Below are 57,526 nucleotides of genomic sequence, written 5' to 3'. Positions count from 1 at the left end.
CCGCTGTTGTCGCGACGGGGCCGCGCTATCGCGGGCCTGACGGAGAAATCTGGGTCGGTGGCACACGCGGGCGGAAACCGCGCTGGCTGAGTGAGGGTCTTGCCACGGGCAAGACCTTGGCCGACTTCGCGGCCTAGGCCGGTTGCGGCTGATCGGTCAGCGATGGGCCAGCGCGTCAACTACGTCCTCATCGACTACGAGAGTGTGCAGCCGGAGGCGCTGTCCGTCCTCCATGAGGAGCATTTTCGGCTGATCGTGTTTGTCGGTGCGACACAGGTCAAGGTCGCGTTCGACACTGCCGCGGCGCTGCAGCGCATGGGCGAGCGGGCGTCGTACATCAAGATCTCGGGGAGCGGACCGAACGCCCTGGATTTTCATATCGCGTTCTATATCGGGCAGCTGTCGCTGCAGGACGCGAGCCGGTACTTTCACATCATCTCGAAGGACACCGGATTCGACCCGCTGATCCAGCATCTGAAGGACAAGAAGATCCTGGCCGCGCGGTGGCGTGATGTCAGCGAGATTCCGCTGCTGAAAGTGCTGAACGCGAAGCTGCCGGGCGAGAAGATCGCCGTCATCGTCGCGCATCTTCAGTTGCGCGGCTCGGCGAGGCCGCGCAAGGTCAAAACGTTGTCGAACACGATCAACGCGCTGTTTCAGAACGCGCTGCCAGAGTCGGAGCTGGTGGCGTTGATCAATGAACTGCAGGCGCAGGCGCTGATCTCGATCAGCGACAACGACGTCAGCTACAGCCTGCCCGCCTGACAGACTGGCCGAACACGGTGCGACCGTGCAGTGCTCGCGCTATCTGTTTTTTCGCTGGCGCCTGAGCGGAACCATCAGGTCTTCGGCCAGGTTCGCCGTGTCGAAGCGCAGGGCTGCGCGTGGCCTGTCCACCGCAACAGGAGGCTTTTCTTCCCCGCTGCCGAACCCCATCGTGCCGGCGTTCGGGCTGGCGTCATCCTCGGCCTGCGTTCGCCATCCCAGATGCTCGCTTGCATCGATGCGGGCCGCCAAGGCCACATGCGTCAGCTTCTGGGTCGGGTCGATCCGGTCGAGTGCCCAGTCGGCATAGGCGATTCCAGCCGTCAGTTGCTGGACGACCGTTTCCTGGATCAGGGCGAAGCTGTCGCCAAAGCCCTGGTTGCGCCGCGATGGCCGTTCGAGCGGCAGGCGCAGCACGAGCCGGCCTTGCTCGTCGAGCTGGATTCTTGTGCCGCCCACCTGTTCGAGATAGAGCGCAGCGCCGTCGATATCGGTCTCCATCCCCTTCGTGCTGTCGAACAGGCGGGGCTCCGAGAACAGCGCATGCTGGTGAAGGTCGTTCACCAGCTTTCGGTCTTCGAGTTCAGCAGGCCGAAGGATGCGCTGCAGCGGACCGCCAGTGATGGCCAGGTTCAGGACCGGAGACTGGACCGAGTTGCTGTTTCGAAGTTTCGGGAGAAGGCGGATCGCCGACTGCGTCAGTGCCGCCACATCGAGAGGCGCTGCCGCATGCGCCAGCTGGTATTCATGGATCGCGCGTGTGATGAGATCCTTCAGCGCTTCTGCCGTCTTGAAGCCGCCCCGGAAGTAGCCTTGCTGCCAGCCCTGGACATCGGAGACGAACTTGGCTTGCTGCGCATCGCGCGTGATGTCCTCCTGCACGAAGGCCAGCACCGGCTTCGTGTCGCGCGCTTCCAGAAATTCTTCATGCGTCGGTGAGACGCCGGAGGTGCCCTGCACCGATCCGTAGTGCTCGCCGAGGATCAGGACCACCAGGTCGGCTGACCGCACCCCCTGAAGGCATGCGATCTGAGGCGAGTTCGGCTGCGCGCCGAAATCCTCCGCCATGACCGGCTCGTGACGCAGCGTTGTCACGGCAGATCGTGCCGCGTCGCGGAATGGCTCGAATCCGCGGATCAGGGAACTGATAAAGATCTTCATCTTTTCTCTCTCTCACCTTGCTGTGAATGGAATGCGGAACAGCATATAGCGCTGCCGGGCAGGAGGCCATGGCGATGATCGGCGGGGTCCGCGCCGTGCGTCGCGCGGTTCCCTCCAGCGGGCTCGCCGGGTTCCGGGGAAGGTGAACGGCGTCGCGGCTTTTGCGCAAGGTCGTCCATCGCTCCCATGACGGCAGGCTGATCGAAGCACATCGGAAAGAACGCAGCGAATTCAGGCGCAGCCAGGGCATGGCTTCTTCTGCCGTCGGCCCAAGCCAGGCCGTTTCATGCGGCATTGCGCCCAGCGCGTCGATGGTCCGGGCCGGCTCGATCCGCTTTTTTCCTTGGCTCCGATGCGTTCGGCGATGCGCTCGCCGCGAATTGCCATCGGCGCCGTGATGTCGTTCCGCGCGGGCAGCTTCACGATCCCGGCGTTGAACAGATCGAAATGATCCCAGCGGTGGCCCGTTCGTTCGGGCGCCCCACCGGCGTTGCCGGTGTCGGGCTGCTCCAGGTTCGCGCCTTCGCGCTCATCCCCTGCGGGGAGGGCCTGCGGCCCCCTTGCGCATCCCTGGCGCAGGGGCTTCGCCCCTTTCCCGGACTTCCACTGATCAGACCTGCCTGCGGCAGGTGAGGGCGCTCGCCGCGCGGCGGTTCCGGTGCGCCTTCGAGGACGCTGCAGGCGGGTGCCGTCTTCCTGAGTCCTTCACCTTGTCGGTGACGTTGCGCGCGCGGCGCCGCGGGACCGGCTGCGCCTGCAAGGGGGTGTTCATAACGCATGCGCGTTACGAAGGCTTCCCCCTTGCTCCCCCGTCCCCGCGCGCGCCTGCGGTCACCGGGCGAAGAACTCAGGAAGACGGCGGCCGGCGGCTGATGCGCGGCCGATGCGATCCGGAACCCTTTCACGAGGGGCTCCGAATCTAGGAATCCGGCAGGGCTCTTTGTCCTTTCTTTCTTCTTTTTCTTCAACTTCATGACAAAGGAAATGCAAATGACTGCGACAACGACGATTGATGCGAATGACGTGGCCCCTGCGACGGGCAAGGGCGGCGCTCGCCGGCGCAAGGCCGCTTCGGCAAAGGGGCGGGGCGGCGAACGGGTGGCAGCGGCCGCGGACGCGCGCGCGACCGGGGAGGCGGACGCCGCGCCGTACGACCTGCTGGTGCCGCTGGAGCGGCTGGTGCTGGGCGAGGCGAACGTGCGCCGGGTGCAGCGCGACGACGGCATTGCCGAGCTGGCGGCGCTGATCGAATCGCAGGGGCTGCTGCAGCGGCTCGCGGTGGTGGCGCTGCCGGATGGACGGTATGCGGTGGTGGCGGGCGGGCGGCGCCTGCGGGCGATGCAGCTTCTCGTCGCCGAGGGGCGGATGGATGCCGCGCAGGCGGTGGAATGCCGATGCTTTGCTTCTGCGCGCGCGGTGGAAATCTCCCTCGCGGAAAACTCGGGGCGGGAGGCGATGCATCCGGCCGACGAGATGGAGGCGTTCCGCACCCTGATCGACGGCGGGCTCTCGGTGGCGCAGGTGGCTGGCCGCTTCGGGGTGGCGCCGCTGACCGTGGAGCGCAGGCTCCGGCTGGCGCGTCTCGCGTCCCGTTTTCTGGCGATGTACCGCGCCGACGAGATCGGGCCGGAGGAGTTGCAGGCGCTGGCGCTGACCGACGACCATGCTGCGCAGGAGGCGGTCTGGGATGGCCTCCCGGTGTACGAACGCAGCGCATGGGCGCTGCGCCGCAAGCTCACAGAGGAATCCTGTGCGGGCGGCAGCCGGCTCGCGCGCTTCGTGGGTCTGGCGGCCTACGAGGCGCGTGGCGGCGCGGTGCGGCGCGACCTCTTCGCCGAGGACGACGATGATGATGGCGTGTACCTGGACGATCCGGTGCTGCTGCAGGTCCTGGCCATGGAAAAGCTGCGCGCGCTGGCCGAGGAGGTGCGTGCGGAAGGTTGGGCATGGGCGGATTGCGTGACGGAGGGGGACGGCCTCGCGCTGCACCGCTATGGACAGGCATCGCAGCAGCGGCGCGCGATGACGCCCGAGGAGGCGGCGGCGTTGGCGGCCATGGACGCCGAGCGCGACCGGCTGGCCGAAGCCCTCGAGACGCTGGAAGCGCAGGGCGACGATCCCGACGCGGTGGACGCCCAGGAGGAGGTCGATGTCGAGGCCGAGGCGCAGCGGTTGTCGAGCGCGCTCGACGATCTGGACGACCGGATCGACGCGGCGCATGCCGCGCTGCTGGCGTGGACGCCCGAGCAGATGGCATGCACCGGGGCGTTGCTGCGCATCGACCATCGCGGAGAAGTGGTGGCGACCCGGGGGCTGACACGGCCGGGGGACCACCGCTGCGGTTCGGGGGCCGGCGATCCGGAGGGCGAGGGCGGGCCGGGAATGGCGGGCGATGGCGACGAGGCGGGCGCGGGCACCGCGAGAGCGCGCGCTGCGTTCAGCGAGAAGCTGATGCGCGATCTCACCGCGCATCGCACTGCCGCGCTGCAGGCCGCGCTGATGCAGGAGCCGCATGTGGCGCTGGCGACGCTGGTTCACCGGATGGCAGAGACGGTGTTCGGCCAGTACGGACGCGGCAACGATGTGGTGAAGGTCCATGTGCATGTGACCAGCGACTACAGCCTCGCGCAGTCGGCCACCGGCTACGAGGCGTCTCCGGCCGGTGCGCTGCTCGTGCGGGCCGCGACCGAATGGGGCGAGCGCCTCCCCGGCGATCCCGAGGTCCTGTTCCGCTGGCTGCTCGCGCAGCCGCGCGATGTGCTGCTCGATCTGCTGGCGTACTGCACCGCCCGCAGCATCGACGCGGTCGTTTCGCGCGAACGCACGGCCGACCAGAGCGACGCCATCGCCGAGGCGCTGGGCCTCGACATGGCGGACTGGTGGTTGCCGACCGCCGCGAACTACCTCGACCATGTCAGCAAAGCGAAGGCGCTCGAAGCAGTGCAGGAGGCGACCGGCGAGCACGGCACGCCACTTGTGGCGACGATGAAGAAGGCCGAGGCCGCGGCGCATTGCGCCCGCCGGCTGGAGGGCACGCGTTGGCTCCCGTCTCCGCTGCGCCCGCTCGCGGCGGCACCGCGCCATGGAGAGCAGGAGGCGTAGCAGGCAGGTAGGCCTCTCCATCTCGTCTCGTTTCGTCTCGTGCCCCTCGATGCTGGTTTGTCTGCTTTCTTGTTCGGCATGCCGAACATCGAGGGGTGCAGTGGGGCTCGCCATCGACGATGGCGGGTCTTTATGTTTCTGTCCTCATGTTCCCCATTTATTTCGATGCGACGGGGTGACCGGAGGCGTGCGCCGGACCGGCCCGGCGAGGGGGCTCGGATGTGCGTCAGGTGTGCACGCGGTCGGGGAGGGCGGTGAGAGAGGAACGTGGGACGCCGAATGTGGGACGCAGAACGCAAAGTCCTTGTGCGGCCATGAGGGCAGGATAGACTGACGTCAGACATTGTTTACCGCAACGGCGTTGCAATGACCAAGGCCCCCCGATCAAGCACCGTGATCAGCGCTCGCGTGTCGTCCGATACGAAGGTGAGCTTCGCAGCGCTGGCTGCGCGCCATCGGCTGAGCGAGTCGAGCCTGCTTGCCAAGATGGTCCGAGAAGTAATCCAGTCCAACGGTCCGATCACACTTGCATCGAACGCGCAGCGAGCCGCCAATGATTTGGATGGTGGCGTGGGCACGGCGGACCGCATCACGCTGCGACTTCGCTTCGGGGATCGACTGGCTGTGGCAAGACGGGCTCGTGTGCGTGGGATGAGGACCGGCAGCTACTTGGCCCTGCTCATCCACAACCATGTCCACGCGTCGACGGTGCTGCCACCGAGAGAACTGGCTCAGATCAAGGCCGTGGGCGCCCAGTTGGCGGCACTTGGTCGCCAGCTTCGCGTGTTCGGCATGACGAACAATCCGGCAGGCTCCGTCGCATTGGATTTGGGCGAGGCGATCACGCTGGTTCGCCGCGAGGTCGAGTCGGCACGTGAAGTCACCGCGGCCGTCGTACGCCACAACCTCATCAGTTGGGAGTCAGACAGCGAGATGAGCAATGCCTAAGCAGGTCGTGCGCTTGGGACGAAGCAACGGTGGGCCAGTTGGCGGAGCGCGCGACATGGCGCTGGACATCGTGAGCTACGGCCGGCGCGGCCCCGGCGGCAGGCTGAGCCTTGGATCCGACGAGATTGCGCAAGTCCAGCGCACCGTGAGCCGTACACCCGAAGTGATGGTGAAGGTCTCAGGCGGAGCACGGGACATCGGCGGCGTGGAGGCCCACCTGCGCTACATCAGCCGGCACGGCAAGCTGCCGCTAGAAACCGACGAGGGGCTGGTACAGCAGGGCCGAGGAGCGGCCAGGGAGATCGTGACCGACTGGCAACTGGAGCTGTGCAGAGGCCAGTACAAACCGAAACGCGCTCAGGGGCAGAAGGACACGCGCACAAAACTGGTCCACAACATTGTCCTGTCCATGCCCGCCGGCACGCCACCGGAAAAAGTACTGGCTGCGGCGCGCGTCTTCGCACGCGAGAACTTCGCGCTGCAATATCGCTACGCCATGGTGCTGCACACCGATCAGCCGCATCCGCATGCGCATCTGGTGGTCAAGTGCGAGCACGAGTTCGAGCCCGGAAAACGCCTCTACATTCGCAAGGACACGCTGCGCCAGTGGCGCGAGCAGTTCGCCGCGCTGATGCGTGAGCAGGGGGTGGCGGCCAATGCGACGCCGCGGCAGGTGCGCGGGCAGGTTCGCAAACCCTATCGAGATCCGATTCATCATCGATTACGGGCGCTGCAGGCCTTTGCGCAGTTGTCGCTTGCCGAGCGCGATGGATGTCGGGCGCCGAAGTCATCCATGGTGATGCGGACGAAGTTGGAACAGGTGCTGCGATGCCTCAAAGCGGGGCGGAGCGTTTCAGATGCGGGTCAGGCAAAGATGCAAGACACCCGCCAAGAGGTGTTGGCGGACTGGCACGCAACGGTGGGTATGTTGAGGAGACAGGGCGAAACTAGATTGGCTGCACAGGTGGATCGCTTCACGGAGCGCATGCCGGCGGTGCAGACCGATGATCAGCGGTTGGCGAATGGCTGGAGAGAGCAGGCGAAACACCAAGCGTTAAGACCCAGCGATATCAAGGCACCGGGGCCGAAGTTCCGGTGAGGTCCCGCACGGCTGTGGCAGTCGCGGCGGCCTGCATGTCCGCTTCAGACGGCGGATTCAATCGGTCGATGCAACACACTAAGAACTGCGTAGGCAGAAGGAGTGTTGCGGATGAAGTACCAGGCACGAACCTACTACACGGACAGCCAGAAAGCATTGATGTGGGAGCGCTGGAAAGCTGGCTGGACTCTTCATCAGATCGCTCATCTGTTTGTTCGCTCGCACGGGTCCGCACGAGGCATCCTGGCTCAGACGGGCGGGATCCGCCCACCCGAACGACATCGCTCGAGGCTGGCGCTGACACTTGCGGAGCGAGAGGAAATCTCTCGCGCTCTGGTGATTGGTCACTCGATCCGTGCGATCGCGGCGCGAATCGGACGAGCACCCTCCACGGTCAGCCGCGAGATCGAGCGTAATGGCGGGCGAGTTGGCTATCGGGCGAACCAGGCCGACAGCGCAGCTTGGAATCGGGCACATCGTCCCAAGCGCTGCAAACTGGCGGAGAACCGCGCCTTGGCGCGCGTGATGACCGACAAGCTGCGCTTGCTGTGGTCACCTGAGCAAATCGCAGGGTGGCTCAAGCATACTTATCCGTGCGACGAGGCCTTCCACGTGTCACACGAGACCATCTACCGCAGCCTTTTCATCCAAGCGCGCGGCGCCTTAAAGAAGGAGCTGCTTGAGCACCTGAGACGTACTCGCGGCATACGTCGCTGTCGTCATTACACGCAGAAGACGGCGATCCATGGGCAGATCATCGATGCCGGTTCGATCAGCGAGCGACCCGCTTCTGTTGAGGATCGGGCAGTGCCTGGTCATTGGGAAGGAGACTTGGTTTTCGGCAGTGCAAGCAGCCAAATCGCGACGCTGGTTGAGCGCCAAACGCGATACGTGATGTTGGTGAAGCTGGACGGCAAAGACACGCAAACGGTCGTGAACGCGCTCATCAAGAATGCTCGCAAGTTACCGCAGGAGCTCTACAAATCACTGACCTGGGACAGAGGCACGGAGATGCACGGGCACAAGCAATTCACGATGGCCGCCGACATCCAGGTCTACTTCTGCGATCCGCAGAGCCTCTGGCAACGCGGAAGCAACGAGAACACAAATGGGTTGCTCAGGCAGTACATGCCGAAGGGCACCGATATCTCAGGCTACTCACAGATTCAATTCAACGCGATCGCGCGACAATTGAACCAGAGGCCGCGTAAGACGCTCGGCTTCCAGACGCCCGCTGAGATGTTCAGCGAATCTGTTGCATCGACCGGTTGAATCCGCGACCCAAAGCGGAAGTTGGTTGTCCCCAGAGAGCGGTTGTCAGTGCTGCGCCTCAGCGACTTCTCGCAGTCTCGAACTCAGAATGTCGTGATCTTGTTCGCGGATTGGCCGCATGTCGCAGCCCTCAACGACGCAACCCCGCATGTCTGGAGCGTCTCCCTACGAAGACGAAGACGAAGACGAAGACGAAGACGAAGACGAAGACGAAGACGAAGACGAAGACGAAGACGAAGACGAAGACGAAGACGAAGACGAAGACGAAGACACAGGCGCCCGGATGCCCCCAACGACGAAGTCAACGAGCGCGTTTGCGGTCTCCTGCGCATCTGTCGTTCCGGCCTTCGTGCCCGAGAGGCGATGGAGGCGATTGGGTCGACCCCTGTCAGTAAGAAAGAGCACCACGGTGCTGACCATCAGCATGTAACGCAGGTACATCAAACTCAAAGGAATCTCGGGCGCTGAGTCATGGAGCGCTGCCACGAACTGCTTGGCCATGGGGTCGAAGTGCTTCTTGATGACCCGCTCCGTCATCGGCGACGGGGAAAGGCGGTGCTTCAGGATCAACTGCGCCAGCAACTGACCTTCGGTCGCTGCGCCATCCCCCACATACGGAGCGACGAAAACTCGGACTATCGCCGGTACTTCAGGCCGCGCGCCTTCTGCACGAGCGGCCGTTGTGATCTCTTTCAGGGCAAGTGTGCGGCGCTTGTTGACGCGCGCTGACAGCTCATCAAAAAGGGCCTCGGCCAGCGCTTCGGTGCTTCCGAAGTGGTAATGGATCGCCGCGACGTTGACACCCGCATGGCCGGTCAGAGTTCGCACAGGCACCCCGTCTACGCCTTTCTCGGCGTACAGGGCCAAGGCGGAATCGAGGATCTTCTGCCGGGTGAGGCGATCGGATGACGGGGATGTTCGTCCTGGCATGTCGACTGAGGCAAAGGAGTTGGGTCAATACGTGCCCCGGCAGCGCGGCCCGGGACGGTCATGGGCATTCTGCATCATCCAGTCAATCACTTGTTTCAATTGAGCAAGGGGACCAATGGACTTGAAAAAACAATTGATTGAAACAGTCGTTTTATATGTCTAGAATTCGCTTGTGACTGGATTCCGGCGTAGTCAGCGCCGGTCGGTGCCATAGGAGACAAGCCCATGTTGAATCGAAGAGAGGCGCTCGCAGGCGTCGCGATCACGTTCGCGACCCCCATCTCGAGAGCGGCGACGACGGACCTGCCCGAGATGATGAGGATCGTGATGCCGTTCCCTGCCGGGGGCGCCCTCGACGGGATGACACGCATCTTTGCAGACACCTACCAAAAGGTGACAGGTCGGCAATGCATCGTCGACAACAAGCCCGGCGCGGCCACCACCATTGGTGCGTCAGAGGTCTCGCGTGCGAAGCCCGACGGTTCCGTATTGCTCTGGACCACCGGTGGGCACCTGACCAACGGGGTGCTGATGAAAAAGCTGCCCTACCATCCGATCGACGGCTTTACGCCCTTGTCGATGGTGTATTCGACCTACGGGTTTGCGCTGCTGCACAGGACGAACGGGCCTTTCAACAGCTTGGCTGAATTCGTCGCGGCGGCAAAGAAGCAACCTGGCAAGCTCAGCTATGCGTCAGCAGGCAATGGAAACACAACGCATGTGGTCGGTGCTCTGTTCGCCAAACAGGCCGGGATCGATCTGATCCATGTTCCTTACAAGGGAACGCCCCTCACGGATCTGATCAGTGGCGTGGTGGATGTCTCGTTCATCGCACCATCGTCGGTCATGCAGTACATCGAGGCCAAGAAAATCAAGGCTCTCGCGATCACGGGGGCGCAGCGCGCGGAGACGATGCCTACCGTGCCTACGTTCGCGGAACTGGGTATGCCCGACATCGACATTCCTGCATGGATCGGCATGCTCGCGCCGCCGAAGATGCCGCCCCAAGTCTTGGCCGCGCTCTACGAAGGCGTCGCGAAGACGCTGGCCGACCCGGGTTTCAAGGAAAAGATGGTCACGTTCGGCAACAAGGTCTCGGGTATGCCGCCTGATCGGTTCAAGGCGTACCTCGAAAAAGAGTTCGCTCGCTACCAGCGAATCCTTCCTCCACTCGGCATCGAAATGGATTCGTGATGTTCAAGAAAATAGTCGACCTTTCCATCTTTCTCGAGAACGATGTGATCTCGGATCCTCCAGCGTTTGCGCCCAAGATTCACTACATGAACCATTCTGAGAGCTTCAGCCGGTTGGCGCAGTTCTTCCCTGGGCTCAAGGCGGAGGATCTGCCGGACGGTGAGGCATGGGCAGTGGAGAAGGTAGAGCTCAGCACGCACAACGGCACGCACCTCGATGCGCCGTGGCATTTCGCATCCACGATGAATCACGGTGAGCCGGCGATCACCATCGACGAGGTGCCTCTAGAGTGGTGCCTACGGCCCGGGGTGAAGCTCGACTTCCGTCATTTTGAGGATGGTTACGTGGTGCAGGCGGCCGATGTCGAGGCGGAGTTGCAGCGCATCGGCCACACACTGAAGCCGCTGGAGATCGTGGTCATCAACACGCGCGCGGGCAGCCGCTACGGCAAGCCAGACTTCGTACAGGCAGGTTGCGGCATGGGATATGGCGCGACGATGTACCTGCTTGAGCGCGGTGTGCGCGTGACTGGCACGGACGCCTGGAGCTGGGACGCGCCTTTCGCGTACACCGCCGAACGCTACAAGCAGGACAAAGACCCGGCGGTGATATGGGAGGGGCACAAGGCCGGCCGCGACATCGGCTATTGCCACCTCGAGAAGCTGCATAACTTGGAAGTGCTGCCCCCGGACGGGTTCTTCCTGTCTTGTTTTCCGGCCAAGGTCCGCGGCGGTTCGGCAGGCTGGACGCGAGCTGTCGCGCTGTTTCAGTGACGTGGCTCGGAGCAAGAAAATGATCTTTGAAAAGAATGTGTCGATCCGCCTGCGCGACGGCGCGGTTCTCAAGGCGAACGTTTTCCGCCCGGATGTAGATGCACCCGTACCTGTCCTCATGACGCACGGCCCCTACGGCAAGGACGCGCATTTCGAGGATGCCTTCAAGCCGCAATGGGACGAGCTGAAACGCCTCTACCCTGGCATCGACACGGAAGGCAGGTCCGGAAATTACCTGCGGTGGGAGGTGCCCGATCCAGAGCGCTGGATTCCTTGGAGCTACGCGATCGTGGTGGTCGACAGTCGAGGCGCTGGTGAATCGCCCGGCAAGCTGTGGGTGTGGTCGCCGCAGGAAGTAGACGACTACGCAGACTGCATCGAATGGGCGGGCGTGCAGGGATGGTCCAACGGCAAGGTAGGCCTCCTTGGCATCTCGTACTACGCGATGAATCAGTGGCAGGTCGCCGCACGTCGGCCTCCCCATCTCGCGGCAATCTGTCCGTGGGAAGGGGCCAGCGACATGTACCGCGATGCCAGTCATCACGGCGGGATTTTCGGCAACTTCTTCTTCGAACTCTGGTTCCCGAAGCAGATCCTCTCGGTGCAGAACGGCAAGGCCGACAGTCCCTACATCGACCGCGAAACGGGTGCGACGAGCACAGGCGAGGCGCTGGACGCTGACACTCTGCGCGCCAACCGAGTGGATGTCATCGATGAGTTCCGATCGCACCCCCTCGTCGATGACTGGTATGCCGCAAGATCTTCGAAGCTCGCGGACATCGAGGTGCCGGTCCTGTCGGCAGGGAACTGGGGCGGCATGGGGCTGCACCTTCGCGGAAACGTGCAGGGCTTCCTAAGTGCGGGTTCGCGGCAGAAGTGGCTGCAGATGCATGGCGGTACGCACTGGGAATCCTTCTATCTGCCTGAGTACGTGCAGATGCAAAAGCGCTTCTTCGACAGATTCCTGAAGGACGAGCCCAACGGATGGGACGAACAACCACCTGTCATGCTGGAGGTGCGCCATCCGGACCGGTTCGAGCAGCGCTTCGAACACGAGTGGCCAATCGCGCGAACGCGGTGGACCAAGCTCTACCTTGATGCGCAGGCCAAAAAGTTGACGTCCGAACCTGTCGCTTCAATCGCCACAGCCACCTACCGTGTGCCAGGGCGCGGCATTGAATTCATAAGCGCGCCCATGGAGGCATTGACAGAGTTCACCGGGCCGCTGTCACTGGTTGCATGGCTTCGCTCTAGCACCGAAGACATGGACCTCTTCGTGACCGTCCGGGCGTATGACCCCGATGGCCGCGAAGTGCTCTTCCGAGGCGCAACGGATCCACAGGTGCCGGTCGCGCAAGGGTGGCTGCGCGCCTCTCACCGCAAGATCGACCCCCAACGCTCCGGGCCGGGGCAACCGTTCCACACACACTCCGAGGTCGAGCCCTTGACACCCGGCGAAGACTATCGGGTGGAGGTAGAGATCTGGCCCACGTCCATCGTGCTTCCACGTGGGTATCGGCTTGCAGTGCGCGTCGACGCGCAGGATTTCGAACGCGAGGGCGCGGCAGGGCCGCGCAAGGGTTCAGGGCCGTTCTTGCACACCGACCCTCTGGACCGCAGGCCGGATCTCTTCAGCGGCGAGAACATCATCCTCACTGGCGGTCGCTACGACTCGCACCTGATGCTGCCGCTGATCCCCTCCCGCGACAACTGAAGCACTTTCCCCAGGCACTCCCTACCGGGGTGACCTGGGCATCAGCTCGCGAGCAGGCGGCACTTTCGACCACGAAGGATCCACCTTGACCGCCCCGTTCGATACAAACTCGCCCGACCTCGTGAGTTGGGTTGAGAGCGCCAACGCGCCCGAAACCCCTTTTCCGATTCAGAACCTTCCCTACGGCAGGTTCAGGCGGGACGCATCCGATCCATGGTCGATCGGCGTGGCCATTGGGGACCAGGTCTTGGATGTTCATGGCGCCGGGCTCGCTCACAGTTCGGACATGGTTCAATGGCTGACGCTGGGCCGCGCACAGCGGCAAGCCCAGCGAGAAGCGATATCGATGGCCTTGCAGCACGGCAACGAAGACCGTGCGCGCATCGCGCCGTGGCTGGTTCCGATGAGCACGGTCGAACTGGGCCTGCCTTGCGATGTTCGCAACGCAGGCTCACCCTCGATGAAGAGTCTGTTCACGGGAGTGAGGCGCAGTTGGAGTGACCCCCTGCGGCTGGACCACCGGGAGTCAGATCTAAGCCGCTTGCTGGACCAGTTGATCTTCGAACTCGTTGGGTGACCGATAGCCGAGCGCCGAGTGCAGGCGTTTGGCGTTGTAGATCTCTTCGATGAACCTCGGCAGCCGGGCCGCGACGTCGGCGAAGGTCTCATAGCCACCGATGTAGACGTCCTCGACCTTGAGCGTCTTCATGAAGCTCTCGGCCTGTGCATTGTTGTACGGATTGCCGGGTGAGCTCATCGAGCCGCGCAGTCCCGTACCTTGGCCAGGCAATGGGTTGGTACACCGCAGGCGCAGGTGCCGGCTTCGTTGCTTCGGTCCTCGGTGCCGTCGTGGTCCTCGTCATCTACGCGATGATCGCCCGCCGCCGGTAGAGGGTTGATGCTTTTCCAAGTCTCACCTCAGGGGGCTCATTGCAGACGATCTGAAGCAAACTATGACCACCGAGCCGGAACCCCGATCCGTCGTTTTCGGAACGAGGCTTGAGGGGCGTGCGAGCGCAGCCGCCAATGGACATCATCGTCGCTTCGCCAGCGTCAAGCGGCCGAGTGCAGTGATCCGGTGCACTCGCGCCTCGACAGACCCGGGGTCCGAAGAGATCACAACCGCCTTGATGAAGCCGACCGTGTGGAGCAACTCGACACAAGTGACGGCCAACTGCCCGGTGACAACGAGCGGAAACTCGCGCCCTTGCAGTTGAGGCAGAAAGTCCATCGGCTCAAGCTTCATTGGCCGGGGGCTCCGAGTGGCGTGCTGTCGCAGCGAAGCCCTCCCGGGCTACCGGCGACATCCTTTCCGCCCTGCGGTTCTGATGACGCTGGAGGAGTTCGAAACCGAGTTCCGTCTCCAGGACCTAGAGTTGTTCAAGGCCATGCTTCAGTCCAACTTACTTGGTAGCGTCGACCTTCTCACCAACAAAGAATTTTCCCTTGAACCAGTCCTGCCTGGGAAGTGCGGAAAGCTCGGCGAGATCGTGAAAGTGACCTGCCATTTCGCACCCGCAGTCAATGCACCTCCAAATCTTCATTCCCTTGGGCTCGGTCGGCCCCTCAAGATGACTGCCATCACATTGTGTGCATTTCATGATTAGTCTCTTGTGCTGTTGACGGCGTAGTCAACCGGTCGATACAAGATTCGGCTGAACATCCCAGGCGGCGTCTGGAAGCCGAGGGGCTCTTGGCCTTTCGCTCAAGCGGCTGGGCTGACGCCCTCGTAATTGAACTGGAAGGAGATCTCGGATCTCGACAAATGAGGAGCAAACGACCCAGCCCGCGCCGGTGTGCCACCGCCGGCGAGAGCGCCTTTAACAATGTTACTGCGAGCCCGGTCCTAAGCGCTTGGAGGTGCGTCGTGACCTTTTGATTCAGACCTGGGCCGCGGCCGGTGTCTCAGGGTGCCAACACCAGTACCTTGAACTGACTCGGCACGATCCGCATACCGACGATGTTGCAGCGGTTTTGCACGGCAAGGCTGGTCATGCGGGTGCAGGGCGTGCCCTTCAGCAGCACGGTGAAGGCGCCGGTGATATGGCGCGAGGGGCCCATCACCGTCTGCGACACCACGCCCATCAGCACGCCCGCGTTGTCGCCGTTGGTGATCGGCGTGGTGGTCGCCATGTTGTGGACGGGCGTGCCGCCATAGAGGATGTTCCAGGCGTTGGGAATCGCCGTCGGCCCGAGCGCGAAGTTGGGGTAGGGGATGGGAAGTGCGGGCGGCGTCTTGCAGACGTCGGGAAAGGCGAGGTCCACGCCCATCATCTGTGCATTGGCAAACATGGCAAAGGCTCCTGTTCTCGATCAACCCATGTGAATCTGTTCGGCGTCCACCTTCACCAGCGCCTTGCTGGTGACGAAGGTGTTCTTCGCATGCAAGCGCATGCTCTCGGAGGCCTGCATGTCGATCTGGCCCGCCCGCACCTGTTCGACCTCCTCGGTGAGGCGAAAGCTCGAGCGCGTGAGCACGCTCAGACGATCGAGCACAGTCTCCAGCGTCCGGCCCACGAAGCGCGCGACCAGCGTGGTCACGCGTACTTCGGCGCCCCGATAGTCCATCTGTGCGATGTCGACTTGTGCCTTTGCGGCCTGGAGCGCCAAAGCGGGTGCTTCCAGCGCGAGGGTGCCGCGTCGCGAACGGATCGTGAGGTCGCCGTCGGTCACGATCTCGGCGCGGCTCGGGTCCGTCTGCGTGACGACGGCGATCAGGTAGAGCTTGTCGTGGTGGGGGCCGGCCACGAGCACAGTGTCGCCCGCGGTCGGCTGTAGCAGGCAGCTTGCGGCCCGCTGGCAGCGCCAGGATGCGGTGCCGTCCTGGGGAGCGACGAGAAAGCCGCCTTCCGCGAGCTGTTGCCGGACCGTGCCGAGTGCGCTGCCGGTCCATGCGGGCGTGACCGGGGCGGCAGATGGCATCGGCCTGCGCATCAGCGCGCGCATCTCGGCGTCGGACGCGCCGTGGTCGATGGCGGCATCGTTGCGCAGTGGCAAGGGCTGATTGCGATTGGCGCGGTGGTTCATGGGGATGAGATGTCCTGTGTATCGGGCGGCGGCAGCGGCCGTCCGAAGGTGTCGCGGCCAGCGCGCTGCGGGCGGCTCGCGCGCGCGGCCGAGAAACGTTCGGCCTCGAAGAGCGCCGGGTCGCTGTCGAGCACGCCGATGCGGTCGTTCCAGCGGGTCCCGGCCTGTATGGCGCGGTGTGTCTGGGTCCGATGGAAGGTGGCGCCGCGCAGGTCGGCGTCGCCGAGGTCGGCATAGGAAAAATCCGCGTACACAAGATGGCTGCACGCGAACGAGGTGCGCCGGCAGCTGGCGCGATGGAACACGCATTGCGCGAGCCGCGACCTCGACAGGTCGGCATCGTCGAGCCGGGCGTCGATCCACAGGCTCTGGTCGAAATGTCCACCGCTGGCGTTGGCGCCGCGCAGGTCGGCTTCCGGAAAAAGACATTGCGGCGCGTGCACGTTCTTCAGCACTGCCTGGACAAGCTTCGCCCCTTTGAAGTTGCACTGGCTCAGCCGCGCGCCGGAGAAGTTGCATCCGGCCAGGTCGGCATCGATGAACTGGCACAGGTGAAAGGACTGCGCCGAGAAGTCCTGCTCCGCGAGCGCGGCCTCGCTGAAGATGACGTTGTGGAAGCTCGCCCCCCTGAAGCTCGCGCCGCGCAGCCCGGCGCGATAGTAGACCGTGGTGTTCAGCGCCACATCGTCGAAACGCGTGCCGTCGAGCCCGCTTTCGCCGAACACCGATTTCGTGAGGTCCGCGCGCTCGAAGCTTGCGCCGTCGAGCGTGCTCCGGTGGAAGGTGGCTTGGCCGAGCCGGGCGTCGGTCAGGTCGGCGCCATGCAGTTCGGTCTCGGTGAAGACCGCGTGCATCAGCGTGGCCGAGCGCAGGCTCGCGCGGGGGAGGGCGCATCGGGTGAAGGCGCAGTGGTGAAGGTCGGCGGCATCGAGCGTTGCCTCGTCGAAGCGGCAGGCCTCGAACACCGACTCGGCCAGCAGCGCACCGCGCAGGCTCGCGCGGGTGAAGTCACAGGCGCCGAAAGTGCCGCCTCGCAGGTCCAGTCCGTCGAAGTCCAGGCCCTGGAAATCCTGGCCCTGGATGTGTTCGCCTCCGCGGGTCTTTGCTGCCAGTTCGTCCCGCGTCATCGCACGGGGTCCGCGGCGCGGCGTGGGAGGGTCTTGGCCTGCTCGAGGTACGCGCCACGTGTCTCGGTGACGTGGTCGATCAGGGCCTGCGACACATCGGCGCGAAACAGGTTGGCCTCGCGCAGGTCGGTGCCGATCAGGCGGGCCTTCTGGAGGCTGGCATGCATGAGGTTGGCGCCGCGCAGCGCGGCGTGTGTGAAGTCGCAGCGGATGAACAGGCTTTCAGGTGCGTCGGCTGCGCTCAGGTCGGCGCCGGTGAAGCTGCAGGCAGAGAAGTCGCAGGTATCGAGCGTGGCGCGCACGAAGCGGGTACCGTCGAGCGCCATCTCGCGCAGGCCGCATTGCACCAGCGTCGCACCTTCGAAGTCCGCGTTGCGCAAGCTGCTGGTGCCGACGAAGCAGGTGGTGCGCAGCGTCGCTTCGCGGAACACGATGCCGTCGTCGCCCGGCGTATGGGCCCAGGCGCAGGCCTCGAGCTGCGCCCGTGTGAAGTCCAGCCGCGCGGCGACGCACGAGATCAACCCGACCTTGTGCAGGACCGCGCCGCGGAAGCTGCAGTCTCGCAGGTTGCTCTGCTCGATGAAGATCACATAGGCGAAACGGGCCTTGTCGAAACTGCAGCGCTCGACGTGTATGCCCAGGAACGTCAGGTGCTCGAGCTCGGCGCCCCCGAAATCGCAGGCCTCGAAGCGGGCCTTCTCGACCGCGGTTTCATGCAGGTGCGCGCCGGCGAAGACCGTGTGCAGGCATTGCGCCAGGCTCAGGTTGGCGCGGTGCAGCACACAGCCGGCCAGCGACGCGCGCGACAGGTGCGCGCGCACCAGCACGGCCTCGGTGGCGTCGGCGCCGTCGAGCCGGGCATCCTCGAGGTTCGCGTTCTCGAACAGCGTCCGGTGCAGGCGCGCGCCGCGCAGGTCCATGCCCGAGAGGTCGGCGCCCGTGAGGTCCATCTCCGAAAGATCGCGCGTGGTGGCCATGACCTCCTGGACACGCCGGCGCGCCTCGGCGGCGCGTTCGGCGGACATGGCGTCGGCCGCGGACTGGTGCTGCGCGCCCATGCGGTACATATCGAGCAGTCCGCGCCCGCCCTTTTCCACCACCTGCGCAAACTCCCGCTGTTGCGCCGGCGGAAGGGGCGCAGTGCCCGTGGACTGTGCAATGCCGAACATGCCCTTGAGCGCGCCCTGTGCGTCGATGGAGGGCGGCCCCTTGGTCGTTGCCCGATCGATGCCTTCCACCAGGTCGCCGGTGTCGAAGCCGACCTTGCGCGATTCCGCCGCGTTGCGCCGGCCCTGCCGCTGAAGCTCCTGGCGGCCTTCTTCGAGCTTGCGCCGCTGGTCCTGCGCGAAGATCCGCGTGCGTTCGATGAAGGCGGGCAGTTCGGCGAGCGTCGGGGCCTTGCGGAAGGGCTCGGGCAGCGGCCGTTCGCGCAGCAGGCGTGGATCGTGGCCGGCTTCGCGGGCCTTCTGCATCATGTCTTCGCGCAGACGATCGCCGCGTTCGCGCATGTTGCGCACGAGCGCGGATTCTTCGGCGTCGTCCAGCGCGTCGAGCCAGGGGCCGATGGCTTCGAGGGGCAGCAGTTCATCGTCGCGCGCCGCGTACAGCGCGCCGGTCTCGGGATGGCAACGGCGCTGCAGGATCTCGAAGTAGTGCGCGATCGGGCGTTGCGGCTCCCCGGCGCGCTCGATGGCCGGCATCACGTGGGTGACGTCGTTGGCATCGTCCTCGGCGATGTCGATCTCGCCGTGATAGATCAGCGCCACCTGCGCGTGGTGAGGAAAGAACCATGCCGTGGTGTGGCGCATGGGCACTTCGTCGAAGTGCTCCGGGTCCCGGCCGGTACCCGTCTTACGGGCGATGAAGGCGCGCGCCCGCCAGTCCGGAAGCCGGCCGCTCTGCAGGGGCTGGGTGGGGTGCATGTTCCAGATTTCGTAGGGAGTGCCGCTCGGGATGCTGTCGCGCCCGGTCCAGCGTTGCTCGGGCGGTGCGGCATTGAAGAAGTGCCAGTCCATGTCCTCGGAGAAACCGGGGAACAGGTTGTCGCGCCAGTGGGCGTCGTAGTGCCGTCCGATCAGGCGCATGCGGCTCGGGCGCGCCAGGTGAATGGCGTCGAAGCAGGCCGGCTCCACCTCGCGGCCCGGGCGGTCCAGGCGCCGATGCGGGTTCTCGATGTTGGGCACGCGCTGCATGGAGAGGCCGTTGACGGTCTCGTGAGCGTGGCCGATGCCGGCCGGGTTCTCCACAAAGCTCGGGCCACCGTAGGCGCGCGTCCAGTCCAGGCGCATCGATTCGAAGGGCTGCGGTGCGGTGGCCTGGCCGTCGAGCCAGAAGCGGTCGCCGAACACCAGCAGTTGTCGCGTGAGCTCGCCAACCCGCAGCGCGACGGCGCAGGCGGTCTTTTCCTTCTGGTGGTGGGTGTAGGCATGGCCGGTCGCGAGGAACTCGGCACAGACCTTGGGCATGCCCAGGTCAATGGCACCCGTGGGACCGAGCTCCTCGGCGGCGATCTTCCAGAACTCAGGTTCGGGCAGGAGCACCGGCGCTTCGCCCATCGACACCATGCCCATCAGGGTCACGCCCAGCCGCTGGCGGCCGTCGCGGAGGAAGGGGCGGGTGATGAGGCTCAGCCGGAGGGGTTTGACGGTCTTCACAGGTCGCTAGCCCCGCGCGGGCGGCACTTCCAGCGGCGTGCGTTGCCTGTCCACCGACACCACGGACGGATGGACTGGGTCCTGCATGAGATGGATGGTCGCGCCGGGCACTGCGAGGCGCGGCAGCAGCAACTCGTCGATCAGCGTCCTGAGCACCACGGTCGGCACCGGGGAGGGAGGGAGCATCTGCAGCGTCAACTCGAGCGCCACCATGCGTTGACCGTGGCTGCCCGGGCCGGTGAGCTGGTGTTCGGAGCGCCGCACCTGTGTCACGGTGCCCTGGGCGGCCACGCCGGCGCTGCCGAGGATTTTGCCGATGCGCCGCTCCCGGCTGTACTTGCGCTGCTCGCTCGTGGCGGCCACCACCACCGCGACGCCGGACAGCAACGCCCCGCCCATCATCACGGCGAAGACACCCCAGAGAATCTGCTCCCAGATGGCCATTGGCAACAGGTGGCTCAGACCTTGATGGTCATGGCCTTGGCGAAGAAGGCCAGGCCGCCACTGGCGATCTTCATCCCGATGTTGGCCACCTTGAGCGCCGTGCCCTTGATCTCGGTCGCCTCGTTCTGCGCCCGGAACACCGCTACGTCCAGACGCACTGCGGAGAACTGCGAATTGAGGATGTAGTTCTGCTGGCGCAGCCCCCAGAGGTCCAGCGCCACCCCGACCGCGGAGAACCGGAATCCCACACCGCCCGCGCGGCGCAGGCGCCAGTCGCTGCTCTGCGCGTAGTTGTTGACGTAGGTCTTCGAATTGTTCGTGTAGTCGTTGGTGAGGTTGTTGTAGGTGTTCGACGTCGTGTTGTAGACGTTGGTATTGATGACGTGCTGCGTCGTGTTGTGGATGTGGTTCGTCGTGTTGAAGGTCACGTCCGGCGAGGTGTGCACCGTCGGACCGGTCACCGTGGTGGTCGAAGGGCCGTTGACCAGCACCGTGTTCGAGGTGTTGATCGTGTCGCTCCGGCCCGCGCTCACGAAACGGATTTCCTGCCCGTCGATGGTGCCGTTGAAGCCGCCGGTGATGGCGAGCTTGACGCCGCCGGTGATGGTGTCGTTCAGGCCGCCGCTGAGCATGCGCGTCTTGCCGCCGGAGATCGTCTGGTTCACGCCGCCGCTGATGGTTTCGCCGAAACCGCCTGTCACATCGCGCGTGTCGCCACCGGTGATGGTTTCCTTGGCACCCGCTGTGATGTCGCGCGTCTCGCCGCTCTGGTAGGTGGCCGACTCATGACCCTTGATCATGGTGGTGCGGGTGCCGCCGGTGGTGTGGGTCTCGTCGGCCTCGACCTCCACGTCGAGGTTGCGCTCGGCGTGCAGCAGGATCTGTTCGGCGCCCGTGCGATCTTCGAAGCGCAGCATGTTGGCCTGGTTGGCTGCACCGCCGGTGCTCGAGCGCGTGAGGATGCCGCTGGCCGTGGCGTTGGCGGGCAACTCCCAGGGCGGCATCTGGTCGCTGTTGTAGACGCGGCCGGTGATGATGGGGCGGTCGGGTTCGCCGCCGATGAAATCGACGATCACTTCCTGGCCCACGCGCGGCATGTGCATCGTGCCGTAGTTGGCGCCGGCCCAGTTGCTCGACACGCGCACCCAGCAGGAGCTGTTCTCGTCCGACTGGCCGTAGCGGTCCCAGCGGAACTGCAGCTTCACGCGGCCGAAGCGGTCGGTCCAGATCTCCTCGGGACCGACGACCGTGGCGGTCTGCGGGCCGTTGGTGCGCGGCTTGGGCGTCTTGCGCGCGGGGCGGTAGGCGACGGTAGAGGGCAGCACAGTGAAGTCGAACTCGCACACAGATTCCGCGCTGCCGCCGCTCGAATACTCAGGCTCCTGCAGGTTGTAGCGAGTCTCGGTGACGAGGTACTCGCGGTTGTCGGCTTCGCGCGGGCAGTGCGTCATCTCGAACAGGTGGCCCGGTGCCATGCCCAGCACGTTGGTGTGTCCCGAAGCCAGTTCGTGCGCGCACTGCAGCTCCTGCAGTCGGACCTTTGCATAGGCATCGCCTTGCCCGTGCTCGCTGTAGCCGCCGAGCCATTCGTAGACTTCGTAGGTCGAATGCTCGTGGCCCTTCGGGTCCTGCTGCACGCTTTGCAGCGAGGCGCGCGATTTCTTGAAATCGAAGTCGTCGAGCATCACGCGGCCCGAGGTGATCTGCTCGGAGATGCGCCACCGGTCGATGCACGGCTCCATCGCGTTGACCACGCGGTCGCGCGGACGGTAGGGAATGGTCGCGTAACCCGGCAACTTGGCGTAGCCGCCGGTGTCATCGGCCAGCACCAGAAGGTGCGCGCCGTTGCCGTGCTCGAAGTGATAGGCGATGCCTTCGTGCTCCATGAGGCGGCTCACGAAGGCGAAGTCGCTCTCCTGATACTGCACGCAATACTCCCATGGGCGGTAGTTGCCGGCCAGGCGCTTCTCGAACTGGAAGCCGTATTTGCCCAGCACCTCATCGAGCACCTCGGGCACGCTCTTGTTCTGGAAGATGCGGCAGTCGGTGGTGCGCGTGAGGTACCAGAGCCAGGGCTGCACCAGTGCGCGGTAGATGTAGTGGCGGCCTGTCTCGTTGGCTCGGCCCACGAGCTCGAAGCGCACCACGGTGCCGTTGAGAAAGCGGGGTGCGCCGCCGTCCTGCAGTTCGATCGTGAGCGATGTGCCCAGAAGTGTTTTCAGGTCGAGGCTGAAGCTCGTGCTGACCATGTCCACCTCGAACTCGAACAGTTGCGAGAGGCCTTCATGCCCACGCATGGCGCGGAACTTGAGTTGCTCTGCGCTGAGTGCGGTGTGAACCTGGACGGTACGCGTCATTCGAAATTTCCCTGGCCCTTGAAGCTTTTCGCGGTTGCAAGCCTTCGGGGGCAGTCTAGAAATTCGTTATGTCATATGCATGACGTGGGCCTGCTGCGCCCTCTGAAAACCCAGCGTGCGAACACCTTGCGGCACGCTTGCATCGAGGTCTTGCGCATGACCCCGTCATCGGCTGCGCACATTCGTATGTGCTTTGTTGTAGGTCTTCTGTGTAATGTTTAAAGAAGGTTGTACTTCTTTGGATTTCATTGCCATGCGTTGCATTCGGTTGCGGTTGACCATGCTTCTTGTTCCCCTCAAGATAACAAGCGTTGACGATGGTTAATTCAAGGGGGGCCGGTTGTTGCCGAGTGAGATCGATTTGTTGCAGTCGCCTGTCGAAGGCCCGCTTCCGTGTGGTGAAGATCTGGAGTACGACCCCGATTTCATGGCGTTGCAACAAGCGACGACGGGCAAGCGAGAGCAACAGTTCGGCGCAACGATCATTCCCGCAGAGCCTCCCGACTGGGCCCGCGTGGAACGCATTGCCAGGCAGCTGTGCGAACGCACGCGCGACCTGCGGGTGCTGGTTCCGCTGACCCTGGCATGGACGGAGACGCGCGGCCTCTCCGGCTACGTCGACGGCCTTCGGCTGGTCGATGTGGTGCTGCAGAAATTCTGGAACGACGTGCACCCGCGCGTCGTTGCCGATGGCTTCGAAGACCCGCTGCCGCGCATGAATGCGCTGGCTGCGCTGGCTGAAACCGAGGGGCTCGGGCGCAGCGTGCGCGATGCACGCCTGCTCGACGATGGTGGTTCGTCAGTGAGCCTGCGGCAGGTCGAGGCCCTGCTCGATTCGAGCAAGGCCGATCAGATCGACTACCCGGGTGGTATCGGCCGGTTGCGTGAAGCGGCACGCCGCGCACACGAGAAGGCAACGCCGGCGGTGGTGGCCTTGCGCGCCGCGCTGGAACTGCTGCAGCGCATTCGCGAGACCTCCGAGCGCGCGCTGGGACAGAGCTGGGCGCCGGATTTCTCCCGGCTCGAACGCTCGCTTCGCACCGTGATGCAGTTGCTGCCCGAGCAGGCACAGCCCGATCCGGCGCCAAGCCTTCCGGGTGAGAACGACGTGAATCCACAAGGTACTGCGCAGTCTGCTTCGAGCGCGCAGGCCACGGGAGCTGCAAGTGGCGGCGCAGGCCTACGCGCACCCGGTATTAAAGAGATTGAAATATCGAGCCGCGATGATGTGCAGGTGCTGTTGGAGAAGGCGTGCCAGTACCTGGAACGCATGGAACCCAGTCATCCGGCGCCCATGCTGATACGGCGAGCGCAAAGACTCATGGACCTCAACTTCTTCCAGATCATCGAAGAGCTTGTGCCCGAGGGATTGCAGAAGATAGAGAGCTTGGCCGGACGGCCATTGAACGGCGGTGCTACCCCTGAATAGGCGGCCATCGCTGCCGATGCGGGGGCTCGAAGCCGGCAAGACAGACAGTCAGGTCCGACCGATGTATTCAGTTTCAAGAGGAAGCTTATGGCAGACAACCGTGTCAGAAACAGTGGTCAGAAGTTCATCGCGCGGAACCGGGCGCCGCGCGTGCAGATCGAGTACGACGTCGAGATCTATGGCAGCGAACGCAAGATCCAACTGCCGTTCGTGATGGGCGTGATCGCCGACCTCGCGGGCAAGCAGATGGACCCGATGCCCGATCTGGCCGAGCGCGATTTCATGGAGGTGGATATCGACAACTTCGACGACCGCATGAAGTCGATCAAGCCGCGCGTGGCGTTCCAGGTGCCCAACACGCTCACGGGCGAAGGCCAGATGAATGTCGACATCACCTTCGACACCATGGACGACTTCTCGCCCGCGCGCATCGCGGGCCAGGTGGATGCACTGCAGCAGTTACTCGCAGCACGCACCGAACTTTCGAATCTGCTCTCCTACATGGATGGCAAGAACGGCGCAGAGCAGCTGATCGCGCAGGCGCTGCAGAACCCGGCGCTGCTCAAGTCGCTCGCCTCCGCGCCCAACCCGGCGGTCGCCAAGGCGGTCGATGCGGCGAACGAGAAAGCAGGCCACGCGCCCGGCGGTTCTTCCGAGTAAGCGCAAAGCCAAGCAACGCACAGCAAGCCGACAGGATATCCACCATGAGCACCGCACCGAAACAGACAGCGCGCGCACAGGCCATCACGGTCGAGGCGCTTGCGCCGAACGAGTTCTCCGACCTCCTGCAGCGCGAGTTCAAACCCAAGACCGAGCAAGCGCGCGAGGCGGTGCAGAACGCCGTCAAGACGCTCGCCGTGCAGGCGCTGGAGAGCACGGTCACCATCTCCAACGATGCCTATCGCACGGTTCAGGGCATCATCACCGAGATTGACCGAAAGCTTTCCGAGCAGATCAACGAGATCCTGCACCACGAGGACTTCCAGCAGCTCGAGGGCGCGTGGCGTGGCCTGCATTACTTGGTGAACAACACCGAGACCGACGAGCAACTCAAGATCCGCGTGATGTGCGCGTCCAAGCGCGAAGTGGCGCGTTCGCTCAAGCGCCACAAGGGCATTGGCTGGGACCAGAGCCCGCTGTTCAAGAAAGTCTACGAAGCCGAATACGGCCAGTTCGGCGGCGAACCCTTCGGCGCGCTGATCGGCGACTTCCACTTCGACCACAGCCCGCCCGATGTCGAGATGCTGGGCGAGATGGCCAAGATCGCCGCGGCCGCGCACTGCCCCTTCATCGCCGGCGCATCCCCCACCGTGATGCAGATGGACTCGTGGCAGGAACTGTCGAACCCGCGCGACCTCACCAAGATCTTCCAGAACACCGAGCACACCGCATGGCGCTCGCTGCGCGAATCGGAAGATGCGCGCTACATCGGCCTGGCCATGCCGCGCTTCCTGGCGCGCCTGCCGTATGGCGCGCGCACCAACCCGGTCGATGAATTCGAATTCGAGGAAGAAACCGATTCGGCTGCGCACACCCGCTACACCTGGGCCAACTCGGCCTATGCGATGGGCGTGAACATCAACCGCTCGTTCAAGCAGTACGGCTGGTGCACCTCGATCCGCGGCGTGGAGTCGGGCGGCGCGGTGGAGAACCTGCCCACCCACACCTTCCCGACCGACGACGGCGGCGTGGACATGAAGTGCCCCACCGAGATCGCCATCAGCGACCGGCGCGAGGCCGAACTCGCCAAGAACGGCTTCATGCCGCTGGTGCACCGCAAGAACTCCGACTTCGCGGCCTTCATCGGCGCGCAGTCGCTGCAGCAGCCCGCCGAGTACTACGACGCCGACGCCACGGCCAACGCGAACCTCGCGGCGCGCCTGCCGTACCTGTTCGCATGCTGCCGCTTCGCGCACTACCTCAAGTGCATCGTGCGGGACAAGATCGGTTCGTTCCGCGAGCGCGAGGACATGGAGCGCTGGCTCAACGACTGGATCATGAACTATGTGGACGGCAGCCCTGGCACATCGTCGCAGGACACGAAGGCAATGAAGCCGCTGGCAGCCGCGGAGGTCCAGGTGGAAGCCATCGAGGACAACCCCGGCTACTACGCCGCCAAGTTTTTTCTCCGGCCGCACTATCAGCTCGAAGGGCTGACGGTTTCCTTGCGGCTGGTTTCGAAGCTGCCGTCCAACAAGAAGGACAGCAGCTAAATCAACGGTGCTCCACGAGGGCGCAAATAACTTTGGGGGTTAATCATGGCAGTAGACATGTTCATGCGCGTTGAGGGCGCGAACGGCGAATCCAAGGACTCGAACCACAAGGATTGGAGCGATATCAAGTCGTTCGCGTGGGGTGCAACGCAGCCTGGCAACATGGTCAGCGGCGGTGGCGGCGGTGTGGGCAAGGCCAGCTTCAACGACCTGCAGGTGCTCGCGCGCATCGACAAGGCAGCGCCTTCCATCTTGAAGAACTGCGCAAGCGGCAAGCACCTGAGCAAGGTCGAGGTGTCGCTGTGCAAGGCCGGCGGCACGCAGATCGAATACACGCGCGTCACGCTCGAGGAAGTGCTGGTCACCTCGGTGCAGTACACGGCAGAGCAGGGCGGCGATGCGGTGCTGGTGCAGTTCGCGTTCCAGGCCGCCAAGGTCAAGCAGCAGTACTGGGAACAGACCGACAAGGGCGGCAAGGGCGCCGAGACGGTGCTGGCCTGGAACCTCAAGGAAAACAAGGAGGGCTGAGCCTTCGAGGAAAACAAGGAAGGCGGAGCCTTCCTGTTGTCGTCATGCCGGGGGCGGGCCGCGCGAGCAACTCGCGCGCCGATGCAAAGAAGGCCCGCCTTCCAGCCAAGGATCGATCACCACCGCACGGCGCACGCGCCGTGCGCGAGTCAGTCAATGAGGAAGCTTCATGGGAGATGGGTTTGCAGTCCTGGGCGAGCGCTCCGTGGCCGAGCACACCGAATGGGTGCAGCGGCAGATCCGCGCCAGCCCCCAGAACGCCAGCCTGCGCCTTGCCCTGTGCCACTTCCTCGCGCTGCGTGGCGAGTGGCAGCGGGCCGAAGACCAACTCAAGCTCGCGGCGAAGATCGATCCCTCTTTCGCGCCGGCGAGTGCCACCTGCGCGATGGCGCTGGCGGCCGAGCGCCACCGCACCGAATTCTGGAATGGCGGCCGCGCGCCGGCCATCGTTGCCGGCCAGGCCGCCTGGGTCGACGGGCTCATTGCCGCTGCGGCGCTGCCGCCCGAACAGGCCGATGAAGCGGCTGCATTGCGCGAAGCGGCGCGAGAGGATGCGCCCGCGTCGCAAGGCATGCTGAGCGTTGTCGACCGGTCCGATGCGCGCGCCGTGGAGGCCATCGACGGCGAGCCGGTCGAGACCGCCGAGTTCGCATGGCTCTGCGACGGCGACGTGCGCATCGGTGCCGTGCTGGAACTCCTCACGCTTTCGGGCTATGCATGGCTGCCGCTGCATGCGGTGCGCCGCCTCAAATTCAAACGTCCGCAGCATCTGGTCGATCTGCTGTGGGCGCCGGCCGAGATCGTGCTGCACGATGGCCGCGGGCTCAACGGCCTGGTGCCGGTGCGCTATCCGGGCAAGCTCGACGGGCTCGACGATGAAACCACCCTGGGCCGCCGCACCGACTGGCTGCCGCTGGCGGGTGAGGAGCAGTACGCGGGCGTTGGCCAGCGCACGCTCATCAGCGAGGCTGGCGACCATTCGCTGCTCGATGTTCGGCTCGTCGAATTCGATGGGGAGGGTTGCGCACCGTGAGCACCACGCTGCCCGCCAGCCGTTCTGCCTCGCTCGACATCGATGGCGATCTGCAGGAAAGCGTCGCGCGTGACCGCCTGCAACCCGTGCTGCTCGACCGCCTGACCGACAAGCAGCCGCAGAGCCGGCAGGAGCGCGCGGGCAGCTTCCTCATGAGCGGAAAGCTGCTGCGCGACTCCGTGCTGCGGGATCTGCAGTGGCTGCTCAACACCACCAACTTCGGCGCGGAGCACAACATCAACGCCATGCCGCGCGCGCGGCGTTCGGTCGTCAACTACGGCGTGCGCGGCTGGGCCGGCGGGCGCATGTCCGAGGTCGACTTCGCTGACGTCGAGGCCGCCATCCGCGCCTCGATCATCGATTTCGAGCCTCGCATCATGAAGGACAGCATCGACGTGCGCTGCGTGACCGATGCGACCGACCTCGAACACCACAACCTGCTCGCGCTGGAGATCCGCGGCACGCTGTGGTCGGTGCCTTACCCCATCGAATTCATCCTGCGGTCGGAGCTCGACCTCGAAAGCGGCCACATGATCCTGCGGCCGACGGGAGGACTCTGATGGATGCGCGACTGCTCGACTACTACAACCGCGAGCTCACCTACATGCACGAGCTCGGGGCCGAGTTCGCGCAGCGCTATCCGAAGATCGCGGGTCGCCTCGGCATGCGCGGCATCGAAGTCAGCGACCCGTATGTCGAACGCCTGCTCGAAGGCTTCAGCTTTCTCACGGCGCGCATCCAGCTCAAGATGGATGCGGAGTTCCCGCGCTTCTCGCAGCGCCTGCTGGAGGTGGTGTACCCCAACTTCCTCGCGCCGCTGCCCGCGATGGCGGTGGTGCAGATCGACGGCAACCTCAACGAAGGCTCGCTGAAGGCGGGTTACGAACTGCCGCGCCACACCATCCTGCGCGGCCGCATGATCAAGGGCGAGCAGACGGCCTGCGAGTTCCGCACCGGCCACGCCGTGACGCTGTGGCCCATCAGGATCACCGAGGCCAGCATCGGCCCGGTGCCGGCGGAGATCGGCCATGCGATGCCGATGGTGGCGCGCCAGGCCAAGAGCGCGATCACCATCAAGCTCGAAGCGGTGGGCGGCGCCAGGTTCTCCGAGATGCCGCTCGACCGGCTGGAGTTCTTTCTCTCGGGCGCCGAGTTGCATGCGCTGCGCGTGCTCGAACTGGTGGCGCACCACAGCGTGGGCACCGTGTGCCGCAGCGGACCGGGCGCCACGGCGCGCATCGTGCCGCTGGGCGACGAGGCCATCCGGCACGAAGGCTTCGACCCCGACCAGGCGCTGCTGCCCTACGACGCGCGCTCGTTCCAGGGCTACCGGCTGCTGCACGAGTACTTCGCCTTTCCCGAGCGCTACCTGTTCTTCAGCGTGAAGAACCTGCGCGCCGCCGTCTCGGCCATCGGCGGCAGCACGATGGAGATCGTGATCCTGCTGGACCGCGCCGACGGCGATCTGGAGCGGCTGGTGGACGCCAAGCACTTCTCGCTCTTCTGTACGCCCATCATCAACCTCGTGCCGCGCCGCAGCGACCGCATTCCGGTCGGGCCGGGCCAGCACGAGCACCATGCGGTGATCGACCGCACGCGGCCGCGCGACTTCGAGATTTTCACCGTCGAGCGCGTCACCGGCCACATGGCCAACGGCTCGGAGGAGCGCGAGTTCCGCCCCTTCCTCGGCTCGTTCGCGACCGACGACGGCGACTTCGGCGCCTACTTCTCGCTGCGCCGCGAACCGCGCCTGGTGTCCGACCGCGCACGCGCGCAGGGCACGCGCACCAGCTACACCGGCAGCGAGGTCTACGTGTCGCTGGTGGACCAGAACGACGCGCCGTTTCCGCACAGCCTGAGGCACATCACGCTCGATGCGCTGTGCACCAACCGCGACCTGCCATTGCTGCTGCCGACGGGGCTCGAATCGGACTTCACGCTGCGCATCTCGGCGCCCGTGCGCTCGATCCGCATTCTGCGCGGCCCGTCGCGACCCTATCCGGCGCTCGCGGAAGGCGCGCTCACCTGGCGGCTCATCAGCCACCTGGGTCTCAACTACCTGAGCCTGACCGACGTCGATGCAGCACAGGGCGCCGCGGCGCTGCGCGAGATGCTCGACCTCTACGGCAACCTGGCCGACCCTGCGGTACGCCGCCAAATTCAGGGCGTGCGCTCGATGGCGCTGGCGCCGGTGTTTCGCCGCTTGCCCGAGCCGGGGCCCATCGTCTTCGGGCGCGGCGTGGAGGTGGCGCTCAAGATCGACGAGGTCGCGTTTTCCGGCGCGAGCCCGTATCTTTTCGGCGCGGTGCTGGAGCAGTTCTTCAGCCGCCACGTTTCGCTCAATGCCTTCACCGAGTTCGCGCTCTCCAGCCTGCAGCGCGGCGAAATCGCACGCTGGACCCCCCGGGTCGGGCGCCGCCCCACCGTATGAGTGCAGCCGGCTTCTCCGACGACATGCAGCAGGCCACGCAGGCGGTGGGCGAGAAGCTGTTCGAGGCGCATTCGTTCGACGAACCCGCTGGCCACGAGACGCCGGAGATCGCGACGACGGGCCGCCGCGATGCGCTGCTGGCCGACCCGGCGCTGTGGGCTGGCCTGGTCGATCAACCCTTCGAGCACGACCTGTTCATGCTGCTGCGCCGCCTCGACGCGCACGGCGACCATCCGCTGCTGGGCCGTGCGCCACGCCCCTCGGACGAGCCGCTGCGCCTCGGGCAGGAGCCCTCGATGGCCTTCGCGCCGTCGAACGTGTCGGGCGTCGATGTCGACGGCGCCGGGCCGCCGCGCATCTCGATCTACGGCTTCGGCTTGTTCGGCCCCAACGGCCCGCTGCCGCTGCACCTGACCGAGTACGCGCGCGAACGCAAGCGCCACCACAACGACCACACGCTCAGCGCATTCGCCGACCTGTTCCACCACCGGCTCATCCTGCTGTTCTACCGGGCCTGGGCCGATGCGCAGTCGGTCAACAGCCTGGACCGCCCCGACGGCCACCGCTTCGTCGACTACGTGGCGAGCCTCATGAACATGGGGCAGCCGGGCCTGAAGGAACGCGACCGCATTGCCGACCATGCGCGCACCTTCATGGCGGGCCACCTCGTGCGCCAAACGCGCAACCCCGAGGGGCTGATCCAGATCCTGCGCCTGTACTTCGACGTGCCCGTGCGCGTCGAGGAATTCGTGAGCGACTGGGTGATGATCGACGAGCGCCAGGTGAGTCGGCTCGGCCTCTTCGGGCGTAACCACCAGCTCGGCGGCGGCGCCACCATCGGCTTGGCGGTGCGCGATGCACAGAGCAAATTCCGCCTCGAACTCGGCCCGCTTTCCCAGCAGCAGTTCCGCGAATTCCTGCCGGGCAGCCGCCGGTTGCAGCAGGTGGTCGACTGGGTGCGGCAGTACGTCGGCATCGAGTTCGCCTGGGAGCTGCGGCTCGTGCTCAAGAAAGAGGAGGCGCGCGGCATGCAACTGGGCAGCGACCAGCGCCTCGGCTGGGGCACCTGGGTCGGCACGCGCCTGTCGGACACCGATGCTGGAGACATGCTGTTCGAGCCCGAGGCGCTGTATCCCCGCAACGCATCGGCGGCCGGAGTGCCTGCCGAGTCCGCATCTTCCATGGCCCTATGACCGACATCCGCCGCGTCTCTCTCTTCTCCAAGCTGAACCCGATGCTCTACAAGGCATTGGAGACCGCCACCGCCTTTGCCAAGCTGCGCGGCAATGCGTACGTGGAGCTCGTGCACTGGCTGCACCAGATCCTGCAACTGCAGGACAGCGACATGCTGCACATCATCAAGCGCGCGGGGCTCAACCTCGATGCGGTGGAACAAGACCTCGTGCGCGCGCTCGACCGCCTGCCGCATGGCGCGACGTCGATCAGCGACATCTCCGAGCACGTGGACAACGCCGTCGAACGCGCGTGGGTGTATGCGAGCCTGCGCTTCGAGGCCACGTCGATCCGCGGCGCGTATCTCCTGGCCGGCATCATCAAGACGCCGGGGCTGCGCCAGGTGCTCTCGGGCATTTCGCGTGAGTTCGACAAGATCGTGCCTGACGTGCTGGTGGCCCAGCTCGCCGCGTGGACCGAAGGCTCGCCCGAAGACGAGTACGACGTCGCACCGAACGTCGGCTCGGGCGACGGCGCGCCGGCCGTGCAACACCAAGGCGATGGCGCGCCGGCTGGCGGTTCGGCGCTCGCGAAGTATGCGAGCGACCTCACGGCCAAGGCGCGTGCGGGCGAGCTCGATCCGGTCTACGGCCGCGACGACGAAATCCGCCAGATCATCGACATCCTCATGCGCCGCCGGCAGAACAACCCGCTGCTCACCGGCGAGGCCGGCGTGGGCAAGACGGCGGTGATCGAAGGCCTGGCCTCGCGCCTCGCCGCGGGCGACGTGCCGCCATCGCTCAAGGACGTGTCGCTGTGGGTGCTCGACCCCACGCTGCTGCAGGCCGGCGCGGGCGTGAAGGGCGAGTTCGAGCAGCGGCTGCGCCAGGTGATCGACGAGGTCGAGAAGAGCCCCAAGCCCATCGTGCTGTTCGTCGACGAGGTGCACACCCTGGTTGGCGCGGGCGGCACGGCCGGAACCGGCGATGCGGCCAACCTGCTCAAGCCCGCGCTCGCACGCGGGCGGTTGCGCACCATCGGCGCGACCACCTGGTCGGAGTACAAGAAATACATCGAGAAAGACCCGGCGCTCACGCGGCGCTTCCAGACCATCCAGGTGCACGAGCCCACCGAGCCCAAGGCGGTGGTCATGCTGCGCGGCATTTCGGCGGAGTTGGAGAGGCATCACGGCGTGCTGATCCTCGATGCCGCGCTCGAAGCGGCGGTGAGCCTGTCGCACCGCTACATTCCCGCGCGGCAGTTGCCCGACAAGGCGGTGAGCCTGCTCGACACGGCGTGCGCGCGCGTGGCGTTGAGCCAGCACGCGCTGCCCGCCGCGCTCGAAGACCTGCAGCGGCGCATCGAGGTGCTGGGCATCGAGTCCGGCATCGCGGGGCGCGAGGCAGCCATCGGTGTGGGCGAGCATCAGCGCGTCGAGGACATCGCGGCCCAAGTGGCTGCCGCACAGGCCGAACTCGATCTGCTGGAGCAGCGGCGCGTGGAAGAGAGCGCGCTGGTCGAGCGCATCGTGGCGCTGCGCAAACTGCTTTCGCCCGCGGCGGTGCCAGTGCAGCTCGAAACCGAAGAAGATGGCGACCCGGTCGGCGAAGCACCGCAAATGCAAGCCGATACCGAACCTGGCGAGCCCGCCAAACCCGAACGCACGCCCGAAGAAATTCTCACTGAACTCAACGAGGCGCAAGACCAGCTCGTGCAACTGCAAGGCGAATCGCCGCTCATCCTCGCCGCCGTCGATGCGCAGGCCGTTGCCACCGTCGTGGCCGACTGGACCGGCATTCCCATCGGCCGCATGGTGCGCGACGATGCGCAGTCGGTGCTGCGCCTGGGCGAGATCCTGTCGGCCCGCGTGGTGGCCCAGCCCGATGCGCTGGAGACGATTTCGCGGCGCATCCGCACTGCGCGCGCGCGGCTGGACAACCCCAACAAGCCGGTCGGCGTGTTCCTGCTGTGCGGTCCCTCGGGCGTCGGCAAGACAGAGACCGCGCTCGCGCTTTCAGAAGCGCTGTACGGCGGCGAGCAGAACCTCGTGACTATCAACATGAGCGAGTTCCAGGAGTCGCACACCGTCTCCACGTTGAAGGGGGCGCCTCCGGGCTACGTGGGCTATGGCGAAGGCGGCGTGCTCACCGAGGCCGTGCGCCGCAGGCCCTACAGCGTGGTGCTGCTCGACGAGATCGAGAAGGCGCACACCGACGTGCACGAGATCTTCTTTCAGGTGTTCGACAAGGGCTGGATGGAAGACGGAGAAGGCCGCCACATCGACTTTCGCAACACCGTGATCATCATGACCTCCAACGTCGGCACCGACCTGGTCATGCAGCTGTGCGAAGACCCGATCCTGCGCCCGGACCCCGAACCTCTTGCAGCGGCGCTGCGCGAACCGCTGCTCAAGGTTTTTGCACCCGCGCTGCTCGGGCGGCTGGTTGTAGTGCCTTATTACCCGTTGCAGGCCGATGCGTTGCATCGCATCATCCGTCTTCAACTCGACCGCATCGCCGCGCGGCTCGCGGCGAATCACGGGATTACTTTGGATTACAACGACAGCGCCGTGGAACTTGTGGCGCGCCGCTGTACCGCCATAGAGTCGGGTGGCCGGATGATCGATGCGATCCTCACGCACACCATCCTGCCCCGATTGAGCGAGGAAGTCATCGGCGCCACCGTCAGTGCGCGCAAGCTCGCCGCCGTGCAGCTGAGCGCGGTGGGCGACGACTTTCACTATGAATTTTCTGAACGCTAGCCGAAGAAGGAAAGGGAGCGCGCCATGGACAGAGTCGTCAAAGCCCACACACCGCTTGGAGAGGACCAGCTGCTGTTTCGCTCGATGCACGGCAACGAAGGGCTCTCGCAGCTGTTCGAGTTCGAGGTCGACCTGCTCAGCCCGAACACCTCGGTCGACATGAAGGCCGTGCTCGGCAAACCGCTCACGCTGGAGATCGTCACCCTCAACGGCACGCCGCGCTACCTCAACGGCCAGATCACACGCTTCACCATGATCGGCCGCGAGGAGAGTTCCTCGCGCTACGTGGTGTACCGTGCGCTCGTGCAGCCATGGCTCTGGTATCTCACGCGTACCAGCGACTGCAAGATCTTCCAGAACAAATCGGTCGTCGACATCCTGGACGAGGTCTTGGGCGAGTACGGATTCGCTTTCGAGAAGAAGCTCAGCGCCACTTACCGTCAGCGCGACTACTCCGTGCAATACCAGGAGACGGACTTCGCATTCGTGAGCCGGCTCATGGAGCACGAAGGCATCTACTACTACTTCAAGCACGAGAAGAAGCAGCACATCCTGGTGCTCGCCGACGACATGGGTGCGCACGAGACGCTGCCCGGTTATCCGCGCATCGGCTACCTTGCCACCGATCGGGGAGGGGAGCAGGGCCGTGAAGTGATCGACCAGTGGGAGGTGACGGAAGAGATTCGCCCGGGCACCTTCGTGGTGGACGACTTCGACTTCAAGAAGCCCAAGGCCGACCTGCTCAACACCCGCAGCCAGCCTCGGGGCAACGACCACGGCCAGTACGAGATGTACGAGTGGCTCGGCGGCTACAGCGATGCCGGGCAGGGCGAGCATTACGCGCGCATCCGCCTGGAGGAGGCGCAGGCGCAGGCTGAAGTCGACACGGGCCACTGCAATGTGCGCGGCATGGCCCCCGGCTACTGCTTCAGGATGCAGAACGCGCCGCGCGACGAGGACAACAAGGAATACCTGATCGTCTCGGTCACCTACAACCTGCGCGAAGGCGGCTACGCAACCGGTGCGGCGCAAGGCCTGTACAGCTTCAATTTCGGCGTGCAGCCCACGTCGTTCCCGTTCCGTGCACCGCGCGTCACGCGGATGCCGACCACGCACGGGCCGCAGACCGCCACGGTTGTCGGCCCCCCTGGCGAAGACATCTGGATCGACAAGTACGGACGCGTGAAAGTGCAGTTCCGATGGGACCGCTACGGGCAGCGCAACGAAGACAGCTCGTGCTGGGTGCGCGTGTCGAGCGCGTGGGCGGGCTCCAACTTCGGCGCCGTGAACCATCCGCGCGTGGGGCAGGAGGTCATCGTGGATTTCATCGCCGGTTGCCCCGACCGGCCGATCATCATCGGTCGCGTCTACAACGCCGACCAGATGCCGCCGCTCGAGCTGCCGGCCAAGGCGACGGTCAGCGGCTTCATCAGCCGCACCATCAAGGGCGACGGCGAGCTGGCCAACCACTTCGTCATCGACGACGACCCGGGGTGCGAGTCGATCAAGATCCATGCGCAGAAGGACTTCACGCTGGAGGTCGAGAACAACGAGCTGCATACGGTGGACGGCGAACGCACCACTTTCATCAAAGGCGCCGATACCTACACCGGCGACACCTCGCTGGACGAGACCATCAACGGGCCGCACACGCTGACGGTCAACGAGGGCGGTCCGCAGAAGATCACCGTCAACGGGGGCGACCAGTTCATCAAGGTCAACGGCGGCACTCAGGACGTCTATGTGGATGGAGAACAGATCATCCACGTGACGGGGCAACGTACGGACACGGTGGACGACGGCGAGAAGCGATACATCAAGCCTTTCTCCTGGGAGCAGGTCACGGGCACGAGGTACCTGAATGTCACACAGCACACCTTCGAGGAACTGAAGAGCAAACACACGAAGGCTTCCGAGTATTTGTCCGAGACCAGCGATACCTATCGCAGCATCGTCACGGGCTCTTATTACCAGGCAGACATTGGTAGCACTTACACCGTGGACACCAAGGGTGACATCACTTTCAGGGCGCCGGGCAAGAACTGGCTGGTCGAAGCCGACAAGATCACCCACAGCTCCAATCAGAACGAGGTGAAGTACCGCACTGGCGTGACCACCGAGGCTGGCGGCTATATACGGTCGCATTCCAAAGATGAAACCGTCACCAAGTCGGACGGCCGCATCGAGTCGAAGGCACCCGACATCCGAACGGATGCGACCAGCAGCCTGACCGTCTGGGCGAAGAACAACTACACGTTCACGCAGATATTTGCGTTGAACATCGGGCAGATGCTCTTCGACATGAAGACGGCCAAGATGAACGTGTCGGGTCTCAATATCGCGTTGGACTCCATTGCCTGCAGTCTCGCCATCTGCCGCAACAACACGTCTGCGCTTCACATGTACTGGTGATGAACAGTCGCCACGTTGTCTGGTGGGTGAGCGGGGTGTCGATGGCGATGCTGCTCGTGGGCGGGCTGTTCTTTGCGGGTGTCGATCAACCCTCCCCGACGGCGTATGCCGTTTTTGCGGCAGCGCTGGGTGTCATCGTCGTATCGTCCATTCTCCTGAGCTATCTTCTCGTCGTCTCGAAGCGACGCAAGCCTGTGGTCCATGAAACGCTGCCGGCGCGTGTGCTGGACGCACGATCGAACAACACGATGGTCCTGAACCAGTACCTGATCTGGCTCACGGTCGAATTCGTCGAGGCGGACGGAACGAGGCGCCAGTTGAAGGTCGAGCAGGCCGTCGACCTGATCGACATGGCGGGCTATGCGCGCGGCCGCGAGGTGCTTCTGCATCGAGGCAGTAGCGGCGGCAAGCCGGTCGTCTGGGTCAGCCAGCCCGATCCGTTCGTCGACAAAGGAGCCGCCGTTTGAGGACCGTGAAGCCGATCCACCTGAGCATGCTCACGCATCCGTACCGCTGGCAGCGCAGCGACCACCTCGGGGTCGCGGTGATGGCCATGAGCACCCTGGGCGACAACCCGCACCTGGTGCTGGAGCAGGAGCTGTGGAAAAGCACGGCCGAACTCATCGGCCCCGGCGCAGTGCTCGACCTCGGCGTGCCGAAGCTGGTGCCCGAGGTGCTGGTCAGCGGCTACGCGTACACGAGCTACCAGCAGGACAAGACCAGCTGCGCGGTGAAGCTGCAGATCGCCGGGCTGCAGAAAACCCTCACGGTCCACGGCGACCGCTACTGGCTCGACCGCCGGGCCACGCCGCCGCAGCCCTTCGAGAAGATGCCGCTCGATTGGCAGCACGCCTACGGCGGCCCCGGCGTGCCGGAAAACCCCCTGGGCATGGGCACGGTCGAGGAGCTGGTCAACGGCGTGCGCGCCACGCGGCTCGCACACATCGAAACGCCGGGCCGGCAACCCGCGTCGCCGAGGCAGGCCGTGCCGCCCGCGGGCTTCGGCGCGATCCCGCCCGACTGGCCACAGCGCGCGTCGCTGATGGGCACGCAGTACGGCCAGGCGTGGCTCGAGAACGACTACCCGGGTCTCGCCAAGGACGCCGACTGGCGCCATTTCAATGCGGCGTCCGCCGACCAGCGCTGGGAAGGGCTGCAGGAAGTGCCGACCGGCGCGGCCTACGAACTCTGGAACATGCATCCGGACATTCCGGTGCTGCGCGGCCAGTTGCCGCGCTGGCAGGCCCGTTGCTTCGTGCAGCACACGCCGAGCGGCCCCGAATTGCGCGAGGTACCGCTGCGCCTGAGCACGGTCTGGTTCTTTCCGCATCTCGAACGGATGGTGCTCATCTGGCATGGCGCGTTCCCGGTCACGCAGGACGATGCAGCCGACGTGCCATTGGGCATGGCAGCGCTGGAGCGCATGGACGACACGCCACGCACCCTGGCGCACTACGAGTCGGTGCTCAAGCTGCGCTCGCAGCCCGAACGTGGCAGCCTGCACGCGATGCGCGATAAGGACCTGGCGCCCCAAGAAGTACTGAGCGACTGGGCCGACACCTTTCCGGCGACGCCCAACGAACCGATCGTGCGCAACCTGCGTGCGGGGCAACAGCGCGACCACGAACAACGGCGCGAGGAACTGCGTGCGCGCGGCCTGGACCCGGAGGCGCACCTGCCCGCGCTGGCGCCGCCGGAAGCGATGCCGCACATCGATGACCTGGCCGAGCATCTGGACCGGATGGAGGCGAAAGGCCGCGACGCCAGGGCTCAGATGGAGGCGTTCGCCACCCAGATGGGCGCCGGTGTGCTCTCCCTCGATGCGCTGGGCGTCGAGCCGTCCCCCACAAAAGAAGACCCAGAAGATGCGGACGACGCGCAGGACGATCCACTTGTGCTGCCCGTGCCGCCGCCGGCCGATACCGCGTCGGCGATGCGCCAGCAGGCCGCCCTGCATTCGGCCCACCTGTCGAGTCCTCGGCCGCCTGCGTCCTCCTTCCGTTCCGCCAAGTGGCGCCGGCGGCTCGAAGCCGTCGACCCGTCGCAGCGCGACTTCTCACGGCTCAATCTCACCGGCGTCGACCTGTCCGGCATGGACCTGCGCGGCGCACGCTTTGTGGAGGCTGTGCTGCAAGACACGAACCTGCGTGGCGCGCAGCTCGACGACTGCGATTTCTCGCAAGCCGTGCTCGTGCGGGCGGACCTGAGCCAGGCCTCGATGGTGCGGGCGAAGCTCGTCAAGACCAACCTGGGCAGTGCCCGCTGCGAGCAGACCGTCTTCGACGAGGCCGAACTGCGCGAAGCCAGCTGCACCCAGACGCGCTTCGACGGTTGCCGCATGGTGGGCACGCGCTTCGAGCTCGCGCAACTCGGTGAGGCGACGCTGCGGCGCTGCGACCTCAGCCGCTCGCACTGGCAGCAGATGGTCGTGCTGCGCCTCAAGCTGGAAGACCTGCGCTTCGACGACGCGACCTTCGACCAGGTGACCTGGGTCGAATGTCGGCTGCAGAACGTGTCTTTCGTGGGCGCACGCCTGGAGCGCTGCGGCTTCGTCACCGCCGATTGTTCGAGCGGCGTCGATTTCACGAATGCGCACCTCGAAGGCAGCGGCTTCGCACACGGTTGCACGCTCGTGCAGGCCTGCTTCAGGTCGGCCTTGCTCAAGGAGTGCGGCCTGCGGACCACGCCGATGATGCAGGCCGACCTGAGCGATGCGCGCATCGACAACAGCGACCTGTCCGAGTGCGACCTGAGCCACGCGCGGCTGGACCGCATGGTGGGCGGCGACAGCCTGTTCATCCGCACCAGTTTTTCCGGGGCGTCGTTGCGCGAGGCCAACCTGATCGACGCGAACCTCGCCAAGGCCGATTTGCGTGGTGCCGACCTGACGCGCGCCAACCTGTTCCGCGCCGACGTGTCGCAGGTGCTGTTCGATCCCGCCACGCGCATGGACGGCACCTACACCAAGCATGCCAAGGTGTGGCCGGCGCGTCGACCCGAGGCGCCGACCGCATGACCCGCGATGAACTGCTCGACCACATCCGCCATGGCATTCAGGTCCGCACCGCCGACTGCCGGGGGTGGGACATGAGTGGTCTGGACCTGTCCGGGGCGATGCTCGACCACATCGACTTCAGCGGTGCCCGCTTCGCCGGCGCCAACCTGGAGGGCAGCGTGCTGACGCGATGCCGCCTGGACGGCTGCGACCTCTCGCGCAGCACGCTCGACAACGTGCAGTTCTTCAGCTGCCGGCTGCCGCAGGCAACGCTGGACGGTGCGCGGTGCGAAGGCACCAACTTCTCGGACTCGGTGCTGCCGCAGGCGAGTTTCCTGGAGGTCCATGTCGAGCGCGCGCTGTTCTTTCGCTGCGAGCTGACGCAAAGCCGCCTGCGGTCGGACCACTTCAAGCAGGTCTCCTTCGCGGAATGTGCTCTGGAGGGGATCGACTTCTCGGGTTGCGCGCTGCACTCGGTCACCTTTCATCGGCAGGACCTGACCACGGCGGTGTTCACGGGCGCGAGCTTCGACACCACGCTGTTCATCGAGTGCGACCTGACGAAGCAGCGCTTTCCCGCGCAGCGGTTCTTGCGCTGCGTGTTCACCGACAGCCGGATGGACCACGTCGATTTCGGCAACGCCGCGCTGGTGCAGTGCATCTTCAAAGGCGCCTCGCTGCGACAGGCCAACTTTGCGCACGCGGATGCGCCCAACGCGCTGTTCCCGGCGGCCGACCTGCGCGGCGCCAACCTGCAGCGCGGACGCTTCGATCGCGCCATCTGGGTGGAGGCCCTGCTCGAAGGCGCAGACCTCGGCGAGGCCCACATCCACGAGAGTGTTTTCCATCGGGCGCGTTGCAAGGGGGCCAGCTTCCGGGGGGCCAGCCTGCACGATGCCGACTTCTCCTATGCCGAGCTCGTCGATGCCGACCTGCGCGACGCGCAGTTCCTGCGCACGCGCGTGCATCGCACGGTGGAGGACGGTGCTCGGTTTTCGAGGCGCAAGGGCCTTATCGAGAGCGACCCCGAACTGCACAAGGCGCAGACGTGGTCCAAGGTTCAGTAACGGCGAATGCAGCAACCCGCCGCATCGCAGGTCTTCCCGCAGATCAGACAAGGAGATTCATCATGACAGTCGTTCCACTGCGCACACCGGTCGACGTGTCCGGGCCGGTCCAGCACCTGGGCCAGCTGGTGTCCGTCGATGCCGACGGGCTGTTCGAGGTACACACCGAAGACGGTGCCACCTGGCACTGCCGCCGTGCCGCCAGCTGCCTGCTCCAGCCGCAGCCAGGCGACACCGTGTTGCTGTCGGGGCCGGACCCCCGGCGGGTCTACCTTCTTGCCGTCATCGAGCAGGCCGATGCGTCGGTGAGCCGTATAGAGGCCCCCGGCGATCTGCGTCTGGCGGCGCCTGCGGGGGCCATCTCGATCGAAAGCGCCGCAGACATTCGCCTTCACAGCGCGGCGACGCTGGCGATGCAGGGTGCGCAATGGGCGCTCGAGGCGCAACAGGCGCAGTGCGACGTGCGCGAGATGCGCTACACCGGGCAGGCACTCGATGCCACGGTTGGCCGGATGCGCCTGGTCGGCCAGGTGTTCGAGTCGGTGGCTGAGCGCGTGATGCAGATCGCGCGCAACGCGCTGCGCTTTGTCGACGGCGTCGACCAAGTGCGCGTTGGCCACCTTGACCTGCGTGCCCAGGAGACGGCCATCGTCCACGGCAAGCACGTGGTGATCACGGGCAAGGAACTGATGAAGGTCGACGCCGGACAGATTCACATGGGCTGAAACAGGCGCGTCCCTCCCCACCATCACCCCACAACAACCTCAAGGAGAAAACACAATGCTGGCGACACACCAATGGATGGGCGGCGCACTGGCGTTTCCGGACGTCTGCAAGATGCCGTTCCCATTCCCGTTCTTCAACCTTGGCCTGCGTCCCATGACCATTCCGGCATGCTGGCACATCCTGCTGTTCGGGGGGCCGATGCACAACCTCTTTGCCAAGACGCCCATCACGCTGCTCGATCAGCCCGGGGTTCTTGGCGGCGTCATCTCGCAAGTGTTCATGCAGATGCAACGGCACATCACGGGTTCCTTCACCTTGTTGTTGCGGGGCGGCCCGGCCACGCGATTGACCAGTCTTGCGATTCAGAACCGCATGAACATCGTTGGGTTTGAATGCATACCCGGCATTCACTTCAAGTTTTTCAACTTCAAGTTCTGAAGTGCGACGCGGGCGGCGGCGTCACGATGCGGATCGGGTCGTCCCCGCCAGCGTCACCTGCTGCGGAAACCCCACCCACACCGCCAGCGCCGAGTAGTTGTCGCGCGACTTGTCGGCCTTCGCTTCGGCCGCGCGCCGCAGCAGTGCGAGCCATTCCTCGGCGCTGTCGGCCAGCTGCAGCGAACGCTCCATCACCTGCTGCGAGATCAATTGCCAGAGCCCGTCGGTACACAGCAGGAATGCATCGCCATCGGCCAGTTGCTGCGATGTCGACACCGTGGTCTCGGCCGTTGCGCGCGCACCGAGCGCGCGGTACAGCAGGTTGGTCTTGACCAGGCGCTCGCCGCCGTTGGTGCCGCTGCCGATCGCGGCTTCGCCCGAGCGCTCCGACAGGCTGTGGTCTTCGGTGCGCTGCATCAGCGCGCCGCGGCGGAACCAGTAGAGGCGGCTGTCGCCCACGTGGGCCCAGCAGGCCTGGCCGCTTGCGCGGTTCACGAACAGCGAAACGATGGTCGCGCTCATGCGGCTTTGGTCGGCGAGTTCGCGCTGCTTCGCGAGGATGGCGTCGTTGGCCGCCTTCACCGCTTGGCGGATGTCGTCCGCCGCGACAGAAGGATGGCCGACGAAAGTATTGAGCGCGGTGTCCACCGCGATGCGCGCGGCCATCTCGCCGCCCGCGTTGCCGCCGACACCGTCGCTCACGACGAAGCACGCGTTGTGCTCATCGAGGTGGTAACCGATGGCGTCCTGGTTGCCGGAGCGCTCGCCCACGCAGGAGAACTGCGAGGTAGAGATGGGAACCGCGAAAGCGGCGCGGGTGGCGTCAAGCACGGCGCGCTTCCTTCAGGCGTTCCATCTCCCTGTCGTAGGCTTGCTGGAAAGCGCGGCCGAAGACGGCCTGGAAATCGTCTTCGACGGCGGCGGTCGTTTCCGCGTGCAGCTGCCGCAGCTGGCGCCACAGGCGCGCCTCGCGCCCGCCGGGCAACATCTTTTCGCTCAGGCTGCCGTCATGCGGCGTGGTGCGGTTCAGCGTCGCGGGGTCGAAGCGCTGCAGCACGGTGAGCAGCGCCGCGCGCATGCCGGCCACCATGCCCAGTTGGTGCGATTGCAGGTCGCCAAGCGCATCGTGTACTGCGGCTTCGGGCGTGAGAAAACCGGGCATGCGCGCGCCGAACATCTGCATCAGCACGGCACGGCCGTTGGGAAGAATCTTGAAGGGGTTGTTCTCTTCGTCCACGATCATCGTGATCTCGGCGCGTACCTCGCGCTTGAGCATCGCGCGCGACGACAAGAGCTCGATGGTGCCGTCGGTGAACGCGCGCATCAGCCGGCCGAGGTGGCGCATGGCTTCCGCATCGAGCGGCTGCTGGCCGGCGACGTCGGGCACGCCGGCGCCTTCGAGAAAGGCCTTGAAGAGTTCGTCGGAGGAGGCGGGCGATGACGACGCTGGTGTGGGCGGGAGCGCCGCAGCCACCGCGGAAGGCGAAGGCGCAATGGGTGTCGGGGCCTGTTCGGGTTCGACGGGTTCCGGTGATGCGGTTTCGGCTGACGGAACGACCTCTGCGGCCGTGACCGGGAGTGCAGCGGCGGGAGCTTCCGGTTCGACGACAGGCGCGGGTGCCGCTGCTGCTTGAGGAGGAGGCGGTGGAGGAACTGGTGGAGGTTCAGGCGGCGGACTCGTCTCCGCCTTCACCGGCTTCACCTCGGGCGCATCGAATGCCACCGGGCTCGGCGGCCTGAATTGCGCCCCCACTTCGCGCGCATGGTTCGATTGGTTGAACACCTGCACGGCCGGCGGCTTGCCCAGCAGGTCGAGGGCCGGGTGCCTGTCGCTGAGCGGGTCTTCATGGGTGAGCGCAGTGGGGCGCGGATCGGCGAGCGGCGAGGGCGCGTTGCTGTCGGCCGCGAAGAACGAGAGCGGGTCCATGCCGCGCTTGAGCGCGATGTCGGACATGTCGTTCGTTGCCCCCGGGTTCAGTTCAGCGAGCGGATCGACGGGGTTTCTTCGCGCCTGCGATGGCAGCTCGAACGGCTCGTGCACCAAGGGGTCGGGCATCGGCGCCGGCGCGCTGTCGACGCGGCGAGGCGCGTTCGCGAGGATGGCGTCCCAATCGGCGGCGGAAGGAATCTGCGGTGCGGTTGGCGCAACCGTCCTTGTGAAGGGCGGTGGCGGTGGTGCAGCCGTGACCGCGGGCGCGGCGAACTGTTCCTGGGGCGGTGGTGAAAAGGCCGGCGCAGGCGTGGGCAGGGGCATCGGTGCAGGGACGGAAGCAGGTGCCGGCGCAGGCATCGCCACGGTCGTCGGCGGCGCGTCGCCGATAGGCAGCGCGCCCGCGCTGAACAGGTCCGAGAACACATCGGAGACCGGCGCTTCCTGCGGCAGCGCATCCAGCGAGCTCGCCGGCACCGCCTGCACCGCCTGCACCGCAGGAGGGGGCAGCGTTGCCGGCACATCGATCGGCGGTGTCGAAGGCGGCTTTGCGGGAATGCTCGCCGCGCGCTGCGCACTCGCAGCCTCCAGCACATAGCTCCCGATGGTCACACGGTCCCCGTCCGCAACGCGCGACTCTTCCTCATGCTGCAGCGTGCGCCCGTTCACGCTGATGGGCAGCACCGCGCTCATGTTACGCAGTACCACAGCGCCCTCTTCGTCGAAGCGCACGGTGGCCTGCAGGCGCGAGATCTGCCGCTGCTCGTCGGGCAGCACGAGGTGGTTGTCGGGGCTGCGTCCGATGGTGCCTCCGGGCGCTGCAAGCAGCGCCGAGGCGCCTGTTGCAACCGGCCTGCCGGCATGTTCGATCACGGTCCAGCGCATGGCGTCTTCCTGTTGATGTCGAGCGTCGGTCGGTGGTGACCGCGATGGTCAGCGCCTCATTCGCCTGGCGGCCTCGAAGGCGGGGCCCCACACCGGGTGCTTGCGCTCCGCGACGGTCAGATCAAAGCTTGGGAATGCATCGAGGATCCTGCGGAATTGCGCGCGGCATTCCGGGATCTGGTTGCTCACGCAATAGCTGAAGGCCTCCAGCTTCATCGCGCTCTGGCGCGTGGCGGGCTCGGCGCCTTCGAACACCGACACGCCGCCACTCTTGAGCGCAGAGATGGCCTTGGCGTAGTCGCCTTCGTCATAGGCCTGCTGCGCACGCTCGAGCGTGTCGCGTGCCACCTTCTGGCTCAAGCGTTCGGGTTGCGGTGGCGGCTCGGGCGGGGTCTGGCAACCGGATACCAGAAAAAGCGTGAACGCCAGAGCAGGCAGACATGACTTCAATCTTCTCTCCTACCTCGCGAAAGGCAATGAATGGCAATGCTCGAGACAGTATGCCGCCAGGTTGCGACACAAGCACACGTGTCGTCGTCTGTGTACACGACTTCGATAATATAGGCCGCGAACCTCTGAGGGAGATCTCATGCAGCGACGAACCTTGCTTCAAGGCGCACTTGCAACCACACCGTTGTTTGCGGGCCTCGTCAGTGGATGCGCATCGACGGCCAAGTCGTTGCCCACGCCCTATGCGGTCACCATCCGCATCGACGACGGCGTGAACCCCGACGGGCGCGGCCAGGCAGCGCCGATTCTCGTGAAGGTCTTCGAACTGAAATCTTCCGGTAACTTCGAGACCGCAGACTACTTTGCGCTCCAGGACCGCGACCGCGAGACGCTCTCGACCGAACTCGTCAACGCGGACCAGGCCATCATGCGAAGCGGCGAAGAGCGTGTCTTCAAGCGAGAAGCAGGACTCGACTCGCGCTCCATCGGCATCATCGCGGGCTACCGCAAGCTCGAAGTTGCGCGCTGGCGCATCGTGTTGCCGCTGAAGGAGCCGAAGCAAACCAATCTGTACAAGGTGTGGCAGTTCTCGCCCAGCGAACAAACCATGCGCATTGCCATCCGCAAGACAGGAATCGAATTACTACCAAGTCGTTAATTGCATCGAAAACGTAGTTCAAAAGTGCGAGAAATCAGTGCGCAAAATCCGGTGCAAAACGCAACAAGCGGCGTGTAGCATCAAGCGCAGAACGATCGATCGGGAGGCCGTTCATCAGAGCGCATCTCCCGCTTCCGTGTGAGCAATCCCAGGAGGTTCTTTGGTGACAGTTCGCAACCCGGGCTCCGCAAGATCGGGCGCCCATCCGCAGGCATTGGCGAACCGCGTGGTGTGGTCCGAAGGCATGTACCTGCGGCCCCAGCATTTCCAGCAACTGGAGCGCTACGTCGAGCAGTACGTCACGCGCCGTGCCGCGGGCCTGCAGGGCGCGTACTGGGGTTGGCTGCACCTGGACATCGATCGCGACGCCTATGCGCTCGGGCGCGTGTCGCTGCTCGGTGGCGCGGGCGTGCTGCCCGATGGCACGCCGTTCGCCTTCGGCATCGAAGACGCACCGCCGCCCTACGAAGTGCCCAACGATCTGACCGATGAACTCATCGTGCTCGCGCTGCCGTTGCGCAGGCCCGGCGGCGAAGAGGTCATCTTTGCCGAAGACGAGGGCTCGGCCGCGCGCTTTGGCGTGATCGAGCGCGAGGTTGCCGACGGCAACGCTGTGGCCCTCGGCCCGGCAGTGCTGCAGCTCGCGGCGCCGCGCCTGCGCCTTGCGCGCGCCTCGTCGCTCACCGCGGAGTGGCAGGCCATCGGTGCGGTGCGCGTGATCGAGCGGCGCACCGACCACAAGCTGGTGGTCGATGCCAACTACATCCCGCCGGTGCTCGATGCATCGGCCCACGCAATGCTGCGCAGCATGATCGCGGAGCTGCATGGCCTGCTCACGCAACGCTCCGAGGCGTTGGCCTCGCGGCTCTCTCAGCCGGGCCGGGGCGGCGTGAGCGAGGTGTCCGACTTCCTCTTGCTCGAACTGGTCAACCGCTACCTTGCGACCACCTGGCACGCACAGCAGGCGGTGCAGGTGCATCCCGAGCAACTGTTCATCGACTGGCTCAAGCTGGCCTGCCATCTCGCCACGCACACCTCGCCCACGCGGCGTCCGGTGCTGTGGCCGGTGTATGACCACGACAACCTCAACGAGAGCATCCGTCCGCTGATGGAAGAGCTCAGGCGATCGCTCTCGGCCGTGCTCGAGCAGAGCGCGATCGCCATCGAGCTGGAGGAGCGCAGCCACGGCGTGCGCGTGGGCCGCATGCCCGACCCGGTGCTGGTGCGCAACGCGGGCTTCGTGCTCGCGGTGCATGCGGACCTGCCGGCCGAGGCGATCCAGCAGCGCTTTCCCACGCAGGTCAAGATCGGTTCGGTCGAGCGCATTCGCGATCTCGTGCAGCTGCAGCTGCCGGGCGTCACGGTGCGTCCGCTGCCGGTGGCGCCGCGGCAGATTCCGTACAACGCGGGCTACCACTACTTCGAGCTCGACAAGAGCGGCGACATGTGGCGCCAACTCGAGAAATCCGGCGGCGTCGCCATGCACCTGGCCGGTGACTTTCCGGGTCTGGCCATGGAGTTCTGGGCCATCCGTCCGTGAGGGACCCTATGAACGGTGTCAACGACATGGCTGTCGGTCAGGGGGGCTTCGTGCCGCCGAACCCCGGCGGCGGCAATGGCGACGCGGGCGGCATGCCGGCATCGCCGCGCGGACTGGGCCAGCCGCCCGAATCCTTCACCGCATGGCACGACGCACGGCGCCCGCACGCGGGCGATACCGCGCTCGCAGGCAACAACCCGCTGGTGGCGGCCGCCAACCCGCTGCTCGACCTGATCCCGCAGATCCGCGCGACGGGCCATCACGATGCGCCCGCGCAGTTGCGCGAGAACCTCGTGGACGAAGTGCGCCGCTTCGAGACCCGCGCGCAGCAAAGCGGCATCTCGCCCGAGGTGATCATCGGCGCGCGCTACTGCCTGTGCACCGCGGTGGACGAAGCCGCGGCGCTCACCCCGTGGGGCGGCAGCATCTGGTCGTCGCAGAGCCTGCTGGTGATGTTCCACAACGAGACCTGGGGTGGCGAGAAATTCTTCCAGCTGCTCTCGCGCCTGGTGCAGAACCCGCAGCAGCACCTGCACCTGATCGAACTCATCTACTTCTGCCTGGCCATGGGTTTCGAAGGGCGCTTTCGCGTCATCGACAACGGCCGCACGCAGCTCGAAACCCTGAAGCAGCGTCTGCTGCAGATCATTCGCCAGACGCGCGGCGAAATCGCGCAGCCGCTGTCGCCGCACTGGCAGGACGCGACCGCACCGGTGCGCCGCACGCGCAACTGGCTGCCGGTGTGGGCCGTGGGCGCCGTGGCGGCGGTGTTGCTGGTGCTGACCTTCGCAGTGCTCACCTTCAACCTCGCGGGCACGTCCGATGGCGCGTTCGCGGCCGTCAATGCGGTGCGCCTGCCTCAGACGGCGCGCGCGGTCGTCATGCCCGCGCCGCAGCCGCGCCTGCAGCGCTTTCTCGAACCCGAGATCCGCGAAGGCCTGCTGACGGTGCGCGACGAGGCCGACCGCAGCGTGGTCGTGCTGCGCGGCGACGGGCTCTTCGCCTCCGGCTCCGACCGCGTGCTCGACCGTTATGCGCCGGTGCTCAGCCGCGTGGCGGATGCGCTCAATTCCGTGGAGGGCAACGTGCTGGTCAGCGGCTTCAGCGACGACCAGCCGATCCGCAGCGTGCGCTTTCCTTCCAACTGGCAGCTTTCGCAGGCGCGCGCCGACTCTGTCAAGAAAATGCTGGCCGCGCGCATCACGCGGCCTGAACGCCTGCGCGCCGAAGGCCGCGGCGATGCCGATCCGCTCGCGCCCAACGACTCGCCGGCCAACCGCGCGCGCAACCGCCGCGTCGAGGTCACGCTGCTGGTCGCGCCCGTGGCGCCGTCCGCACAACAGCAAGGGGGAACCCGCTGATGCTGCGTTCCATCTTCCGTTTCTTCATCAGCCGCGACCTGTGGATCTTTCTCGGCCTGCTGGCCGTGGCGTTCCTGATCTGGGTCATTGGCCCCGTCATCGCCGTGGGCCGCTACCGGCCGTTCGAAAGCGAGTTCGTCCGCATCGTCGTCATCGCGCTGATGTTCGCGATCTGGATCGTGCGGCTGGTTTATCGCAAGTGGCGCGAGCGCCGGCTCAATGCGCAGTTGCTCAACCAGCTGCGCGTTCCTTCGAAGAAGGAAAAAGAGGCCAGGCCCGAAGACGCGCCCGAGATCAAGGAGCTGCAGAGCGGCTTCACCGACGCCACCGCGATCCTGAAGAACATGCGCTTCGGACAGGGCGCCGACGGCAAGCCCGCAAGCCGCTTCTCGGTGTTCGACCGGCAGTACCTGTACCAGCTGCCCTGGTACATCTTCATCGGCGCACCGGGCTCGGGCAAGACCACGGCGCTGGTCAATTCCGACCTGGACTTTCCGCTCGCCGACCAGCTGGGCAAGGCCGCTGTGCGCGGCATCGGCGGCACGCGCAACTGCGACTGGTGGTTCACCAACGAAGCGGTGCTGATCGACACGGCAGGCCGCTACACCACGCACGAGAGCAACCGCGAGACCGACGAGGGCGAGTGGAAGGGCTTTCTCGACCTGCTCAAGAAATTCCGTCCGCGCCAGCCGATCAACGGCGCGATTCTCACCATCAGCATCGCCGACCTGCCGCTGGCCGACGACGCGCAACGCGCGCGCCATGCGATGTCATTGCGCAAGCGTCTGCTGGAGTTGCGCAACGATCTGGGCATCGGCTTCCCGGTCTATGTGCTGGTGACCAAGACCGACCTCTTGGCCGGCTTCAACGAGTACTTCGGATCGATGGGCCGCGCCGAGCGCGCGCAGGTTTGGGGCTTTACCTTCCCCATCGAGGCCAACCCCGCGGATGCCGCGAAGGCCGACCTGCGAGAGCGCTTCCACCAGGAATACAAGCTGCTGCACCAGCGCCTGGACGAACGCCTGCCCGAGTTGATGGCCGCCGAGCCCGACCCGATGCGCCGCGCGCAGGCCTACCTGCTGCCGCAGCAGTTCGCGAGCTTCGAGGACATCCTGGGCACCTTCCTGGCCGACGTGTTCAACCCCTCGAAGTTCGAGGCCGCGTCGATGCTGCGCGGCGTGTATTTCACGAGCGGCACGCAGGAGGGCACGGCCTTCGACCGCGTGATGGGCGCGATCAAGCGCTACCTGCAGGTCAACGCGCCGCCCGCGCCGCCGCCGGGTCCGGGCAAGAGCTACTTCCTGAAGGAACTGCTCCAGCAGGTGATCTTCCGTGATGCGGGCGTGGCCGGCACCAACCTGCGCTGGTACCGCCGCCGCCGCGCCATCGACATCGCGGGCTACAGCCTCATCGGTGTGCTGCTGGTGGTGCTGCTCGGCGCCTGCGTGAACAGCTGGCGCAACAACAAAGACTACGTGGCCGAGGTCGACAACAACGCCAAGGCCTTCAACAAGGCCGCGGCGCGCGGCGAGCTGCCGACGGTGGTCGATGCGAGCGGCGACCTCGCGAGTTCGCTGTTGATCCTCGATCGGCTGCGCGACCTGCCCAAGTCGGGCCAGTTCGACATCGGCGATCCGCCGGTGTCCTACCGCTTCGGTCTCTACCAGGGCGAGAAGCTGCAGGCCGCGACCGATGGCGTCTACCAGCGTGCACTGGAGAGCGTGCTGCTGCCGCAGTCGGCACAGCGCATCGAGCAGTCGCTGCGCGATGCCGCGAAGATCGATGCCGAGTACAGCTACGAGGCGCTCAAGGCCTACCTCATGCTGTACGACGCCGAGCGCTACGACGCCGACTTTTTGCAGGCATGGCTGCTCACCGACGTGGACCGAAAGATCGGGGCCTCGCTCACGCGCGAGCAGCGCACCAACCTCGAGTCGCACCTGAAGGCGCTGTTCGCGGGGCGCGTGGTGGCATCGCCGTTTGCCAAGGACGACAAGCTCATCACGCAGACGCGGGAGCGCCTGGCCGGCGTGCCGCTCGCGCAGCGCTCGTATGCGCGGCTGCGCCGCATCCTGCTGCAAACCAGCCCGCCCAATGCCTTCACCATCGCCGAGATGGCGGGGGCCGAGTCGGCGCTGGTGATCCGGCGCGCGAGCGGCAAGCCGCTGACCGACGGCATCCCCACGCTCTTCACCTACCGCGGCTACTGGGACATCTTCGACAAGCGCATGGCCGAGACCACGCTCGCGCTCGAACAGGAAGACCGCTGGGTACTGCAGATCCGCGCGCCCGGCATGACCGACATCACTTCTCGCGAGTTGCTGCTGCGCGAAGTGCGGCGGCTCTACCTCACCGACTACATCCGCGTGTGGGACGAGTACCTGGCCGACGTTCGGCTGGCGGAGAGCAAGTCGCTGCTGCAGAGCATCCAGATGACGCGCGTGCTCTCCACGGGCGAGTCGCCGATGTCGCGGCTGATTCGTGGTGCGGCGCGGGAAACAGATCTGCTGCGCAACCACGACGAGGCCGCGCGCAGCCTGCTCGACCAGGCGCAGAACCGCGTGGCCAGCACGCGCGAGCGCATCGAGCAGCTCATCGGCCAGCCAGACGGCAGCCAGCGCCGCAACGCCGCCCCCGACCGCCCCGAGTCGCTGGTGGACAACCACTTCGAGCCGCTGCGCCGCATGGTGACCGCGCCCAAGGCGGGCGGGCAGACGCCGCTGGATGCCACGGCGGCCCTCATCAACGAGCTCTACACCTTCCTCACCGCCACCGACACGGCGCTGCGCAGCGGCAACATTCCGCCGTCAAGTGATGCGGTCACCAAGGTACAGGCGGAGGCGGGCCGGCTGCCGGTGCCGTTCCAGGGGATGCTGAACGACCTGTCGGCCACCGCGTCGTCGAAGGCGGCGGCTGTGACGCGGCAGAACATCGGCCAGAACGCGGCGGCGACCATCGGGCAGTTCTGCAACCAGGCGATTGCGGGGCGCTACCCGTTCACGCGCGGCTCGCCGCGCGACGTGGCGGCCGGCGACTTCGCGCAGCTGTTCGCGCCGGGCGGGATGATGGACGACTTCTTCCAGAAGAACCTGGCCTCGCAGGTCGACACCTCGGTCAATCCGTGGACCTTCAAGCGCGGTGTCGACGGCAGCGCGGCGGGGCGCTCGGCGTACCTCGATTCGTTCCAGAAGGCACAGGCGATCCGCGACGTGTTCTTCACCGGCATGGCGGGCGGCCGCACGCCGTCGTTCACCATCGACCTGCGGCCCGAAGACATGGACGCCGCCATCACCCAGTTCACGCTCGACATCGACGGCCAGACGGTGCGCTATGCACACGGCCCGCAGGCGCCGAGCACGGTCAAGTGGCCGGGCCCGCGCAACAGCAACCAGGTGCGCCTGCAGGTGACAACCGCCAACGGCACGCCGGCCGGCGGCATCGTGACCGAAGGGCCGTGGGCGCTGCACCGGCTCTTCGACAAGGCCTCGGTGTCGGCGGGGCGTTCGCCCGAATCGTTCAACGCGACCTTCGACCTGCAGGGCAAGAAGGTGGTGCTGGCGGTGACGGCCAACAGCGTCTACAACCCGCTGCGGCTCAACCAGATGAGCGGGTTCTCGTGCCCCGGGAAATCCTAGGATGAACAGCAGCATTCCCCCGCAAGCCTGGGTCCCCGTCGACGAGCAGATCGGCTGGTACGGCAAGCTGCCCGGCGCCGGCGACTTTCTCTACCGCCGCATGCCGCGCGAGCTGCAGGCCTGGTGGGACCGCTGGATGCAGAACGGCCTGGGCAGCTTCAAGCGCTGGCCCGATGCGATGACGCGCCACTACGCGGTCGCGCCGGTCTGGAACTTCGCCATTCCGGCGACGCAGGGCGTGGACGCCGTGCAGTTCGGCTGCATCGCCCCCAGCTGCGACCGGGTGGGCCGGTACTACCCCGTGTGCGTGACGCTGCAGGTGTCGGCATCGAACTACCGCCCCGCCGTGCTCGAAGGCTCGGCCGCGTGGTACTGGCAGTGCGGCACCGCGTTGCTGCAGGCCATTCGCCACGGCGTGGCACCCGACCAGTTCGACGGCCAGATCCTTGCCGCCGCGCGCGCGGGCTTTCGCACCGCCAGCGGTGGCTCGGACGACATTCTTTCGATCCTCGGGCCTACAGCCGCTGGCGCGAGCGCCCAACAACGCCTGGGCTGGCCCGAACTTCCACTGTGCTTCGATGCTTTCGGCAGCACCAGCTACTGGTGGACCAACCAGGCCGACGGCTCACCGTTGCGCACCGCTGCCCATGGCGGCGGCCTCAACACACCGCTGTTCTCGAAATTGTTTTCGCAGGGGCATGTGCCATGGGCATGAAAAACCGGCCTTTCGCGACAGGAGGAGATGAATGACGACGTACGGCAGCAGCAGCGGCAGCGGCGACAGTCCGCCGTCCGATGCGCAGGACACGGAGAAACCGCACCCCCTGGGCGTGGGCCACCGGCTGGACGAATTCGAGCTGCTGGAGGTGATCGGCGAAGGCGGCTTCGGCATCGTCTACCGCGCCTACGACCACTCGCTGCAGCGCGAGGTCGCGATCAAGGAATACATGCCCTCCATGCTCGCGCGCCGCGTGGGCGACAACAGCGTGCACGTGCGCTCCGAGCGGCTCACCGCCACCTTCCAGGCAGGCCTTCGCAGCTTCATCAACGAGGCACGCACGCTCGCGCAGTTCAGTCATCCGGCGCTGGTGCGGGTGCATCGCTTCTGGGAGTCGAACTCCACCGCCTACATGGCGATCCAGCTCTACAGGGGCCGCACGCTGCGCCGCCTGGCCGAGGAAGAGCCCTCGAAAATCACCGAGCGGTGGCTGCTGGGCATGCTCGGTCCGCTGCTCGGCGCGCTGGAGACGCTGCACCGCAACCAGTGCTTCCACCGCGACATCGCACCCGACAACATCTTCCTCCAGCACGACGACCTGCCGGTGCTGCTCGACTTCGGCGCGGCGCGCAAGTCGATTGCCGACCTGGTCGACGAGGTGGCGGTGATGGTGAAGTCGGGCTACTCGCCCATCGAGCAGTACGCCGACGACAACACGCTGCTGCAGGGCGCGTGGACCGACATGTATGCGCTGGGCGCCGTGCTGTACCGCGCGGTCACCGGGCACCCGCCGCCCTCGGCCGTGGTACGCAGCGTGCAGGACGCCTACGTGCCGTTGTCGTCCATGGGCCGCAGCGACCTGAGCCCCGGCTTCTGCGCCGCGGTCGACCACACGCTGGCCGTACATAGCAAGGACCGCACGCAGACCGTCGCCGTGTTCGCGGCCGAACTGGGGCTCGTGAAGCTGGGCGACATCTACGTCAACGCAGCGGCCGCGCCGACGGTGATCATTCCGTCCGCGCCGGTGCCGGCCACGCCGCCGCCTCTGCCGCTCTCGCCCATGCCGGCACCGCTCGAAACAACCGCCGTCGTCGCGCAGCCTGCGGCAGTGGCCGAGCCGGTGCAGACCCAGCCTCTTGCGCGGCCGCCGCGTGCCGTGCCGAACGCGAGCGGCAGCAAGCCTGTCGCGCAGAAGAAGGCACCGGCTCTTGCGCGCTGGAGCTTGGTGGGCGGGTTGCTGATCGCACTCGTCGCCGTGGGGGCCTGGATCGGCCTGCGCATGACCTCGGGCAAGCCGGACATGACGACCGCCGTGGTGCCGATGCCACCGCCCGCAGCGCCCATGTCCAATCCCGCTGCGCCGCCGGCCGCCATGCCCGCACCCGGCACCAGTGCACCCGGCGCCGGGCCTCCGGCTACCGACGGCACGCCGTCAGCCGGCGGTGCGACGGTGATTTCGGACGGCACCGCCATGCCGCCCGCGGCTCCTGCGAGCGCGTCGGCGCAAGGACCACTGACGCCCCTCGAGAATGTGCCGGTCACAACGCCTTCAGCCGAGGCACAAGCGGCGGCGCCGCCGCCGGTGCCTCCGAAGGCTCCCAACGAAGTCGAGGACTGGAATATTGCCCAGGCCGAAAATTCGCGGGAAGGTTACGAGGCCTATCTGCGCCGCTACCGGCGCGGCCCGCACGCAAGAGACGCGCGCAACGCGATCGCGGAGCTGAATCGGCTTTCGGCGATCTCAGGCGCGCCGTCGACGGCGGCCTCACCGGGCATGGGGCGCGTGCAGTTCAACATCCGGCCGTGGGGTCAGGTGTTCGTCGACGGTGCAGACCGCGGGGTGAGCCCGCCGCTCAAGACGCTGCCCCTGCGACCGGGGATCTACAACATCGAGGTGCGCAATGGAGACCTCGAGGTGTACCGGCAGCGCGTGACGGTGCAGGACAGCCGGTCGGCGCCTGTAGTGGTGCATGAGTTCAAGTAGGCGAAATCCAGTCCGCAGTCATATGCGACGGATCAACGACGGCCGCCGCAACTCGTTTGTCTGTGGCATCTGCGTCTGTCGATCACCCGGCGTGCGTGCGCGGAGCCTCGATCCATCGATGAAGGCCGTGCTAGCTTATGCCCAGCTGGGCCGAGACATCGGCCGCCTAGCGACCGCGTTCGGTGATCTGTTCGAACGCATCGGCTTTGGACTCTTCGGCGTACCGCATGGCACCGCCTACAGGGCCAAAGACCGGAGGCTCAGAGGTGTCCACCCGATAACCAGGCACGATGCAGAGGGGGCACATAGTCCGGGTGAAAACAGCGCGGGGTTCCGTCCTCGAATCCGACGGTGATCGATGTCGCGTCCGAAGCGATGACCACGTCGGGTCCGAAGCGCCTGACTCGCACCCGATCGTCGGCGGTGAATGCAGGCGGTGTGCGTGCAACAGGCCCGGCCTCGTCGCCGATCATCACGATGGGCTGCGCCATTTCGTTTTCGTGGGCCGCGATGCGCCGGCAGTTGTCGCATGCGCCGCAGCGTTTCAGTTCCGCAGCCTGATCGAGATCGCTCAGGAGCAACTGCCACCTGCACTGGCCCGACCGCGCGTACGAAACCATACGTTCGAGCGTCTCGTGGTCCTGCTGTCGCCGTGTTCTGTAGGTATCGAGCACGGCCGGGAAGTCGACCTTTCCGGCCGCGCGCTGGCGCACCGAAATCCGCCCGCCCCGGTCGACCTGGAGCACCTGCTCCTGCCTAAACGGATGCCTTTCGGCCTCATGCCATGGGCGGTGCTAGTTCACGACAGCGATATTGGGTGGCATTTCTGATCGTGAGTTTCGCGCTGGCTCTCCTGTCCTATTCTCTACGTTGCCGCTCCACCTGAGCTTCAGCCTCCAACCAGTCGTCGATCTCGCTGCCTGGTGTGGCACCGCGGCGCTGATAGGCCTCGTAGGCAGCCCTGCGAATTGCATCTTCGCGGCTCTCGCCCTCGGCGGGTGCCGATGTATCGTCCGTAACCGCTGATTCGGCTTCACCGGGGTAGTCCGTGGTCTTGTTGGCTTCCCGTCCCATTCGACTGCCTTCCGTGGGGCTGTCTTGTCCGACTGCATGGCTCTGGTCAATGTTGATCGGCGACATCTCTTTCTGACTGCTGCTCTGTTTCATGTTGACTCCATTGAGAAGCTAGGGATTCAGTAAGCTGGGCAACGGGGAGAACCGCGGCTGTGACACGGCCTCGAGCCGTTGCACAACAGCGTGGCACAGGGCATCCGCAAATCCACCGGAAGCCTTGGCGTTCTTTCGTGCGCTCGTGACCACACGGGGCTTTGCGCTCCATGCCACCGATGCACCGGACGCGATCAATGCATCGACCAGTGCGACGTCTTCACTACACGCGAGATGCCTGAAGCCGCCGGCCAGCCTGTAAGCCGCTGCGGAGACGCCGAGGTTGGCTCCGTGGATGTGTGAATGCCCGTCGGCGTCTTGGTACGTCTGCTGGAAATGCCAGGCCAGCAATGTTGCGTGGCAGCCGTGCGGCGTCCAGTCGACCACGCCCACCGTTCCGCACACGGCATCGGCGCGCAGCGCAAGCTGTTCCACCAACCAAGAGGGCGAGACAACGGTATCGGCATCGGTGAAGGACAGCCAGCGCGCGCCGCGCGCAAGAAGCGCCTGAGCCCCCGCTGCGCGCGCCATGCCGACGTTGCGTGCGCGAATGCTCAGCGTCGTCGCGCCGGCGGCGCAGGCATATACACCCGTGGCGTCGGTGCATGCATCTAGCACCACAACGATCTCCACGGACTCGCCTCCCAGGTCGGGATGTCTGGCTGCTGCGGCCAGTGCTTGCAGGCACGAGCGCACGCAAGCTTCTTCGTTGTGGGCTGGGACGACGATGCCGATCACTTGTTTTCTTTCTGCCCGGCGCAACGGACCGGGTTTCCTCAGGCTGAGCGCGACAGGGTTTGCACGGCGTCAGTGCGGGAGCGGTGCACACGTAGGCGCGGACGAACCCCGAACACGCATGGACTCTTCTCTACCCCTTGTTTGCTCCCCAGGACGCCCTGCGTCCCAATCCTCGGGCGCAATGGCATGGGCGCCTACAACGCCGCAAATACACGGCGCCTAGCGTGTGTTTCCCACTTTCCTTCCCACCTCGAGAGACAAACCCATGGCCAAGAAATCCCCAGCTTCCTCGGCAGCCAGCGCCGCCGAGATCGATGCGGCCCGCGCCGCCGCACGCAACACCGACAGCGGGCCCGCCAGTCCCGCCCCCGCGAACGCAGGCAAGGGCGATGCGCCGGCGCAGAAGGCCATCGACACCCAGGCGCTGGCCAGTGGCATGCCCGCCAATAACAACAAGCCGCTCGAGTATGGCCAAGACAACGCACAGGCCACGCCCGCGGGCGTCACGGTCACACCGCCGTCCCGACTGCCAGGTGCGAGCACGCTTTCGGAGCGCAACCCCTCGGACAAGACCGGCGCCGCGGCACGCGAAGGGCTCAATGCGACGATCGGTACGCTGGACCGCGTGCGCGTCGATTCGAGCGGGCAGGTGCTCACCACCAACCAGGGCGTCGCCATCGCCGACAA

50 protein-coding genes and 1 pseudogene (2 of these 51 cut by a window edge) are annotated in these 57,526 nt (G+C 65.6%); 34 read left to right on the top strand and 17 right to left on the bottom strand.

What is annotated here, in order from left to right; all coding sequences use genetic code 11:
• Both J2W23_RS29310 and J2W23_RS29305 read left to right on the top strand, forming a co-directional pair.
• A protein-coding gene (locus J2W23_RS29310) for an H-NS histone family protein (protein WP_307651240.1) crosses the window boundary here: on the top strand, nt 1-137 show its end. 202 nt of this gene lie to the left of the window's left edge; 137 of the gene's 339 nt are visible here — the last part of the coding sequence; its start codon lies off the left edge, out of view; it ends in the stop codon at nt 135-137.
• A gap of 25 nt (nt 138-162) precedes the next feature.
• The gene (locus J2W23_RS29305; RefSeq protein ID WP_307651239.1) at nt 163-765 is read left to right on the top strand and encodes a PIN domain-containing protein; all 603 of its coding nucleotides are present in this window, start codon (nt 163-165) and stop codon (nt 763-765) included.
• Between the two features lie 39 nt (nt 766-804).
• Here the strand turns inward: J2W23_RS29305 and J2W23_RS29300 are convergent, their stop codons facing one another.
• Nucleotides 805-1,926 carry a DUF4062 domain-containing protein gene (locus tag J2W23_RS29300; RefSeq protein ID WP_176656897.1) on the bottom strand — a complete coding sequence of 374 codons (1,122 nt, stop codon included), beginning with the start codon at nt 1,924-1,926 and terminating at the stop codon, nt 805-807.
• 286 nt (nt 1,927-2,212) lie between these two features.
• Between J2W23_RS29300 and J2W23_RS29295 the strand changes: the two genes are divergently transcribed.
• From J2W23_RS29295 to J2W23_RS29275, 5 genes are all read left to right on the top strand, one after another.
• Nucleotides 2,213-2,377, top strand: coding sequence for a hypothetical protein (locus J2W23_RS29295; RefSeq protein ID WP_307651238.1), 165 nt, complete (start codon nt 2,213-2,215; stop codon nt 2,375-2,377).
• A 539-nt stretch (nt 2,378-2,916) separates the two neighbouring features.
• Nucleotides 2,917-5,028 carry a ParB/RepB/Spo0J family partition protein gene (locus J2W23_RS29290; protein ID WP_307651237.1) on the top strand — a complete coding sequence of 704 codons (2,112 nt, stop codon included), beginning with the start codon at nt 2,917-2,919 and terminating at the stop codon, nt 5,026-5,028.
• A gap of 366 nt (nt 5,029-5,394) precedes the next feature.
• Complete coding sequence (locus tag J2W23_RS29285; RefSeq protein ID WP_307651236.1) at nt 5,395-5,976, top strand: hypothetical protein; 582 nt, start codon at nt 5,395-5,397, stop codon at nt 5,974-5,976.
• A 55-nt stretch (nt 5,977-6,031) separates the two neighbouring features.
• A complete protein-coding gene (locus J2W23_RS29280) occupies nt 6,032-7,075 on the top strand; it encodes a relaxase/mobilization nuclease domain-containing protein (protein ID WP_307651235.1) in 1,044 nt (347 codons plus the stop codon).
• 111 nt (nt 7,076-7,186) lie between these two features.
• Nucleotides 7,187-8,347 (top strand): IS30 family transposase, encoded by a 1,161-nt coding sequence (locus tag J2W23_RS29275; protein ID WP_307651234.1) that lies wholly within the window; start codon nt 7,187-7,189, stop codon nt 8,345-8,347.
• A gap of 165 nt (nt 8,348-8,512) precedes the next feature.
• Here J2W23_RS29275 and J2W23_RS29270 read toward each other — a convergent pair whose 3' ends face one another.
• Nucleotides 8,513-9,277, bottom strand: coding sequence for a TetR/AcrR family transcriptional regulator (locus tag J2W23_RS29270; RefSeq protein WP_307651233.1), 765 nt, complete (start codon nt 9,275-9,277; stop codon nt 8,513-8,515).
• 225 nt (nt 9,278-9,502) lie between these two features.
• On the opposite strand from J2W23_RS29270, the gene J2W23_RS29265 reads away from it, so the two are divergent.
• From J2W23_RS29265 to J2W23_RS29250, 4 genes are all read left to right on the top strand, one after another.
• Nucleotides 9,503-10,471, top strand: coding sequence for a Bug family tripartite tricarboxylate transporter substrate binding protein (locus tag J2W23_RS29265; protein ID WP_307651232.1), 969 nt, complete (start codon nt 9,503-9,505; stop codon nt 10,469-10,471).
• Nucleotides 10,471-11,244 (top strand): cyclase family protein, encoded by a 774-nt coding sequence (locus J2W23_RS29260; RefSeq protein WP_307651231.1) that lies wholly within the window; start codon nt 10,471-10,473, stop codon nt 11,242-11,244. Before J2W23_RS29265 ends, J2W23_RS29260 begins: the two co-directional genes overlap by 1 nt.
• A gap of 19 nt (nt 11,245-11,263) precedes the next feature.
• Entirely contained in the window at nt 11,264-12,958 is a 1,695-nt protein-coding gene (locus J2W23_RS29255; protein WP_307651230.1) for a CocE/NonD family hydrolase, read from the top strand.
• An 85-nt stretch (nt 12,959-13,043) separates the two neighbouring features.
• On the top strand, nt 13,044-13,535 hold the full coding sequence (locus tag J2W23_RS29250; RefSeq protein ID WP_307651229.1) for a hypothetical protein: 492 nt from the start codon (nt 13,044-13,046) through the stop codon (nt 13,533-13,535).
• On the opposite strand, the pseudogene J2W23_RS29245 reads toward J2W23_RS29250, so the two are convergent.
• Nucleotides 13,491-13,718, bottom strand: a pseudogene (locus tag J2W23_RS29245) (integrase core domain-containing protein); the annotation flags it as partial. The gene J2W23_RS29250 and the pseudogene J2W23_RS29245 overlap by 45 nt on opposite strands.
• On the opposite strand from J2W23_RS29245, the gene J2W23_RS29240 reads away from it, so the two are divergent.
• Nucleotides 13,682-13,849 carry a GlsB/YeaQ/YmgE family stress response membrane protein gene (locus tag J2W23_RS29240; RefSeq protein WP_307651228.1) on the top strand — a complete coding sequence of 56 codons (168 nt, stop codon included), beginning with the start codon at nt 13,682-13,684 and terminating at the stop codon, nt 13,847-13,849. The pseudogene J2W23_RS29245 and the gene J2W23_RS29240 sit on opposite strands and share 37 nt — an antisense overlap.
• 142 nt (nt 13,850-13,991) lie before the next feature.
• Here J2W23_RS29240 and J2W23_RS29235 read toward each other — a convergent pair whose 3' ends face one another.
• From J2W23_RS29235 to J2W23_RS29205, 7 genes are all read right to left on the bottom strand, one after another.
• The gene (locus J2W23_RS29235; protein WP_176656933.1) at nt 13,992-14,204 is read right to left on the bottom strand and encodes a hypothetical protein; all 213 of its coding nucleotides are present in this window, start codon (nt 14,202-14,204) and stop codon (nt 13,992-13,994) included.
• Between the two features lie 659 nt (nt 14,205-14,863).
• Nucleotides 14,864-15,250, bottom strand: a complete 387-nt coding sequence (locus J2W23_RS29230) for a DUF4150 domain-containing protein (protein ID WP_176656934.1) — start codon at nt 15,248-15,250, stop codon at nt 14,864-14,866.
• A 21-nt stretch (nt 15,251-15,271) separates the two neighbouring features.
• On the bottom strand, nt 15,272-15,985 hold the full coding sequence (locus J2W23_RS29225) for a DUF3540 domain-containing protein (RefSeq protein WP_307651227.1): 714 nt from the start codon (nt 15,983-15,985) through the stop codon (nt 15,272-15,274).
• Entirely contained in the window at nt 15,982-17,112 is a 1,131-nt protein-coding gene (locus J2W23_RS29220) for a pentapeptide repeat-containing protein (RefSeq protein ID WP_307651226.1), read from the bottom strand. The genes J2W23_RS29225 and J2W23_RS29220 overlap by 4 nt, the downstream gene beginning before the upstream one ends.
• Complete coding sequence (locus J2W23_RS29215; RefSeq protein WP_307651225.1) at nt 17,109-19,766, bottom strand: DUF2169 family type VI secretion system accessory protein; 2,658 nt, start codon at nt 19,764-19,766, stop codon at nt 17,109-17,111. The genes J2W23_RS29220 and J2W23_RS29215 overlap by 4 nt, the downstream gene beginning before the upstream one ends.
• A gap of 6 nt (nt 19,767-19,772) precedes the next feature.
• On the bottom strand, nt 19,773-20,216 hold the full coding sequence (locus J2W23_RS29210) for a hypothetical protein (RefSeq protein ID WP_307651224.1): 444 nt from the start codon (nt 20,214-20,216) through the stop codon (nt 19,773-19,775).
• Nucleotides 20,217-20,224: 8 nt separating this feature from the next.
• Nucleotides 20,225-22,567 carry a type VI secretion system Vgr family protein gene (locus J2W23_RS29205; RefSeq protein ID WP_307651223.1) on the bottom strand — a complete coding sequence of 781 codons (2,343 nt, stop codon included), beginning with the start codon at nt 22,565-22,567 and terminating at the stop codon, nt 20,225-20,227.
• A gap of 340 nt (nt 22,568-22,907) precedes the next feature.
• On the opposite strand from J2W23_RS29205, the gene tssA reads away from it, so the two are divergent.
• The 15 genes from tssA (at nt 22,908) to J2W23_RS29130 (ending at nt 41,773) form a co-directional block, all read left to right on the top strand.
• Nucleotides 22,908-23,996 carry a type VI secretion system protein TssA gene (tssA, locus tag J2W23_RS29200; protein WP_176656939.1) on the top strand — a complete coding sequence of 363 codons (1,089 nt, stop codon included), beginning with the start codon at nt 22,908-22,910 and terminating at the stop codon, nt 23,994-23,996.
• 87 nt (nt 23,997-24,083) lie between these two features.
• A complete protein-coding gene (tssB, locus tag J2W23_RS29195; protein ID WP_176656940.1) occupies nt 24,084-24,656 on the top strand; it encodes a type VI secretion system contractile sheath small subunit in 573 nt (190 codons plus the stop codon).
• Between the two features lie 44 nt (nt 24,657-24,700).
• Nucleotides 24,701-26,209 (top strand): type VI secretion system contractile sheath large subunit, encoded by a 1,509-nt coding sequence (gene tssC / locus J2W23_RS29190; RefSeq protein WP_307651221.1) that lies wholly within the window; start codon nt 24,701-24,703, stop codon nt 26,207-26,209.
• 45 nt (nt 26,210-26,254) lie between these two features.
• Nucleotides 26,255-26,737 (top strand): Hcp family type VI secretion system effector, encoded by a 483-nt coding sequence (locus J2W23_RS29185; RefSeq protein ID WP_280810829.1) that lies wholly within the window; start codon nt 26,255-26,257, stop codon nt 26,735-26,737.
• A gap of 169 nt (nt 26,738-26,906) precedes the next feature.
• Nucleotides 26,907-27,770: a type VI secretion system accessory protein TagJ gene (locus tag J2W23_RS29180; protein WP_307651220.1), complete on the top strand. Its 864-nt coding sequence runs from the start codon at nt 26,907-26,909 to the stop codon at nt 27,768-27,770.
• Nucleotides 27,767-28,330, top strand: a complete 564-nt coding sequence (tssE, locus tag J2W23_RS29175) for a type VI secretion system baseplate subunit TssE (RefSeq protein WP_307651219.1) — start codon at nt 27,767-27,769, stop codon at nt 28,328-28,330. The genes J2W23_RS29180 and tssE overlap by 4 nt, the downstream gene beginning before the upstream one ends.
• Nucleotides 28,330-30,201 (top strand): type VI secretion system baseplate subunit TssF, encoded by a 1,872-nt coding sequence (gene tssF / locus J2W23_RS29170; protein ID WP_307651218.1) that lies wholly within the window; start codon nt 28,330-28,332, stop codon nt 30,199-30,201. Before tssE ends, tssF begins: the two co-directional genes overlap by 1 nt.
• Nucleotides 30,198-31,394, top strand: coding sequence for a type VI secretion system baseplate subunit TssG (gene tssG / locus J2W23_RS29165; RefSeq protein ID WP_307651217.1), 1,197 nt, complete (start codon nt 30,198-30,200; stop codon nt 31,392-31,394). The genes tssF and tssG overlap by 4 nt, the downstream gene beginning before the upstream one ends.
• Nucleotides 31,391-34,135 (top strand): type VI secretion system ATPase TssH, encoded by a 2,745-nt coding sequence (tssH, locus tag J2W23_RS29160; protein WP_307651216.1) that lies wholly within the window; start codon nt 31,391-31,393, stop codon nt 34,133-34,135. Before tssG ends, tssH begins: the two co-directional genes overlap by 4 nt.
• A 24-nt stretch (nt 34,136-34,159) precedes the next feature.
• Nucleotides 34,160-36,547 carry a type VI secretion system Vgr family protein gene (locus J2W23_RS29155; protein ID WP_307651215.1) on the top strand — a complete coding sequence of 796 codons (2,388 nt, stop codon included), beginning with the start codon at nt 34,160-34,162 and terminating at the stop codon, nt 36,545-36,547.
• Nucleotides 36,547-37,014 carry a hypothetical protein gene (locus J2W23_RS29150; RefSeq protein ID WP_176656949.1) on the top strand — a complete coding sequence of 156 codons (468 nt, stop codon included), beginning with the start codon at nt 36,547-36,549 and terminating at the stop codon, nt 37,012-37,014. Before J2W23_RS29155 ends, J2W23_RS29150 begins: the two co-directional genes overlap by 1 nt.
• A 5-nt stretch (nt 37,015-37,019) precedes the next feature.
• Nucleotides 37,020-39,563 (top strand): DUF2169 family type VI secretion system accessory protein, encoded by a 2,544-nt coding sequence (locus J2W23_RS29145; protein ID WP_307651253.1) that lies wholly within the window; start codon nt 37,020-37,022, stop codon nt 39,561-39,563.
• Nucleotides 39,560-40,609, top strand: coding sequence for a pentapeptide repeat-containing protein (locus tag J2W23_RS29140; RefSeq protein ID WP_176656951.1), 1,050 nt, complete (start codon nt 39,560-39,562; stop codon nt 40,607-40,609). The genes J2W23_RS29145 and J2W23_RS29140 overlap by 4 nt, the downstream gene beginning before the upstream one ends.
• 62 nt (nt 40,610-40,671) lie before the next feature.
• Nucleotides 40,672-41,334, top strand: a complete 663-nt coding sequence (locus J2W23_RS29135; protein ID WP_176656952.1) for a DUF3540 domain-containing protein — start codon at nt 40,672-40,674, stop codon at nt 41,332-41,334.
• A 55-nt stretch (nt 41,335-41,389) separates the two neighbouring features.
• Entirely contained in the window at nt 41,390-41,773 is a 384-nt protein-coding gene (locus J2W23_RS29130; RefSeq protein WP_176656953.1) for a DUF4150 domain-containing protein, read from the top strand.
• Between the two features lie 21 nt (nt 41,774-41,794).
• On the opposite strand, the gene J2W23_RS29125 is transcribed toward J2W23_RS29130, so the two are convergent.
• The 3 genes from J2W23_RS29125 to J2W23_RS29115 are packed head-to-tail and all read right to left on the bottom strand — an operon-like array spanning nt 41,795 to nt 44,948.
• Nucleotides 41,795-42,604 (bottom strand): PP2C family protein-serine/threonine phosphatase, encoded by an 810-nt coding sequence (locus tag J2W23_RS29125; protein WP_176656954.1) that lies wholly within the window; start codon nt 42,602-42,604, stop codon nt 41,795-41,797.
• Entirely contained in the window at nt 42,597-44,588 is a 1,992-nt protein-coding gene (gene tagH, locus J2W23_RS29120; protein ID WP_307651214.1) for a type VI secretion system-associated FHA domain protein TagH, read from the bottom strand. The genes J2W23_RS29125 and tagH overlap by 8 nt, the downstream gene beginning before the upstream one ends.
• Before the next feature lie 48 nt (nt 44,589-44,636).
• A complete protein-coding gene (locus J2W23_RS29115) occupies nt 44,637-44,948 on the bottom strand; it encodes a TssQ family T6SS-associated lipoprotein (RefSeq protein ID WP_307651213.1) in 312 nt (103 codons plus the stop codon).
• 229 nt (nt 44,949-45,177) lie between these two features.
• Between J2W23_RS29115 and tssJ the strand changes: the two genes are divergently transcribed.
• From tssJ to J2W23_RS29085, 6 genes are all read left to right on the top strand, one after another.
• Nucleotides 45,178-45,696 carry a type VI secretion system lipoprotein TssJ gene (gene tssJ, locus J2W23_RS29110; RefSeq protein ID WP_307651212.1) on the top strand — a complete coding sequence of 173 codons (519 nt, stop codon included), beginning with the start codon at nt 45,178-45,180 and terminating at the stop codon, nt 45,694-45,696.
• A gap of 244 nt (nt 45,697-45,940) precedes the next feature.
• Nucleotides 45,941-47,236, top strand: a complete 1,296-nt coding sequence (gene tssK / locus J2W23_RS29105; protein WP_307651252.1) for a type VI secretion system baseplate subunit TssK — start codon at nt 45,941-45,943, stop codon at nt 47,234-47,236.
• 8 nt (nt 47,237-47,244) lie between these two features.
• Complete coding sequence (locus tag J2W23_RS29100) at nt 47,245-48,597, top strand: DotU family type VI secretion system protein (protein WP_176656959.1); 1,353 nt, start codon at nt 47,245-47,247, stop codon at nt 48,595-48,597.
• Nucleotides 48,597-52,232, top strand: coding sequence for a type VI secretion system membrane subunit TssM (gene tssM / locus J2W23_RS29095; protein ID WP_307651211.1), 3,636 nt, complete (start codon nt 48,597-48,599; stop codon nt 52,230-52,232). The genes J2W23_RS29100 and tssM overlap by 1 nt, the downstream gene beginning before the upstream one ends.
• A gap of 1 nt (nt 52,233) precedes the next feature.
• A complete protein-coding gene (gene tagF, locus J2W23_RS29090) occupies nt 52,234-52,947 on the top strand; it encodes a type VI secretion system-associated protein TagF (RefSeq protein WP_176656961.1) in 714 nt (237 codons plus the stop codon).
• Between the two features lie 31 nt (nt 52,948-52,978).
• A complete protein-coding gene (locus J2W23_RS29085) occupies nt 52,979-54,934 on the top strand; it encodes a serine/threonine protein kinase (RefSeq protein ID WP_307651210.1) in 1,956 nt (651 codons plus the stop codon).
• Nucleotides 54,935-55,194: 260 nt separating this feature from the next.
• On the opposite strand, the gene J2W23_RS29080 is transcribed toward J2W23_RS29085, so the two are convergent.
• The 4 genes from J2W23_RS29080 to J2W23_RS31410 form a co-directional block, all read right to left on the bottom strand.
• Complete coding sequence (locus J2W23_RS29080; protein ID WP_307651209.1) at nt 55,195-55,680, bottom strand: RecQ family zinc-binding domain-containing protein; 486 nt, start codon at nt 55,678-55,680, stop codon at nt 55,195-55,197.
• Between the two features lie 112 nt (nt 55,681-55,792).
• Nucleotides 55,793-56,101 carry a DUF2934 domain-containing protein gene (locus J2W23_RS29075; RefSeq protein WP_307651208.1) on the bottom strand — a complete coding sequence of 103 codons (309 nt, stop codon included), beginning with the start codon at nt 56,099-56,101 and terminating at the stop codon, nt 55,793-55,795.
• Nucleotides 56,102-56,119: 18 nt separating this feature from the next.
• Complete coding sequence (locus J2W23_RS29070) at nt 56,120-56,839, bottom strand: glycosyltransferase (protein WP_307651207.1); 720 nt, start codon at nt 56,837-56,839, stop codon at nt 56,120-56,122.
• 219 nt (nt 56,840-57,058) lie between these two features.
• Nucleotides 57,059-57,517 carry a hypothetical protein gene (locus J2W23_RS31410; RefSeq protein ID WP_373424003.1) on the bottom strand — a complete coding sequence of 153 codons (459 nt, stop codon included), beginning with the start codon at nt 57,515-57,517 and terminating at the stop codon, nt 57,059-57,061.
• Between J2W23_RS31410 and J2W23_RS29065 the strand changes: the two genes are divergently transcribed.
• On the top strand, nt 57,489-57,526 hold the 5' end (the start) of the coding sequence (locus J2W23_RS29065) for a catalase (protein WP_373424002.1). 2,026 nt of this gene lie beyond the right edge of the window; only the first 38 of its 2,064 coding nucleotides appear in the window; the start codon lies at nt 57,489-57,491; the stop codon falls past the right edge of the window. The genes J2W23_RS31410 and J2W23_RS29065 overlap by 29 nt on opposite strands.

The sequence above is a fragment of the Variovorax boronicumulans genome (assembly GCF_030812215.1).
Lineage (GTDB): Bacteria > Pseudomonadota > Gammaproteobacteria > Burkholderiales > Burkholderiaceae_C > Variovorax > Variovorax boronicumulans_C.
Note: the sequence above shows the minus strand (reverse complement) of the source record. Positions and strands in the feature narration are given on the sequence as shown.

What these genes read in the sequence shown, in the direction of transcription:
- J2W23_RS29305 (WP_307651239.1), top strand. Translation starts at nt 163, where the DNA reads ATGGGCCAGCGCGTCAACTACGTCCTCATCGACTACGAGAGTGTGCAG.
- J2W23_RS29300 (WP_176656897.1), bottom strand. Translation starts at nt 1,926, where the DNA reads ATGAAGATCTTTATCAGTTCCCTGATCCGCGGATTCGAGCCATTCCGC.
- J2W23_RS29295 (WP_307651238.1), top strand. Translation starts at nt 2,213, where the DNA reads ATGCGGCATTGCGCCCAGCGCGTCGATGGTCCGGGCCGGCTCGATCCG.
- J2W23_RS29290 (WP_307651237.1), top strand. Translation starts at nt 2,917, where the DNA reads ATGACTGCGACAACGACGATTGATGCGAATGACGTGGCCCCTGCGACG.
- J2W23_RS29285 (WP_307651236.1), top strand. Translation starts at nt 5,395, where the DNA reads ATGACCAAGGCCCCCCGATCAAGCACCGTGATCAGCGCTCGCGTGTCG.
- J2W23_RS29280 (WP_307651235.1), top strand. Translation starts at nt 6,032, where the DNA reads ATGGCGCTGGACATCGTGAGCTACGGCCGGCGCGGCCCCGGCGGCAGG.
- J2W23_RS29275 (WP_307651234.1), top strand. Translation starts at nt 7,187, where the DNA reads ATGAAGTACCAGGCACGAACCTACTACACGGACAGCCAGAAAGCATTG.
- J2W23_RS29270 (WP_307651233.1), bottom strand. Translation starts at nt 9,277, where the DNA reads ATGCCAGGACGAACATCCCCGTCATCCGATCGCCTCACCCGGCAGAAG.
- J2W23_RS29265 (WP_307651232.1), top strand. Translation starts at nt 9,503, where the DNA reads ATGTTGAATCGAAGAGAGGCGCTCGCAGGCGTCGCGATCACGTTCGCG.
- J2W23_RS29260 (WP_307651231.1), top strand. Translation starts at nt 10,471, where the DNA reads ATGTTCAAGAAAATAGTCGACCTTTCCATCTTTCTCGAGAACGATGTG.
- J2W23_RS29255 (WP_307651230.1), top strand. Translation starts at nt 11,264, where the DNA reads ATGATCTTTGAAAAGAATGTGTCGATCCGCCTGCGCGACGGCGCGGTT.
- J2W23_RS29235 (WP_176656933.1), bottom strand. Translation starts at nt 14,204, where the DNA reads ATGAAGCTTGAGCCGATGGACTTTCTGCCTCAACTGCAAGGGCGCGAG.
- J2W23_RS29230 (WP_176656934.1), bottom strand. Translation starts at nt 15,250, where the DNA reads ATGTTTGCCAATGCACAGATGATGGGCGTGGACCTCGCCTTTCCCGAC.
- J2W23_RS29225 (WP_307651227.1), bottom strand. Translation starts at nt 15,985, where the DNA reads ATGAACCACCGCGCCAATCGCAATCAGCCCTTGCCACTGCGCAACGAT.
- J2W23_RS29220 (WP_307651226.1), bottom strand. Translation starts at nt 17,112, where the DNA reads ATGACGCGGGACGAACTGGCAGCAAAGACCCGCGGAGGCGAACACATC.
- J2W23_RS29205 (WP_307651223.1), bottom strand. Translation starts at nt 22,567, where the DNA reads ATGACGCGTACCGTCCAGGTTCACACCGCACTCAGCGCAGAGCAACTC.
- tssB (WP_176656940.1), top strand. Translation starts at nt 24,084, where the DNA reads ATGGCAGACAACCGTGTCAGAAACAGTGGTCAGAAGTTCATCGCGCGG.
- tssC (WP_307651221.1), top strand. Translation starts at nt 24,701, where the DNA reads ATGAGCACCGCACCGAAACAGACAGCGCGCGCACAGGCCATCACGGTC.
- J2W23_RS29185 (WP_280810829.1), top strand. Translation starts at nt 26,255, where the DNA reads ATGGCAGTAGACATGTTCATGCGCGTTGAGGGCGCGAACGGCGAATCC.
- J2W23_RS29180 (WP_307651220.1), top strand. Translation starts at nt 26,907, where the DNA reads ATGGGAGATGGGTTTGCAGTCCTGGGCGAGCGCTCCGTGGCCGAGCAC.
- tssF (WP_307651218.1), top strand. Translation starts at nt 28,330, where the DNA reads ATGGATGCGCGACTGCTCGACTACTACAACCGCGAGCTCACCTACATG.
- tssG (WP_307651217.1), top strand. Translation starts at nt 30,198, where the DNA reads ATGAGTGCAGCCGGCTTCTCCGACGACATGCAGCAGGCCACGCAGGCG.
- tssH (WP_307651216.1), top strand. Translation starts at nt 31,391, where the DNA reads ATGACCGACATCCGCCGCGTCTCTCTCTTCTCCAAGCTGAACCCGATG.
- J2W23_RS29155 (WP_307651215.1), top strand. Translation starts at nt 34,160, where the DNA reads ATGGACAGAGTCGTCAAAGCCCACACACCGCTTGGAGAGGACCAGCTG.
- J2W23_RS29150 (WP_176656949.1), top strand. Translation starts at nt 36,547, where the DNA reads ATGAACAGTCGCCACGTTGTCTGGTGGGTGAGCGGGGTGTCGATGGCG.
- J2W23_RS29140 (WP_176656951.1), top strand. Translation starts at nt 39,560, where the DNA reads ATGACCCGCGATGAACTGCTCGACCACATCCGCCATGGCATTCAGGTC.
- J2W23_RS29135 (WP_176656952.1), top strand. Translation starts at nt 40,672, where the DNA reads ATGACAGTCGTTCCACTGCGCACACCGGTCGACGTGTCCGGGCCGGTC.
- J2W23_RS29130 (WP_176656953.1), top strand. Translation starts at nt 41,390, where the DNA reads ATGCTGGCGACACACCAATGGATGGGCGGCGCACTGGCGTTTCCGGAC.
- tagH (WP_307651214.1), bottom strand. Translation starts at nt 44,588, where the DNA reads ATGCGCTGGACCGTGATCGAACATGCCGGCAGGCCGGTTGCAACAGGC.
- tssJ (WP_307651212.1), top strand. Translation starts at nt 45,178, where the DNA reads ATGCAGCGACGAACCTTGCTTCAAGGCGCACTTGCAACCACACCGTTG.
- tssK (WP_307651252.1), top strand. Translation starts at nt 45,941, where the DNA reads ATGTACCTGCGGCCCCAGCATTTCCAGCAACTGGAGCGCTACGTCGAG.
- J2W23_RS29100 (WP_176656959.1), top strand. Translation starts at nt 47,245, where the DNA reads ATGAACGGTGTCAACGACATGGCTGTCGGTCAGGGGGGCTTCGTGCCG.
- tssM (WP_307651211.1), top strand. Translation starts at nt 48,597, where the DNA reads ATGCTGCGTTCCATCTTCCGTTTCTTCATCAGCCGCGACCTGTGGATC.
- tagF (WP_176656961.1), top strand. Translation starts at nt 52,234, where the DNA reads ATGAACAGCAGCATTCCCCCGCAAGCCTGGGTCCCCGTCGACGAGCAG.
- J2W23_RS29085 (WP_307651210.1), top strand. Translation starts at nt 52,979, where the DNA reads ATGACGACGTACGGCAGCAGCAGCGGCAGCGGCGACAGTCCGCCGTCC.
- J2W23_RS29075 (WP_307651208.1), bottom strand. Translation starts at nt 56,101, where the DNA reads ATGAAACAGAGCAGCAGTCAGAAAGAGATGTCGCCGATCAACATTGAC.
- J2W23_RS31410 (WP_373424003.1), bottom strand. Translation starts at nt 57,517, where the DNA reads ATGGCGACGCCCTGGTTGGTGGTGAGCACCTGCCCGCTCGAATCGACG.